The sequence below is a fragment of the Vibrio sp. 1727 genome, from assembly GCF_033344415.1.
Classification (GTDB): Bacteria; Pseudomonadota; Gammaproteobacteria; order Enterobacterales; family Vibrionaceae; genus Vibrio; species Vibrio alginolyticus.
Genome location: NZ_JAWPOT010000001.1, coordinates 403701 through 461371 on the forward strand (window position 1 = coordinate 403701; position 57671 = coordinate 461371).

Annotated in this window: 49 protein-coding genes and 1 other RNA gene (2 of these 50 cut by a window edge); 37 read left to right on the plus strand and 13 right to left on the minus strand. The window is 45.9% G+C overall.

Annotation, left to right across the window (positions count from 1 at the left end):
* Positions 1 to 1218, minus strand: the 5' portion of a protein-coding gene (locus R8O10_RS01930) for a multifunctional CCA addition/repair protein (protein WP_005379907.1). 3 nt of this gene lie to the left of the window's left edge; 1218 of the gene's 1221 nt are visible here — the first part of the coding sequence; it begins with the start codon at positions 1216 to 1218; its stop codon lies off the left edge, out of view.
* 137 nt (positions 1219 to 1355) lie between these two features.
* Here R8O10_RS01930 and R8O10_RS01935 point away from each other — a divergent pair, with 137 nt between their 5' ends.
* The 3 genes from R8O10_RS01935 (at position 1356) to ggt (ending at position 5662) form a co-directional block, all read left to right on the plus strand.
* On the plus strand, positions 1356 to 2972 hold the full coding sequence (locus R8O10_RS01935; protein ID WP_033906082.1) for an ExeA family protein: 1617 nt from the start codon (positions 1356 to 1358) through the stop codon (positions 2970 to 2972).
* Positions 2972 to 3658: a general secretion pathway protein GspB gene (locus tag R8O10_RS01940; RefSeq protein ID WP_005387437.1), complete on the plus strand. Its 687-nt coding sequence runs from the start codon at positions 2972 to 2974 to the stop codon at positions 3656 to 3658. The genes R8O10_RS01935 and R8O10_RS01940 overlap by 1 nt, the downstream gene beginning before the upstream one ends.
* Positions 3659 to 3931: 273 nt before the next feature.
* The gene (ggt, locus tag R8O10_RS01945) at positions 3932 to 5662 is read left to right on the plus strand and encodes a gamma-glutamyltransferase (protein WP_258512406.1); all 1731 of its coding nucleotides are present in this window, start codon (positions 3932 to 3934) and stop codon (positions 5660 to 5662) included.
* 89 nt (positions 5663 to 5751) lie between these two features.
* Here ggt and R8O10_RS01950 read toward each other — a convergent pair whose 3' ends face one another.
* The 3 genes from R8O10_RS01950 to R8O10_RS01960 form a co-directional block, all read right to left on the minus strand.
* Positions 5752 to 6363 carry a TIGR04211 family SH3 domain-containing protein gene (locus R8O10_RS01950; RefSeq protein WP_005379900.1) on the minus strand — a complete coding sequence of 204 codons (612 nt, stop codon included), beginning with the start codon at positions 6361 to 6363 and terminating at the stop codon, positions 5752 to 5754.
* A gap of 178 nt (positions 6364 to 6541) precedes the next feature.
* A complete protein-coding gene (locus tag R8O10_RS01955) occupies positions 6542 to 7801 on the minus strand; it encodes an inorganic phosphate transporter (protein ID WP_005379898.1) in 1260 nt (419 codons plus the stop codon).
* 131 nt (positions 7802 to 7932) lie between these two features.
* The gene (locus R8O10_RS01960; RefSeq protein ID WP_005379896.1) at positions 7933 to 8613 is read right to left on the minus strand and encodes a TIGR00153 family protein; all 681 of its coding nucleotides are present in this window, start codon (positions 8611 to 8613) and stop codon (positions 7933 to 7935) included.
* Between the two features lie 212 nt (positions 8614 to 8825).
* Between R8O10_RS01960 and R8O10_RS01965 the strand changes: the two genes are divergently transcribed.
* Positions 8826 to 10358, plus strand: coding sequence for an inorganic triphosphatase (locus R8O10_RS01965; protein ID WP_065274169.1), 1533 nt, complete (start codon positions 8826 to 8828; stop codon positions 10356 to 10358).
* Positions 10359 to 10399: 41 nt separating this feature from the next.
* On the opposite strand, the gene R8O10_RS01970 is transcribed toward R8O10_RS01965, so the two are convergent.
* The gene (locus R8O10_RS01970; protein WP_025768395.1) at positions 10400 to 11173 is read right to left on the minus strand and encodes a potassium channel family protein; all 774 of its coding nucleotides are present in this window, start codon (positions 11171 to 11173) and stop codon (positions 10400 to 10402) included.
* A gap of 105 nt (positions 11174 to 11278) precedes the next feature.
* On the opposite strand from R8O10_RS01970, the gene R8O10_RS01975 reads away from it, so the two are divergent.
* From R8O10_RS01975 to hldE, 3 genes are all read left to right on the plus strand, one after another.
* Positions 11279 to 12535 carry a methyl-accepting chemotaxis protein gene (locus R8O10_RS01975; protein WP_206949603.1) on the plus strand — a complete coding sequence of 419 codons (1257 nt, stop codon included), beginning with the start codon at positions 11279 to 11281 and terminating at the stop codon, positions 12533 to 12535.
* 113 nt (positions 12536 to 12648) lie between these two features.
* Positions 12649 to 15492 (plus strand): bifunctional [glutamate--ammonia ligase]-adenylyl-L-tyrosine phosphorylase/[glutamate--ammonia-ligase] adenylyltransferase, encoded by a 2844-nt coding sequence (gene glnE, locus R8O10_RS01980; RefSeq protein WP_064353615.1) that lies wholly within the window; start codon positions 12649 to 12651, stop codon positions 15490 to 15492.
* A gap of 67 nt (positions 15493 to 15559) precedes the next feature.
* On the plus strand, positions 15560 to 16990 hold the full coding sequence (hldE, locus tag R8O10_RS01985; RefSeq protein WP_017633601.1) for a bifunctional D-glycero-beta-D-manno-heptose-7-phosphate kinase/D-glycero-beta-D-manno-heptose 1-phosphate adenylyltransferase HldE: 1431 nt from the start codon (positions 15560 to 15562) through the stop codon (positions 16988 to 16990).
* 178 nt (positions 16991 to 17168) lie between these two features.
* Here hldE and tolC read toward each other — a convergent pair whose 3' ends face one another.
* Positions 17169 to 18497, minus strand: coding sequence for an outer membrane channel protein TolC (gene tolC, locus R8O10_RS01990; RefSeq protein WP_005379884.1), 1329 nt, complete (start codon positions 18495 to 18497; stop codon positions 17169 to 17171).
* A gap of 229 nt (positions 18498 to 18726) precedes the next feature.
* Between tolC and nudF the strand changes: the two genes are divergently transcribed.
* The 6 genes from nudF (at position 18727) to parC (ending at position 25739) form a co-directional block, all read left to right on the plus strand.
* The gene (gene nudF, locus R8O10_RS01995; RefSeq protein ID WP_025768397.1) at positions 18727 to 19377 is read left to right on the plus strand and encodes an ADP-ribose diphosphatase; all 651 of its coding nucleotides are present in this window, start codon (positions 18727 to 18729) and stop codon (positions 19375 to 19377) included.
* Entirely contained in the window at positions 19377 to 19820 is a 444-nt protein-coding gene (locus tag R8O10_RS02000; protein WP_017633603.1) for a DUF1249 family protein, read from the plus strand. The genes nudF and R8O10_RS02000 overlap by 1 nt, the downstream gene beginning before the upstream one ends.
* A 61-nt stretch (positions 19821 to 19881) precedes the next feature.
* Positions 19882 to 20688, plus strand: coding sequence for a 3',5'-cyclic-AMP phosphodiesterase (cpdA, locus tag R8O10_RS02005; RefSeq protein WP_005387419.1), 807 nt, complete (start codon positions 19882 to 19884; stop codon positions 20686 to 20688).
* A gap of 47 nt (positions 20689 to 20735) precedes the next feature.
* Positions 20736 to 21320, plus strand: coding sequence for an esterase YqiA (gene yqiA / locus R8O10_RS02010; RefSeq protein ID WP_005379875.1), 585 nt, complete (start codon positions 20736 to 20738; stop codon positions 21318 to 21320).
* Positions 21321 to 21569: 249 nt separating this feature from the next.
* The gene (gene parE, locus R8O10_RS02015) at positions 21570 to 23450 is read left to right on the plus strand and encodes a DNA topoisomerase IV subunit B (protein ID WP_005387417.1); all 1881 of its coding nucleotides are present in this window, start codon (positions 21570 to 21572) and stop codon (positions 23448 to 23450) included.
* Between the two features lie 3 nt (positions 23451 to 23453).
* A complete protein-coding gene (gene parC, locus R8O10_RS02020) occupies positions 23454 to 25739 on the plus strand; it encodes a DNA topoisomerase IV subunit A (RefSeq protein WP_017633605.1) in 2286 nt (761 codons plus the stop codon).
* A gap of 37 nt (positions 25740 to 25776) precedes the next feature.
* Here parC and degS read toward each other — a convergent pair whose 3' ends face one another.
* The 3 genes from degS to zapG form a co-directional block, all read right to left on the minus strand.
* Positions 25777 to 26841, minus strand: coding sequence for an outer membrane-stress sensor serine endopeptidase DegS (gene degS / locus R8O10_RS02025; protein WP_017633606.1), 1065 nt, complete (start codon positions 26839 to 26841; stop codon positions 25777 to 25779).
* Between the two features lie 190 nt (positions 26842 to 27031).
* Positions 27032 to 28399, minus strand: a complete 1368-nt coding sequence (locus tag R8O10_RS02030; protein ID WP_025768400.1) for a Do family serine endopeptidase — start codon at positions 28397 to 28399, stop codon at positions 27032 to 27034.
* Between the two features lie 200 nt (positions 28400 to 28599).
* On the minus strand, positions 28600 to 29043 hold the full coding sequence (gene zapG, locus R8O10_RS02035) for a Z-ring associated protein ZapG (protein WP_005379861.1): 444 nt from the start codon (positions 29041 to 29043) through the stop codon (positions 28600 to 28602).
* Between the two features lie 195 nt (positions 29044 to 29238).
* Between zapG and zapE the strand changes: the two genes are divergently transcribed.
* From zapE to sspB, 8 genes are all read left to right on the plus strand, one after another.
* Complete coding sequence (gene zapE, locus R8O10_RS02040; RefSeq protein ID WP_005387411.1) at positions 29239 to 30342, plus strand: cell division protein ZapE; 1104 nt, start codon at positions 29239 to 29241, stop codon at positions 30340 to 30342.
* Between the two features lie 251 nt (positions 30343 to 30593).
* Positions 30594 to 31022, plus strand: coding sequence for a 50S ribosomal protein L13 (gene rplM / locus R8O10_RS02045; RefSeq protein WP_005372872.1), 429 nt, complete (start codon positions 30594 to 30596; stop codon positions 31020 to 31022).
* 15 nt (positions 31023 to 31037) lie between these two features.
* Positions 31038 to 31430 carry a 30S ribosomal protein S9 gene (gene rpsI / locus R8O10_RS02050; RefSeq protein WP_005372876.1) on the plus strand — a complete coding sequence of 131 codons (393 nt, stop codon included), beginning with the start codon at positions 31038 to 31040 and terminating at the stop codon, positions 31428 to 31430.
* A gap of 673 nt (positions 31431 to 32103) precedes the next feature.
* Positions 32104 to 32694 (plus strand): ubiquinol-cytochrome c reductase iron-sulfur subunit, encoded by a 591-nt coding sequence (gene petA, locus R8O10_RS02055; protein WP_005372877.1) that lies wholly within the window; start codon positions 32104 to 32106, stop codon positions 32692 to 32694.
* Positions 32694 to 33959, plus strand: coding sequence for a cytochrome b (locus R8O10_RS02060; RefSeq protein WP_005372880.1), 1266 nt, complete (start codon positions 32694 to 32696; stop codon positions 33957 to 33959). Before petA ends, R8O10_RS02060 begins: the two co-directional genes overlap by 1 nt.
* Positions 33956 to 34693, plus strand: a complete 738-nt coding sequence (locus R8O10_RS02065) for a cytochrome c1 (RefSeq protein WP_005372881.1) — start codon at positions 33956 to 33958, stop codon at positions 34691 to 34693. The genes R8O10_RS02060 and R8O10_RS02065 overlap by 4 nt, the downstream gene beginning before the upstream one ends.
* A 96-nt stretch (positions 34694 to 34789) precedes the next feature.
* The gene (gene sspA / locus R8O10_RS02070) at positions 34790 to 35425 is read left to right on the plus strand and encodes a stringent starvation protein SspA (protein WP_005372897.1); all 636 of its coding nucleotides are present in this window, start codon (positions 34790 to 34792) and stop codon (positions 35423 to 35425) included.
* 17 nt (positions 35426 to 35442) lie between these two features.
* Positions 35443 to 35928, plus strand: coding sequence for a ClpXP protease specificity-enhancing factor (gene sspB / locus R8O10_RS02075; RefSeq protein WP_005387408.1), 486 nt, complete (start codon positions 35443 to 35445; stop codon positions 35926 to 35928).
* Positions 35929 to 35999: 71 nt separating this feature from the next.
* Here the strand turns inward: sspB and R8O10_RS02080 are convergent, their stop codons facing one another.
* Genes R8O10_RS02080 through R8O10_RS02095 form a run of 4 tightly spaced genes read right to left on the minus strand, consistent with a single transcriptional unit; the run spans position 36000 to position 39450 of the window.
* The gene (locus R8O10_RS02080; RefSeq protein WP_053304335.1) at positions 36000 to 36668 is read right to left on the minus strand and encodes a BON domain-containing protein; all 669 of its coding nucleotides are present in this window, start codon (positions 36666 to 36668) and stop codon (positions 36000 to 36002) included.
* Positions 36669 to 36689: 21 nt separating this feature from the next.
* A complete protein-coding gene (locus R8O10_RS02085; protein ID WP_005372901.1) occupies positions 36690 to 37280 on the minus strand; it encodes a phosphoheptose isomerase in 591 nt (196 codons plus the stop codon).
* Between the two features lie 3 nt (positions 37281 to 37283).
* Entirely contained in the window at positions 37284 to 37652 is a 369-nt protein-coding gene (locus tag R8O10_RS02090; RefSeq protein ID WP_206949599.1) for a YraN family protein, read from the minus strand.
* Positions 37639 to 39450: a penicillin-binding protein activator gene (locus R8O10_RS02095; RefSeq protein WP_005372905.1), complete on the minus strand. Its 1812-nt coding sequence runs from the start codon at positions 39448 to 39450 to the stop codon at positions 37639 to 37641. Before R8O10_RS02095 ends, R8O10_RS02090 begins: the two co-directional genes overlap by 14 nt.
* Positions 39451 to 39518: 68 nt before the next feature.
* Between R8O10_RS02095 and rsmI the strand changes: the two genes are divergently transcribed.
* The 16 genes from rsmI to lpxC form a co-directional block, all read left to right on the plus strand.
* The gene (gene rsmI, locus R8O10_RS02100) at positions 39519 to 40382 is read left to right on the plus strand and encodes a 16S rRNA (cytidine(1402)-2'-O)-methyltransferase (protein ID WP_005372907.1); all 864 of its coding nucleotides are present in this window, start codon (positions 39519 to 39521) and stop codon (positions 40380 to 40382) included.
* Between the two features lie 167 nt (positions 40383 to 40549).
* Positions 40550 to 40980: RNase P RNA component class A (gene rnpB, locus R8O10_RS02105), an RNA gene on the plus strand.
* A gap of 175 nt (positions 40981 to 41155) precedes the next feature.
* On the plus strand, positions 41156 to 42106 hold the full coding sequence (rsmH, locus tag R8O10_RS02110) for a 16S rRNA (cytosine(1402)-N(4))-methyltransferase RsmH (protein WP_005372918.1): 951 nt from the start codon (positions 41156 to 41158) through the stop codon (positions 42104 to 42106).
* 5 nt (positions 42107 to 42111) lie between these two features.
* Entirely contained in the window at positions 42112 to 42429 is a 318-nt protein-coding gene (ftsL, locus tag R8O10_RS02115) for a cell division protein FtsL (protein ID WP_005387405.1), read from the plus strand.
* A complete protein-coding gene (locus R8O10_RS02120; protein ID WP_086046525.1) occupies positions 42426 to 44219 on the plus strand; it encodes a penicillin-binding transpeptidase domain-containing protein in 1794 nt (597 codons plus the stop codon). Before ftsL ends, R8O10_RS02120 begins: the two co-directional genes overlap by 4 nt.
* A 62-nt stretch (positions 44220 to 44281) precedes the next feature.
* Positions 44282 to 45763 carry a UDP-N-acetylmuramoyl-L-alanyl-D-glutamate--2,6-diaminopimelate ligase gene (gene murE / locus R8O10_RS02125; RefSeq protein ID WP_064368980.1) on the plus strand — a complete coding sequence of 494 codons (1482 nt, stop codon included), beginning with the start codon at positions 44282 to 44284 and terminating at the stop codon, positions 45761 to 45763.
* Positions 45760 to 47124, plus strand: a complete 1365-nt coding sequence (locus R8O10_RS02130; protein ID WP_064368981.1) for a UDP-N-acetylmuramoyl-tripeptide--D-alanyl-D-alanine ligase — start codon at positions 45760 to 45762, stop codon at positions 47122 to 47124. The genes murE and R8O10_RS02130 overlap by 4 nt, the downstream gene beginning before the upstream one ends.
* The gene (mraY, locus tag R8O10_RS02135; protein ID WP_005372931.1) at positions 47124 to 48206 is read left to right on the plus strand and encodes a phospho-N-acetylmuramoyl-pentapeptide-transferase; all 1083 of its coding nucleotides are present in this window, start codon (positions 47124 to 47126) and stop codon (positions 48204 to 48206) included. The genes R8O10_RS02130 and mraY overlap by 1 nt, the downstream gene beginning before the upstream one ends.
* Positions 48207 to 48245: 39 nt before the next feature.
* Entirely contained in the window at positions 48246 to 49559 is a 1314-nt protein-coding gene (murD, locus tag R8O10_RS02140; RefSeq protein WP_053306876.1) for a UDP-N-acetylmuramoyl-L-alanine--D-glutamate ligase, read from the plus strand.
* A gap of 18 nt (positions 49560 to 49577) precedes the next feature.
* Positions 49578 to 50774: a cell division protein FtsW gene (gene ftsW, locus R8O10_RS02145; RefSeq protein WP_005372933.1), complete on the plus strand. Its 1197-nt coding sequence runs from the start codon at positions 49578 to 49580 to the stop codon at positions 50772 to 50774.
* The gene (gene murG, locus R8O10_RS02150) at positions 50761 to 51828 is read left to right on the plus strand and encodes an undecaprenyldiphospho-muramoylpentapeptide beta-N-acetylglucosaminyltransferase (protein WP_031781122.1); all 1068 of its coding nucleotides are present in this window, start codon (positions 50761 to 50763) and stop codon (positions 51826 to 51828) included. The genes ftsW and murG overlap by 14 nt, the downstream gene beginning before the upstream one ends.
* A 23-nt stretch (positions 51829 to 51851) precedes the next feature.
* Positions 51852 to 53309 (plus strand): UDP-N-acetylmuramate--L-alanine ligase, encoded by a 1458-nt coding sequence (gene murC, locus R8O10_RS02155; RefSeq protein ID WP_005387395.1) that lies wholly within the window; start codon positions 51852 to 51854, stop codon positions 53307 to 53309.
* 192 nt (positions 53310 to 53501) lie between these two features.
* Positions 53502 to 54284, plus strand: a complete 783-nt coding sequence (locus R8O10_RS02160; RefSeq protein ID WP_005387393.1) for a cell division protein FtsQ/DivIB — start codon at positions 53502 to 53504, stop codon at positions 54282 to 54284.
* On the plus strand, positions 54277 to 55539 hold the full coding sequence (gene ftsA, locus R8O10_RS02165; protein ID WP_318191055.1) for a cell division protein FtsA: 1263 nt from the start codon (positions 54277 to 54279) through the stop codon (positions 55537 to 55539). The genes R8O10_RS02160 and ftsA overlap by 8 nt, the downstream gene beginning before the upstream one ends.
* 30 nt (positions 55540 to 55569) lie before the next feature.
* Entirely contained in the window at positions 55570 to 56808 is a 1239-nt protein-coding gene (gene ftsZ, locus R8O10_RS02170) for a cell division protein FtsZ (RefSeq protein ID WP_017633617.1), read from the plus strand.
* A 101-nt stretch (positions 56809 to 56909) separates the two neighbouring features.
* Positions 56910 to 57671: the 5' portion of a UDP-3-O-acyl-N-acetylglucosamine deacetylase gene (gene lpxC / locus R8O10_RS02175; protein WP_318191056.1), read on the plus strand. The gene runs 156 nt beyond the window's last position; only the first 762 of its 918 coding nucleotides appear in the window; its start codon is at positions 56910 to 56912; the stop codon falls past the right edge of the window.

Consider the following 57671-nt stretch of genomic DNA (forward strand, 5'->3'; position numbering starts at 1 on the left):
CTTCTTAAGTGCTGCTTTCACTGCTTCAATACGTCGTTTTTCTTGCTCGTCACGAATCGCAGGGCCTTTAAAGCCCTCTTTGATAATGGCTTGAACGTCAACTGCCGCTGCTGCTTGGTAGGCTTGCCTAAAAATATCCGCCTGTGGATATGGTTGCGTTTCCAGTCCTTTACGACCAGCGTGATCCGCTTGGCAGCAAAGCAAGATATCTTGCAGACGTTCGGACTTACGCCACACATCAAGTTTATTGAGTATTTTAATTATGGTTTGTGGTTTAAGTTCAGCCGCGCGATGAATATTGGAGTGCTGTTCGCACACCATCAAGGCTAAATCACGAAACTCATTTGGTACCCGGACACGTTCGCACAGCTTTTTGATCAGTTTTAATCCTGTATGGCAATGCATTTTGTGGCTTGGCCATTCGCTCTCTGGCGTCACGCCCTTACCCAAGTCATGCACTTGGGCGGCAAACCTGACGGGGAGTGAGTTACTCAATTTTGCGGCTTGCTCTGCCACCATCAAAGTATGGATGCCAGTATCGATTTCTGGATGCCACTTCTCAGGTTGAGGTACGCCAAATAGTGCATCAATTTCAGGTAACACCACGGTTAATGCACCACAGTCTCGTAGAACCGATAAGAAAATATCAGGGCGAGGAGTAGAGAGAGATTTATGCCATTCTTGCCAAACACGCTCGGGAGTCAGTGTGCTCAGCTCTCCGGACTCTGCCATGTGACGCATTAACCGCATGGTTTCGTCGGCAACCGTAAAGTTTAGATCAGCAAGCTTCGCTGCGAAGCGAGCGACACGTAAAACGCGTAGAGGGTCTTCAATAAAGGCGTCTGATACATGGCGTAGCAGTTTATCGTTGAGATCTTGCTGGCCACCATATGGGTCATGGATCGTGCCATCACTCTCCATTGCCATCGCGTTAATGGTTAAATCACGACGTATCAAATCTTCTTCTAAGGTGACGTTTTGATCGAAGAAACATTCAAAACCAGTGTAACCAGAACCTGACTTTCTCTCTGTTCGTGCAAGGGCATATTCTTCTTTACTTTTGGGATGCAGAAATACAGGAAAGTCTTTACCAACGGCGGTGTATCCTTGGGACAGCATCATCTCGGGCGTCGCGCCTACGACCACCCAGTCGTTGTCATAACTATCAATTCCGAGCAATTTATCTCGAACTGCGCCACCTACTAAATAAACTTGCACGAATTACCTCTTAATTTATGGATATGCCGTTGGACATTGTAGCAAGCAATGGTACTTTTCTTTACTCCTAAGAATAGAAGAAGAGCGTTTATACCATGTCTGACTATTCCCAGGTGGTTTTTTAGCTGGAGAGCCTAATGTATAAGGACTTTTTTGGGTTTGTCGAACAACCATTTTCGATTGTTCCAAACTCACGTTATTTGTATTTAAGCCAACGTCACAAAGAGGCAATCACACATCTCCAAGCTGGGCTAGGCGATGGCGGTGGCTTTGCTATGCTTACTGGCGAAGTAGGTACAGGCAAAACGACCGTCGCAAAAGCGATGCTGGCGAATTTGGGTGATAACACCAAAGCGGGTCTTATTCTCAATCCCACGTTTTCGAGTAGAGACTTGCTCGAAGCCATTTGCGATGAGTTCAAAATCACCTATCCGCCAGATGCAAACCTCAAACAGCTAAACCAGGTTATCCATCAATATTTGCTGCGTAATTATCGTTCAGGCTGGCAGACATTGCTGGTCATTGATGAGGCTCAACACCTTGCTGCCGACGTTCTAGAGCAGTTGCGCTTGTTGACCAACTTGGAAACCGATACCAGAAAATTGCTCAAAGTGTTGTTGGTCGGGCAGCCTGAATTGCAGCGGTTATTACAAACAACACAACTACGCCAACTTGCCCAGCGTATTACCGGGCGTTATCACCTGTTGCCGTTGGATGAAAAAGAGACAGAAGATTACATCGCATTTCGACTACATACAGCAGGTGGCGACCAGCAACTGTTTAATCGTGCTTCTTGTAAACTTATAGCCAAATACAGTCACGGTATACCGCGGCTCATCAACCTTATCTGTGACAAATCCCTCAACATTAGTTATCACCAGGGTAATGTGGTGGTGGATAAGCAAACCGTTCAGCAGGCCTGTGAAGAAGTGATGCAGTTTCAGGCAGATATTTATCAGCAAGATAAAAAAGAGCGCCGGACTTTCCGTTGGCCTGCTTGGGGCTCTGTCACGGTAGGCCTTATTGCTGCATTAAGTACGGGGTGGGCGGTCGTGAATTATATGCCAGCTCAAGCGACGTCAGTGTTGACACAAGTGACGGAGCCAAGAGTAGAGCCAACACCAACCGTCGTCAGCCAACAGTTAACTGATGAGCAGCGTGATTTATTGTTAACACAAAAACAGTCGAACCTCGCTGTAAATGATTTGTATCGTTTGTGGGGATATCAAGCATCGGTTCGCGATAATCTTTGTTTGTCAGAACCGCAGTCGACTATGCGTTGTGAGCGTAAAATGGCGACTTGGCCGCTGTTGATGCAACAAAATCGCCCTGTGATCTTGGAGTTGAATTATCAAGGTGATGTTGGGTATGTCATTCTATATGCCGTCGGTAATGACCAAGCTGAAGTGCTCAATGGTAAGCAGCGTCTTCGTCTGCCAGTTTCGTGGCTAAAGCCGTTGTGGCAGGGCAATATTATCGAACTGTGGCATGCTCCGCTGAATGAAACATTACGTTTAGACATGGAAGGCCCTGCGATTGAAGTATTAGACCGATTATTAGCAGAAGCGGTGAGTGAGCCACTGCTTGAAACGTCTATTTTTGATGGTGCGATGAAAGAGCGAGTCGAATTATTTCAACGTTGGCAAGGAATTGGTGTCGATGGTATTGCAGGTAAGCGAACGCTAGACCGACTTCAGCAAAATGTTCAGCCAGATGCGCCTCAACTGGCGAGAATCGAGAAGGAGGACGCATAATGTCAGCTGTGAAACATATAGGTCTGTTCTTGCTGCCAATCACTGCTTCTGCTATCGGAGTCGCTTGGTACTTAGATCTCTTTGCACCGAGTGTTGAAGTAGATACAACGTCCCCGATAGAAAAGGTCGAAGTGGTATCACCTTTCAAAGTATTGGACTATCCAGAGAACACCCAGTTGGCCCAATTGCCAAGAGAGTGGCCAAGTGCAGAGCTATCGCGTGATTTTGGTACATTTACCACCCCCGATGAATACACGAGCCATACACCAAGCAGAGATGAAACACGCAACTCAGCATCAACCCAAACGACTTCTGCTGCTGAAGAGGACCTCGGGTTGTCTTTGGATGATCTGGATTTATCCTCATTATCTCCTGATTTAGCTAGGAAGGTCGAAAATGCCTTATCCCGAGATGATGACAATTCGTCATCACAAACGGCACGCGTGAACGATTTAGAGCGCAACGCTCACCAGTGGCAAGGGCGTCTACCTGCGCTTAATTTGCAAACCCATATGTATGCCAGTGATGAAAATCGCCGTTGGGTGAAAATTAACAATGTTGAGTATCATCAAGGGGATGTCGTTGATGATCAGGTCACTCTAAGAGAAATACAACCGCAAGCTGTGATTGTTGAGTTCCAAGGTGAGCAAATTCGTATACCAGCGTTGTATGAGTGGAAAGGGTAACTCTTGTAGAAACACATCAAGCCAGCGAAATCATATCGCTGGCTTTTTATTTTTCAGAGCATCTTTTGCATCTATTCTGATGATGATTTTTAGATACTCAAACAAGCAAAATATAGCTTTTCTCAGTCGTTTAAATAGCACCAATATCATTCATCTATTGATAGCGCGATTCCAGTCAGCGTTGTGTAAAAAGACACCATCTTCACGAACTTCGGAGTAATGACTTGGTCCACGTTAGACCCCATCACATAATAGGAGTCTAAACAGAGACACATGCGTATTCTGATTTTTTCTTTAAGCATTGTTGCATCGACAAGCTATGCAGCAAAGCCAGACCCATTCCCAGTTACACCAGATAGTCGCGGGCAAGATTTCATGGTCAGTGCGACGAATCCTTACGTGAGCAGTACCGGTTACTCAATATTGAAAGAAGGCGGTAACGCTGTTGATGCTATGGTCGCGATGCAGATGGTGATGTCTGTCGTTGAGCCAGATATGACCGGAATTGGCGGCGGGACTTTCGCGCTGTTTTATCAACATGACGAGAAAAAATTTCTGGCCCTTGATGGTCGAGATGAAGCGCCCTCTAGCGCGAACCCTGAAATGTTTGTTGAGAATGGGGAAGTACTCAGTCGCAACGAAATATTAGGCCCTCGTTCTGTTGCGGTTCCGGGCACGTTGCGGTTGCTTTACACCACTCATGAACAATACGGCAAGTTGCCATGGGCAGAGCTGATTAAGCCGGCGATTACATTGGCGAGCAATGGGTACGCGATGAACAGCTACACCTACGACATCGTAGTAAGAGAGCAAAGCCGACTCGAGCAAGATCCGGAAGTGAAAGCCTTGTATTGGCAAGGGGACGATATTAAGCCGACGGGAACCTTGATGAAGAACCCTAAGATGGCTGAGACGCTGAGGAAGATCGCGCAACAAGGCGATAGTTACCTTTATGGTGGTGAGCTTGGTCAGCACATCGTAGAGACGGTTAATAGTCGTATTGACGACCAACACGAAAAGTTGTCTTTAGAAGATTTTAAACATTACCAAGTGAAGCAGCGTGACATCATTGAGAGCGACTACCGTGGGAATAAAATCGTCTCTTTTGGTTACCCAGCTTCGGGCGGTGTGATGGTCGCTCAGAGTCTTGAACTGCTTGCACCCTATGACATTGCCCATATGGCGAAAACGGATGTGGAACCTTGGCGTCTCATGACTGAAGCGATGCGAATTGCAAAAGCCGATCGTATTGCGTATGCCGGAGATCCGGATTATATGGAAGCGCCAGTTGAACAGTTGTTGTCTAAAGCCTATCTAGATCAGAGACGTGATTTAATCCCTGATAATGGCACTTTAAAAGAGGATCCAAAAGCAGGACAGATAACGCAAACTCAGTATGCGCAATATCAAGGCTTCGAGAGCAAAGATACAGGGCATATTTCTATCGTCGATAGAGATGGAAATGCAATTGCGATGACCAGCACGGTAGGAACGGGTATGGGCTCGGGTGTGATGGTCGATGGCGTTATCTTGAATGCGCAGATGGCTAACTTCTCACCTCAGCCAACGGTTAACGGCAAACCTACACAAAACTCAATTGAAGCGGGCAAGCGTCCACGTTCGGCTATTACGCCATTAATGGTGATGGACAGTGATGATAATTTGCGTTTGGTGGTTGGGTCACCAGGTAGTTCACAAATCCCGGGGTATGTACTCAAAACCGTGGTTGGGGTGCTGGATTGGAATTTATCAGCGCAAGAGGCTATTGACTTACCAAACATCCAGTATGGCACTAAGATAGACCGCACCAAGTCTTATGACCCGACTGGTTTGCTGGTGGAAAAGAAAACGTTCGCAGAAATGTTGGTGCCTGAGTTTATGGAGCTTGGCTACCCAGTGCACGTTATTCCAGTGGTAAGCGGTTTGAATGCAATTGAGCTAAAAGATGGCAAGCTTTATGGCGCAACGGATCGTCGTCGAGCCTCTAGTTCAATGGGGGAGTAGTACTCACTTCTATCAAACGAAGCAAACTAAAAAGCCAGTCAATATCGACTGGCTTTTGCGTTCTTTTTATAGATAAAAGGGCGAAGGATTTATGCCCAACCCGCAGGTGAACGTTTTCTACGAGGCATGACATGCGGAAGAATCAAACCAAATAGCAAACCTAAACCTGCAACACCGCCGCCATAAGTGAAGTACTTAAGCAGCATGTCATCTTTTTGTGTATCCAGTTTTGCGCGTAGCTCGCGGTTTTCTGTTTCAACAGAAGTAAGCTGATCACTGATCTCAGAGTATTTATTTTCTAGATCTGAAATTTGTTGGTTACGTGTTTCGAGAGAGGTAACAAGACCGGCTTTCTCTGCATCAGAAGTTTGACGAGCATTAGCAAGCTGCTCTTTTACTTCGGCTAGCTCTTTCTCAATGCGAGGAAGGCGAATTGCCATGCTCTCTTGGTTTGTCACAAACTTGCTTTGTACCCAACCAGTGCGACCACGGTCATCACGAACTTGCGTGTAGCCAGTATCTCGGTTGGTTTTAATCAGTTGTACTTTAGAACCGGCGTTAACACTACCAATAATACGGTAGGTGTTATTTGGACCTGAGTGCATAAAAGTGAAGAGGTCATCAGAAATATAACGGTCTGCTGCTAGGGCCGCTGGCGCTGCTAGCAAAGTAAACAAAACCGTGATGATTAGTTTTTTCACAGTAAATCCCTTAACGATTTTTCTTGGAGACAGCGTTGGCACCGAATGATTGGAGCCGGAAATAGACGAATAGTATGCAGTTTCAAACTTCGGTGCAACAAAGAAGGGAGGCAAAGCCTCCCTTTCTGTGCGTTTGAGTCAATAATGACAAAGCGCTTACATTCTATTGACGAGTGTCTTAAGCGAACATCGCTTGAAGTCCGTAGAAGAATACTACGGCCAATAACGCACCTGCTGGTAGTGTAACGATCCATGATGCCACGATGTTACGAACTACGCCTAGGTTCAGTGCTGCGATACCACGAGCAAAACCTACACCTAGAACCGCACCCACTAGAGTTTGAGTAGTAGAGATAGGCAGACCAGTACCTGACGCTAGAACTACCGTACATGCTGTTGCTAGCTGTGCTGCAAAACCGCGGCTAGGCGTTAGCTCAGTGATGCCTGTACCAACGGTTGCCATTACTTTGTGACCCAGTGTTGCAAGACCGACAACGATACCAATACCACCAAGAGGTAGAATCCACCAAGCGATGGTGCTTTTCGTGCTGATTTCGCCCATGTGTTCAACAGTCGATACGACAGCAGACAGTGGACCAATGGCGTTTGCAACGTCGTTTGAACCGTGTGCAAATGCCATCGCACAAGCGGTGATAACCATCAGAACGCTGAAGATACCTTCCACGCCAGAAAAGCTGCGGTCTTCTTCGCGATTAGCGAATTTTTTCTGGATGTATACGTAGCCGCCAATCATCACAAGTGCTGAAACTGCTGCTGCCCACATCCAGGCTTCACCATTGGTCAGGTGAAGACCAACGTGTTTTAGACCTTTTTTGATGGTTACAAGTGCAATCACCATTGTTGTGATGAACATGTAAACAGGTACAAAACGTTTTGCGTTAAACAGAGGGTTCTCAGTATCAAAAATCAGGCGCTGTGCGCTGACAAAGATAACGTAAGCAAAGAAACCTGAAATCACTGGCGTAATAATCCAGCTACCAACAATGCCTTGAACGCTGCCCCAGTCAACCGCTTCAGTACCTACTGATACGCATGCAAAACCAATGATTGCACCGATGATTGAGTGAGTCGTTGATACTGGCCAGCCCATGTAAGAAGCAAGAAGCAGCCATGTACCTGCTGCTAAAAGCGCAGACATCATGCCGTAGACAAGAACATCTGGTTGACTAGCAAATAAAGAAGTTTCGATTACACCTTTACGGATAGTGTCGGTTACTTCACCGCCTGCAAGGTAAGCACCTGCAAATTCGAAGATCATCGCAATGATGATAGCTTGTTTTACAGTTAGCGCTTTTGAACCTACAGATGTACCCATCGCATTAGCAACGTCGTTCGCGCCAATACCAATCGCCATCATGAAACCAAAAATCGCTGCAACAATAATCAGGACAGTGCCGTAGTTCGCAAGGATATCCATCGTAATACCTAGTTGTTTTATAACAAGCGGAACAAAATTTTACGCGCGCCAAACCATAAGACGATGAAAATAGTCATCGTCCCTATGACACGTGTTAATTATGCTCTTCGTTATGTCGTTAACTTTATGTTTTAAGATCGAGATAGCATGACTTCCAAACGAGCACCTACGCGCTGCGCTTGGTCGGCAATACCACCTACCCATTCAAGAATCTTGTATAGGAACATGACATCGATAGGGTTCATGTCAGCTTCAATCACCATCAACTGTTGGCGAAGTTCAATCTGCATGGCATCGGTATCATCTTCGATAACGTCTAATTGATGAATCATTTCAGCGACGAGCGTCACTTCACGGCCTTTGAAGCCGGTTTCTAGCAATTCATCAAGTTCATTGATTACCTTTTGCGCCTGATCGGCAGCATCAAGACAACGTTGAACGTAAGCGAGGAAGTTTGGTTGGAGAGCCTCAGGGATGACAAGTTGACGACCATATACACGGCCAGCAATGTCTTTTGCCAGGTTTGCAAGTTTGTCCTGTTGAGTCAAAAGCTCAAGCATGTCAGTACGGTCGACTGGCATGAACAAACCGCGAGGCAGTTTTAGACGGATTTCACGTTTCAGCACATCCGCTTCTTTCTCTAGGTGAGAAATTTGTGCACGGATTTCTGCTGCTTTTTCCCAATCACCCTTTGAAGATACTTCAAAGAATTTCACCAAGTGTGAACAACATTCGTTGACACACACAACGTGGCGTTGCAAAGGCTTAATTGGGGACTTTGCAAATAACCCCATAATTGTATTTACTGGCATGGTCATTCAACCTAATAACTATAACCTTAAAAAAACATACACCATTTCTGAGTGCTTGGCGAAATGTTGAACGATGGCTATAAAGGCGCGCATGGTAACGCATTAAATCGCTCATTAAAACTGTTTTAGATCATCAATCCGGCGATATTTCTCTCTTGCCGTGTGAGAAATTACGCAATATCCTGTTTCTATCTGCTTTGAAAGGTATAGCTATGGAAACCGAAATAGAACTGAAGTTTTTTGTTTCTCCTGAATTTTCAGAAACTTTAAAAGAAAAAATTTCTGAGACAAAAGTACTTCAGCATAGTTGTCGTGACTTGGGTAACACCTATTTTGATACTGCCGATAAATGGCTCAGAAAGCACGACATTGGTTTAAGAATTCGCCGTTTTGATGATGTATTCGTCCAAACCGTAAAGACAGCAGGACGCGTCGTCGCAGGCTTACATCAAAGACCAGAATACAATGCTGAGCACACTAGCGACGAGCCTAATCTGTCGCTTCATCCTCTAGATATTTGGCCTCCAGGTAAAGATGCAGAAACGCTGCAATCCGAGCTTATGCCATTATTCTCGACCAACTTCACACGTGAACAATGGCTGATTGGCATGCCCGATGGCAGTCAGATTGAAGTTGCCTTTGACCAAGGCTTAGTTGTAGCCAAAGGTGAAGACGAAGAAGAGAAGCAAGAGCCGATTTGCGAAGTTGAACTGGAACTTAAGTCTGGCCAAACCGAAGCTTTATTCACGCTGGCACGCAGCTTTTGCGAGCAAGGCGGTATGCGTTTGGGTAACTTGAGCAAAGCGGCGAAAGGTTATCGACTTGCAAGCGGTTATGCGGGTGATGAAGTAAAATCATTGGCACTTGTGGACAGTAGTCCGACGGATACCGTTGAATTTTGCTTGATCAACTCTTTAGAGCACGCTTTGTCTCATTGGCATTATCACGAGCAAATTTATGCTGAGCGTGACAGCGTGGAAGCACTGCGTGAAATCAGTAATGCCATTCGTTTCATTCGTCAAACATTGACTATTTTGGGCGGGATTGTCCCTCGTCGCGCGAGTGCGATTCTGCGCCAAGAGCTTAAATGGTTGGAAGAAGAACTGAGTTGGTTAGATGAGCATGCACACCTTGAAGAGCTCTTAGATGACAAAGGCAATGTGCTGCGTAAGTTGGATGCGCGTAAGTTCTTAGTATCTGAGCTGACTCAGCAGTTACAAGAGTTGCCAAGCCGTGAAGAAGTGCTAGGGTTGCTCAATTCCGCGCGTTACACAGGGTTACTGCTGGATCTAAGCCGCTGGATCTTAGCACGCGGTTGGCAGCCATTTCTTGATGAAAAAGCACGTGAAAAAATGGCAAGTAACATCATGCCGTTTTCAGTTACTCAGCTCGATCGCACTTGGGCTGAGCTAATGGAAGCTTTCCCAGCAGAGCGCGATCTGACGGCGCAAGAGTACGTTGATCAGCGTTATCGCTTATTGCGTAACCTCTATACTGGTATTGGTTTCGCGAGTTTGTATAACTCGGATGAGCGTAACAGCTTCCGTTTACCATGGGCGGATCTGGTGCATGGTATCGATGATCTGCTAATGCTGAACCACTTACTCCCGTTGGTTGATATGCTGGAAGACGCAGAAAAAGAGCAGTTAGAACGCTGGTTGCACCGTCAAGAGCGCTCAATTTTGCATGCAATGGATCAAACCCGAGCGATCAGTGTGGAAGTACAGCCTTATTGGCGTGAATGATCGTTCTGGTGGTAACGACAAAAAAATAGGACCGCATGGTCCTATTTTTTTGTCTCTGTTTTACGTTGTTGTAGCTCTTTTTCCATGAAATCGAGTCGTTCTAGTATTTGAGCTTGTTGGGTTAGGAGCTGCTCGAGCATACGTTCTTTATTGATTGAACTGTGCGTCTGTTGTTTCGTTGGGGCAGTAAGGATAGAGGTGATAAGACCCGAGATCATACCAAAGATACCCACCCCGCAAACAATGATGATGACAGCCAAAAACTTTCCTATGGAGGTCACTGGATAATGATCGCCGTAACCAACCGTTGAGATTGTTACAAATACCCACCACAAAGCATCGGCGCCAGTACGAATATTCGCTTCTGGGTTTTTCGCTTCGATAAACAGCATTGCACTAGAACCGAGTGTTATGAGGATAACCATCAATAGCAGTATAGAGGCGACCGTGGTTTCGCGGCGGTTTTCTTTGAGCTGATGCAAAATGAACTTTGACGAACGCAGTACTAATACCACTCGCATAATATGAAAAATACGAGCAAAGCGCAGGGGCTCTATCAATGGGATGCTCGCCACGAAATCTATCCAATGACGTTTAAGGAATAACCAGCGATCTGTGGACCGGATCAAATCAATGGTGAGCTGTAGTAGAAAAATACTACAGATTATGAAATCCAGACCGATAAGAACTTGACGGGTTTCGTGATCGATCGGGAAAAACAACAAGCCAGAGATCACAAATAGTGCCATAAAAGACAATATTAGTGACAACAGGCCCATCGGTCGTGTGCTGTCTTTGATATCATTGTTTTTCATACGAAGCTCAAAATAAATCGCGTAACCACGCAAAGCGCGAACATAACTATAAGTAATATAAAGATTATAGATAAAGACTATATAAGACTCGGTGGAGAACTGACAATGGAAAAGCTGGCATTTAAGCCATGGGAAAGGGTCATATCCGACATTCGACTGGTGCCTAAAATGGTCATGTTGATGGTCTTCAGTACTGTCCTGATCGTGGCAAAACAACTGTGGGACGCAAACACTTTTTACGACTCACTTTTAGCGGCGACACAAAACGCGCAAGTTGCCCAACAGCATTATGAAGCATATTTAACGCAAGTTGCTTGGCAAACCGCCTTATTGATTGTGGTTTTTGTCGTGCTCTTATTAGCGGCGGCTAGAGTGATGTTGCGTCAAACACAGTATCTGAGCGACGCGATCAAACTGATGGCGAGCAAGAACCTCTCTGTTCCATTTGGTATGGATTGTAAAGATGAATACGGAGACGTGGCACGTGAATTAGAAAAGACACGTCGACAATTGCACGATGTTATTCAAATGCAAATTAATGCGTCTGATGAATTATCAACGCTCACCGAAGTCATGACGCTGAGCATGTCGGAAACGAAGGAATCGGCGCAAGAAGAGTTTAACGAAATTGATCAACTTGCTACGGCGATGAGTGAAATGTCGTCGACGGTCCAAACGGTTGCGGAACATGCCCAGACGGCATCTTCTCTAACAGAGCAAGCTTCCGCACAAGCAATTTCTGGTCAGCAGTTCTTGCAAAGTACAATGGCGAAAATGAGTGAACTTTCGTCGGATATCGCTTCATCGGCACAAGCGGTTAACCAAGTTGAAGAACGTGTTGAAGCCATTGGTAGCGTTGTAGGGACGATTCAAGGCATTTCTGAACAAACCAACCTGCTTGCACTGAATGCGGCGATTGAAGCGGCGCGAGCTGGCGAGGCTGGGCGGGGTTTTGCTGTGGTTGCAGATGAAGTTCGTAACCTTGCCCAACGTACACAACAAGCGACGGTAGAAATTCAAAAGATGATCGCACAGCTGCAAACCAGTGCTGAATCTGCGGTAGAACTCATGGAAAAAAGCGTTGTAGAAGCGGCAGATGGAAACGAGCTGGTTTCTAATGCTGGATCTGAGCTCGATGGTATTGTTGGGCAAGTGACGCAAATCAATGACATGAACTTCCAGATCGCGACGGCGTCTGGTCAGCAAAGCAGTGTTGCAGAAGAGATGAGCCAAAACCTCACCAATGTACGTGAGTTGGTTGAAGCCTCAGTTGTTGTTGTTACCGAGCTGCTAGAAACCTCTGAAATGATGCAAAATAATGCAGGTGAGCTAGACAAGAAGATCAAATCTTTCCAAGTTTAATATTCGATCCCGAACTTTTGATAAAACGCCCACAAACCTTTTGTGGGCGTTTTTATTTGCTTTCAGTCTGGTATAAAGAATGAGTTACCGTGCTTTTCAAACAAGGAAGAAAAATGCAGCTGCCTTCGCCACTGATTTCTATCGCTGAATCTGCCGTACAAAACGCCCAAGACGCAGGTTATTTTCCCCTTTGGCCCGATGAGGTTGCGCAGCAATTTCGTTATGTGGCGGGCTTAAGCCAGTTTATAACTGAAGCCATTCATCGCGATGAAGTCCTAGCCCGTGAGTTGCCAAGTATGTTAGCGCAGCCAAGTCGTCAGGAGTCTTACCGCTCACGCCTTGCTGAACTGTTGGAACAATGTCCTGATGAGATGTCTGGTCATCGCGTATTGCGTCAGTTTCGCAATCGAGAAATGGTGTACATTGCGTGGAAGGATTTCACGCATGCATGGTCTCTAGAGACGTCTTTAAGCCACTTATCTGAGTTGGCAGAAGCGATGATTTTTGAAACCTATCAATGGCAATATCAAGTGTGTTGTCAGGAGTGGGGCACGCCAACAAGTGAGGACGGTGAAGTGCAGCCGATGTTAATTATCGGCATGGGGAAACTGGGTGGTGGCGAGCTAAACTTTTCTTCCGATATTGATCTAATTTTCACGTATCCAGAGAATGGCGAAACCCAAGGCGCACGCCGCAGCATTGCCAATGCCCAGTTCTTTACTCGTCTTGGTCAACGCATCATCAAAGCGCTCGACCAACAAACCTTCGATGGTTTTTGCTACCGCGTCGACATGCGACTTCGCCCATTTGGAGAAAGTGGCCCCTTGGTAATGAGCTATGCCGCACTTGAAGATTATTACCAAGAGCAGGGGCGAGATTGGGAACGTTACGCGATGATCAAAGCTCGGGTGATGGGATGTGAGATGTACCCGCAGTATCAAGAGCTACGCCAAATGCTGCGCCCTTTTGTTTTTCGTCGTTATATTGATTTCAGTGCGATTCAATCTTTGCGTCGAATGAAGTCGATGATCAGTAGCGAGGTTCGCCGCCGAGGGTTGAATAACAACATTAAGCTAGGTGCGGGTGGCATTCGAGAAATTGAATTTATCGCTCAAGTTTTTCAATTGATTCGAGGTGGTCGAGAACCTTCTTTACGTAATCGAGGGCTGTTGGAAACACTGCAAGGCATTGAAGAACTGGCATTGCTTACTCCACAAGAAGTCAGCGATCTAGAAGCCGCATACAAGTACTTGCGTCAATTAGAAAACTTGTTGCAAGCAATGGCGGATAAGCAAACCCAGACGCTGCCTGATTGCGAAACCGAACGCTTAAAGCTCGCCACCGCGATGAAAATGAGCTGTTGGGATCAATTGATTGAGCAAACCCAGCAGCATATGGCAAATGTTCACCAAGTTTTTGAATCACTAATTGGTGATGATGAAGAAGACGAGGGGACTACCGTTGCTCGTCATTTTCATGAGCTATGGGATATGGCCGACAAACAAGATGTTCTTGAGCATATCTTGCAGCAGGATATTCAGATTGAAGACTTTGCTTCATGCGCGAAAACCATCATCAACTTTAAAACCGATCTGGCCAAAAAAACGTTAGGCCCACGTGGACGCGAAGTGCTCAATCGTTTGATGCCGAAAGTGTTTGATGCGGTCTTTGCCCATCCTGATGCACAGTTTGGTTTATCTCGTGTACTTCACTTGCTACACAACATCTGCACTCGCACGACTTACTTGGAATTATTGGATGAGCATCCAGCGGCTCTGGTGCAGCTCGTACGTTTGTGTACCGCAAGCCCAATGATTTCAGAGCAGCTGTCTCGTTATCCTATCTTGCTTGATGAGTTGATCGACCCTGCGCAGCTGTACAATCCCATTCCATTAGACAGTTACCGTACAGAGCTACGTGATTATTTGGCGCGTATTCCTGAAGATGATATGGAACAGCAAATGGAAGCGTTGCGTCAGTTTAAGCAAATTTGTATTTTGCGTATTGCAGCGGCAGATATTGCTGGCGCATTGCCAGTGATGAAAGTGAGTGACCATTTAACTTATTTAGCGGAAGCTATCGTTGATGCGGTGATCAGTCAGGCTTGGTTGCAAGTGTCTGAAAAGTACGGCGAGCCAACGCATGTGAAAGATCGTGAAGGTAAAGGCTTTGCTGTAATTGGCTATGGTAAAGTCGGAGGGTGGGAGCTCGGCTATAACTCCGACTTGGATATTGTCTTCATGCATGACTGCCCAGTCAATGTCTACACTGACGGCAAAAAAGAGATTGATGGTCGTCAGTTCTACCTTCGTTTAGCACAGCGTATCATTCATATTTTCTCCACTCGCACCGCTTCCGGTATTTTATACGAGGTCGATACCCGATTGCGTCCGTCCGGTGCATCGGGTTTGTTGGTTAGTCCAACGGACGCGTTCGACGACTATCAACATCAAGACGCGTGGACATGGGAGCATCAAGCACTTGTCCGCGCGCGCATGATTTATGGTGATGAACCACTGGCAATTGCATTTCACAATACGCGGCATGATGTGCTGTGCAAAGCACGCGATCAAGCTGAACTGAAAAAAGACGTTGTCGAAATGAGAGAAAAAATGCGCGGTCATCTTGGGGGGAAAAAGCCAGGCCGCTTTATGCTCAAGCAAGATGTAGGTGGGATTACCGATATCGAATTTCTCGCTCAGTACCTAGTGCTCAACTATAGTCACGATAAGCCGAAATTGACGCGTTGGTGTGATAATGTGCGCATCTTTGAAACGCTCATTGCGCAAGATGTTATGGACGAAGACCAAGCAATGCAGTTGATACGTGCTTACACGACAATGCGCAACGAAATACACCGCCGAAATCTACTCAATTTAGACGCTGATGTGGTGGAAGATAAGTTTGTTGCCGAAAGGGAGTGGGTAAAACAGGCTTGGAATCAGTGGTTCAGTTAAGACCATATATTTAGCCTCGATAAGGGCTGTGATAAACTCACTTCGATTTAATTTTTGGAGACCAACAATGAAACCAATTCTACCTGATTACAACAGCGCTGGTGTGCTCATCATCGGTGATGTCATGCTAGATCGTTACTGGTATGGCCCAACCGGGCGCATTTCTCCTGAAGCGCCGGTTCCTGTTGTAAAAGTAGAAAACAATGAAGAGCGTCCTGGTGGTGCTGCGAACGTTGCGATGAACATCGCATCATTAGGTGGCCATGCTCACATTGTTGGTCTAACTGGGGAAGATGAGCCTGCAAAAGTGCTGACGGAGACGCTGAGCTCGCTCAATGTGAAGTGCGATTTCGTTGCGCTGCCTGATTACCCAACGATTACGAAGCTTCGTGTAATGAGCCGTGGACAACAACTGATCCGCCTCGACTTCGAAGACAAATTTGAAAACACAGATTCTGCACCTGTGCTATCGCGTATGGATGCCGCACTGCCAAACGTTAAAGCCGTGATTATGTCTGACTACGCAAAAGGTTCGTTAGAGCATGTTCAGGCATACATTCAAAAAGCGCGCGCAGCAAATATTCCGGTTTTCATTGACCCGAAAGGTGCGGATTTTGAACGCTACCGTGGCGCAACACTTCTTACGCCAAACATGAAAGAGTTCGAAGACGTTGTAGGTAAAGTGAAATCTGACCAAGAGCTAGTAGAGAAAGCGCTGGCTTTGGTTGAAGAGTTTGAATTTGAAGCGCTTTTAGTGACACGCAGCGAAAACGGAATGACCTTGATTCGTCGTGGTCAGGAACCGTTCCACCTTCCAACTCAAGCGAAAGAAGTGTACGACGTGACAGGTGCGGGCGACACGGTTATCTCTGTATTGGCAGCGTCTGTTGCCGCAGGCAAATCATTTGAAGAAGCGTGTGCACTAGCAAACGCAGCGGCAGGTGTTGTAGTTGGTAAACTAGGCACGTCAACGCTTTCTGAGATTGAATTAGCAGAAGCGGTACATGGCAGCCAAGACACGGATTACGGTGTGATTTCAGAAAAAGCACTGATCGAAGCGGTGAAAAAAGCACGAGCTCGTGGCGAGAAAGTCGTTATGACAAATGGCTGCTTTGATATTCTACACGCTGGCCATGTGTCTTACTTAAACCATGCTGCTGAACTGGGCGATCGCCTAATCGTTGCGGTAAATACCGATGAGTCAGTAAAACGCCTTAAAGGCCCTGGTCGTCCGGTAAACCCAACCGATCGCCGCATGGCGGTGTTGGCAGGTTTGGGCGCTGTGGATTGGGTTGTACCATTTAGTGAAGATACGCCGCAGCGTTTGATCTCAGAAGTTCTACCAAGCTTGCTAGTAAAAGGCGGTGACTACAAACCAGAAGAGATTGCTGGTGGTAAAGAAGTCATTGCGGCGGGTGGTGAAGTTCGTGTATTGAACTTTGAAGATGGCTGCTCGACCAGTGAAATCATTAATGCAATCAAAGGCGGTAAGGGCTAAGGCTGCTGTTTGTTAGCATTGAAATGCTATTTGCTCATAAAGGTCGCTAAGTGCGGCCTTTTTGATACTTGTAGTTCAGAGGCACTTTTAAGCTCTGAACTACAAGTAATAAAAAACGCCAGCTGATAACTCAACTGGCGTTTTTTATTTATTAAGACCTGAAGTATTCAGTTCGCGGTTATTTTGCCGCTTTCAAACCTGCATCAACGTCCAAGATGTCTTGTTCGCTTAGCGTACCAACTGCTTGGCGTAGCTGAAGAACACTTAAAATGTAGTCGTAACGAGCGTTCGATAGGTTTTTGTTCGCATCGTATAGACGACGAGTCGCGTCCAGTACATCAACGATAGTACGAGTACCTACATCAAAGCCAGCTTCTGTTGCTTCTAGTGCAGAGCGTGCAGAAATAACCGCTTGCTCATACGCACGTAATGCGCCGATAGAGGCGTTAATGTTGTTGTTTTGTGCGCGAACATCTTTGACTACGCTACGGTACTGTGCTTCAAGATCTTCGCTTGCTGCCACGTACGCGTATTCAGCTTGTTTGGTTTGAGAGGTTACGTTACCACCTGTGTATAGCGGTACAGCAAGGTTCACACCAATATTGAAGTTGTCTGTCGTGTTGTCACGAGAGCTATGAGAAGTATCACCGTAGTTGTAACCACCGTCTAGAGAGAGCGTTGGTAGGTGGCCAGAGCTTGCTAGTGAAATATTGTCACGCGCAATGTCTTGAAGAATACGTGAAGATAGCAAGGTCAGGTTTTTGGTTTTTGCTTCATCAATGAGCGATTCAGCAGGTACGGTCGATGGGCTAGCAGTGAAGCGGCCAGTGTCCAAAATGTTGAGATCTTTGTGCTCTTGGCCTGTAATTTCACGCAGTGACTCGTAGCTATTAGTGAGCGCGTTTTCTGCCAACACTTCGTCCGCTAGCACTTGGTCGTACTGAGCTTGTGCGTCATGCACGTCAGTGATTGCAGACAAACCTACTTCAAAACGCTGTTTAGTTTGCTCAAGTTGACGGCCAACCGCGGCTTTTTCTGCACGTACGAAAACAAGATTATCTTGTGCGCGTAGAACTTCAAAATACGCTTGTGACACGCGAAGAATCAGTGCCTGTTGCGTCGCTGCGTAAGTTGCGTCTGCTTGGCGAGCACTTTTCTCAGCAGTATCTAGAGAGATCCAAGATGCGCGGTTGTAAAGTGCTTGTGAAAAGCTAACGCCAGCGGTTAGTGCGTTGCCATCGTTTGATACGTCGCTAATTAGATTTGAATCGTATTCAGTATCACCACGAGTTAAATTGTAACCCGCAGTAAGGTTAATTTGTGGTAATAGAGCACTACGGCTTGAGGTGATTGCTTCGAAAGCTTGGTCACGTTGTGCTGCTACACTGAGCAATTGTGGATCATTTTGTTTTGCCAAGTCGTAGATTTCAGCCAAAGAGTCTGCGAACGCAGACGTACTCATGCTACCTAGCGCTGCACTGATAAATAGTGGAAGCAATTTTTTCATTTTCTATTCCCGCGGTCCATAGATTGGTTAATTCTCAGTAGTTTAACTCAATTTGCACGATATTTACTCTAAAGTTTGCACTTTTTTACACGTAATTATCCACTTGTGCAATAAATTTTTAGCAAAGACTTAAATTAATTTGTAACTATTATACAAAAAGTTGAGCCAAGTCCTTTGAGCAAGCGAATAACAATGAGTAAACTACAGGATTCACTCAGAGAGGTGTTGAATGCAACAGCGTGACAAACAACAACAAGATTTTACTTCGCGAGATGTAAAAGTCATCTCGAAAGAAACCTTATTTGAAGGTTTTTTCAAAATGGTGAAATACCGCTTTCAGCATAGGCTATTTGCTGGTGGTTGGAGTGGAGTTGTCGAACGAGAAATGTTCGAGCGTGGTCACGCAGCAGCGATGCTTCCTTATGATCCAAAGACGGACCAGGTCGTAATCATTGAACAGATTCGTATTGGCGCGTTGGAACATGAACACCCTTGGCAGCTAGAAATTGTCGCCGGTATGATTGACCGCGATGAATCAGCTGAAGCCGTAATTCGTCGAGAGGCTGTCGAAGAAGCGGGGATTCAGGTGGGGCGCGTTATACCTGTCACTTCTTATTATCCTTCGGCTGGTGGTTGCTCGGAAAAGCTAGACGTCTTTGTTGGTGAAGTGGATGCGTCTAAAGCGCACGGCATTCATGGTTTAGACTATGAGAATGAAGATATCCGAGTTCATGTCATGAGTCGTGAAACGGCGTATCAATGGGTGAAGGACGGGAAATTTGAAAATGGTGCGTCGATTATTGCGTTGCAATGGCTGCAATTACACCATCAAGAGTTAAAGTCAGAATGGGGACAATCCCAAACGGTGGAGAGTGAGTAATGGCACAATTGGCTGAAAAACAACAATATCATGTTGATTTAGCTGGTCTTATGAGAACGTATGAGACCAACTACGCTAAGTTGAACGCCTTATTGCCTGCTTCTGCCGAAGTTGGGGATGTACGTTGCTACCAAGCGGCGAACATGGTTTACCAATTGACCGTGAATGAAATCACAAAATACACCACAGTTGTTGAGATATGTCAGAGTGATGAAACGCCAGTGTTTCCTTTACCGACGATGTCTGTCAGGCTTTATCATGATGCGAGAGTAGCCGAAGTATGCTCAAGCGGAGAGTTCTCTCGCATAAAAGCTAAGTATGATTATCCCAATGACCAACTGATGCAGAAAGATGAAAAGCATCAATTAAACACATTCCTCGGTGAATGGCTGACGTTTTGTTTACGAAGTGGTATCAGTAGAACACCACTTGCCTTCAATTGATCGTCACGTCACTAAAGGAAAATAACAAATAACGATATAGTGGACGAATCAGGTTTTCATTTTGCAATCATCTAGTGACAGCATCAAACTTTTACAAATTACGGATACTCATCTGTTTGCTGCCGATGAGGGAAGTTTGCTAAGCGTAAAAACAGTCGATAGCTTTAATGCTGTTGTTGCTGATGTTTTACGCCGCAACGTGGCGTTTGATTACATCTTGGCGACGGGCGATATTTCCCAAGACCATAGTGCAGAATCTTATCAGCGCTTTGCCAACGGCATTGAACCGCTAGAGAAAGACTGCTTTTGGCTACCTGGTAATCATGATTACAAGCCTAATATGGGCAGTGTTTTGCCTTCGCCACAAATCAAAGCCGCAGAGCATGTGTTGCTTGGCGAGCATTGGCAGTTAATTCTTTTAGACTCGCAAGTTGTTGGCGTTCCTCATGGGCGCTTGAGTGATCAGCAATTAACGCTACTCGAAGAAAAGCTAGCCGAACACCCAGAAAGACACACACTTGTTTTGTTGCATCATCACCCGTTACTGGTGGGAAGCGCGTGGCTTGATCAACATACTTTAAAAGATGCCGAAGCGTTTTGGCAGGTTGTCGAGCGTTTTGATAACGTGAAAGGCATTCTCTGTGGTCATGTTCATCAAGATATGAATGTGCTTCACAAGGGCATTCGAGTGATGGCAACACCCTCAACTTGTGTTCAGTTTAAGCCTAACTCGGATGATTTTGCCCTTGATACCACTTCGCCTGGTTGGCGGGAGCTGCAACTACACGCTTGTGGCGATATTACGACCCAAGTAGGTCGGCTTCCTGATGGCCAGTTCCAACCAGACTTCTCTTCTAACGGCTACTAACGCGCCCGAGCTCTCTGTTCGGGCTCGCTTTTTTGTGCGAGATATCTATGAGTAAACCTTCACTTCTTCTCTATATCCATGGCTTTAATAGCTCTCCACTCTCCATGAAAGCGAATGTGATGAGAGCCTACTGCGAGCAACATAGGTCTGATATCAAGGTGATTGTTCCCCAGTTACCTTGTTATCCTCAGCAAGCGGCGAAAATGTTGTTGGATATTATCGAGCAATATAAAGACGACTATAAAATTGGTCTAGTGGGCAGTTCATTAGGCGGTTTTATGTCAACGTGGCTAAATGACAAGTTTGGGTTTAAAGCGGTAGTGGTCAACCCCGCAGTCAAGCCTTATGAGTTGCTAGTAGATTATTTGGGTAAGCAAACTAACCCATATACGCATGAAACCTATACACTTGAAGCTTGTCATATTGACGAGTTAAAAGCTCTTGATGTACAAAGCATCGCGTCGCCACATTCTTTTTGGTTATTGCAACAAACAGAAGATGAGGTTTTAGACTATCGACAAGCGGTAGATAAGTTTGCAGACGCTAAGCAAACAGTAGAACAAGGCGGTGATCACAGTTTTGTAGGCTTTGAGCGTTATCCTGCACAGATTATCGAATTTCTAGAACTGTAATTCGAAAGCGATTGGAAAAGGCTCATAGTTTTTATTGATATATCCAACCGTTTCTTGACATGGGCGGTATGCTTTCCGACTATGTTTTGCCAAAAGATCTTAAGGGTCGAGGACCCTGGCTACTTTGTTATGCATCATGTTTACAAACTCTTAGTGATGTGAACAGGGTGGCTTTTTCGTTTCCTGAGTATGGGTACGCCCATTGGTGATACTCAGGCAACAAGTAAACTTTGAGAATAATTCCGTATTATGACTGAACAATATAATGCTGGTGCCATTGAAGTACTGAATGGCTTAGAGCCAGTACGTCGCCGACCAGGGATGTATACGGATACAGCGCGCCCAAACCATTTGGGCCAAGAAGTTATCGACAACAGTGTCGATGAAGCGCTAGCCGGACATGCCTCAAAAGTACAAGTCATCCTACATGCTGACCAATCACTCGAAGTGATCGATGATGGTCGAGGCATGCCTGTTGATATCCACCCAGAAGAGAAAGTATCAGGCGTAGAGCTAATTCTATGTAAGCTACATGCGGGTGGTAAGTTCTCTAACAAAAACTACCAATTCTCTGGTGGTTTGCACGGGGTAGGTATATCTGTAGTAAACGCGTTGTCAAAACGCGTTGAAGTAACAGTTCGTCGTGATGGTCAAGTGTATGAAATTGCATTTGAACACGGCGAGAAAGTGTCTGATCTGACCGTAACTGGCACATGTGGTCGTCGCAATCGCGGTACCAGCGTACATTTCTGGCCTGATGCGAAGTACTTCGATTCGGCTAACTTCTCTGTGACGCGCTTAGTCAACAACCTGCGCGCAAAAGCGGTTTTGTGTCCGGGCTTAGAAATCACATTAACCGACAAAGTTAATGGCAAAGACTATAAGTGGTACTACGAAGACGGTCTTAAAGACTATCTTGCGGAAGGTGTAAAAGGCTATCCAGTTATTCCTGAAGAACCATTTACTGGTGAGTTCTTGGCGGATACTGAAGCGGCAAACTGGGCGGTAATTTGGCAGCCAGAAGGCGGTGAAATGATCACCGAAAGCTACGTTAACCTAATCCCAACCGCTCAAGGTGGTACGCACGTTAATGGTTTACGCCAAGGCTTGTTGGAAGCGATGCGCGAATTCTGTGAGTTCCGTAATCTATTACCTCGTGGTGTGAAGCTAACGGGTGATGACGTTTTCGACCGCTGTTCTTACGTGCTGTCGGTTAAAATTCAAGATCCACAATTTGCAGGCCAGACCAAGGAACGTCTCTCTTCTCGTCAAACCGCGGCATTTGTCTCTGGCGTTGTAAAAGATGCGTTCAGTCTTTGGTTGAACGAAAAGCCTCAGCTCGCAGAGCAATTGGCAGAAGTCTGTATCGCTAACGCGCATCGTCGTATGCGAGCGGCGAAAAAAGTCGTACGTAAGAAAGTGGCTTCTGGCCCGGCACTGCCAGGTAAGTTGACCGACTGTTCTGCACAGGACTTAAGTCGCACGGAAATCTTCTTTGTGGAGGGTGACTCTGCGGGTGGCTCGGCAAAACAGGCACGTGACCGTGAATTCCAAGCTGTGATGCCACTGCGTGGTAAGATCTTGAACACGTGGGAAGTCTCTGCCGATCAAGTTCTTGCGTCTCAAGAAGTACACGATATCTCAGTTGCTTTGGGTATTGACCCAGATAGCGACAACCTCGAGAGTCTTCGTTACGGTAAGATCTGTATCCTTGCCGATGCGGACTCGGATGGTCTTCACATCGCAACGCTGCTTTGTGCTCTATTTACTCGTCACTTCCGCGCACTAGTGGAAGCGGGTCATATCTATGTGGCGATGCCGCCTCTGTATCGAATCGACTGCGGGAAAGAAGTGTTCTACGCCCTCGATGATGATGAAAAAGATGGCATTTTAGAGCGCTTGTCGAAGAAGAAAGCCAAAATCAACGTGCAACGATTCAAAGGTCTGGGTGAGATGAACCCACTTCAGTTGCGTGAAACCACCATGGATCCGAACACGCGTCGCTTAGTGCAGTTAACCATTGACGACTCTACGGCGACCATGGAAATGATGGACATGCTGCTAGGTAAAAAGCGTGCAGATGACCGTCGTTCTTGGCTACAAAACAACGGCGACTTGGCAGAGGTGTAACGGATGTCTACAGAAATTACCTACGATGGCGTCGAACAATTGCCAATGCGCAAGTTCACTGAAGACGCTTATCTGAACTACTCGATGTACGTAATCATGGACCGCGCCTTGCCATACATTGGTGATGGCTTAAAGCCGGTTCAACGACGCATCATTTATGCGATGTCAGAGCTTGGTCTCTCTGCATCAGCAAAATACAAAAAATCTGCACGTACCGTTGGTGACGTGCTAGGTAAATACCATCCGCACGGTGATTCAGCGTGTTACGAAGCGATGGTATTGATGGCTCAGCCATTCTCTTACCGCTATCCATTAGTGGATGGTCAAGGTAACTGGGGTGCGCCAGATGATCCGAAATCATTTGCGGCAATGCGTTATACCGAAGCAAAACTGTCTAAGTTTGCTGAAGTATTGCTTGGCGAACTTGGTCAGGGCACGGTTGAATGGCAACCTAACTTTGATGGCACAATGAAAGAGCCACAAATGTTGCCAGCACGTCTGCCTCATATCCTGCTTAACGGTGTAACCGGCATTGCCGTTGGTATGGCAACAGACATCCCACCGCACAACGTTCGTGAAATCGCAGATGCGACTATTCATTTGATCGACAACCCGAAAGCAGAACTGCCGGACGTGATGCAGTATGTCAAAGGTCCAGATTACCCAACAGAAGCAGAAATTATCTCGCCGCAAGCGGATATCGAGAAGATTTACCGCAACGGTCGTGGCAGCATCAAAATGCGCGCGGTTTGGCATAAAGAAGGTTCTGATATTGTTATCACTTCTTTGCCTCACCAAGTATCGGGTGCCAAACTGCTTGAGCAAATCGCTAACCAGATGCGTGCGAAGAAGCTGCCAATGGTTGACGATCTTCGTGACGAATCGGATCACGAGAACCCAACGCGTATCGTTGTGGTGCCTAAGTCAAACCGTGTCGATTGTGACTTGTTGATGAACCACTTGTTCGCATCAACGGATCTTGAGCGCAGTTACCGCGTTAACTTGAACATGATTGGTTTGGATAACCGTCCTCAAGTTAAAGGTCTGGTGCAAATTCTATCTGAGTGGATCGAGTTCCGTCGTACGACTGTGCGTCGTCGTCTACAACACCGCCTAGACAAAGTAATGGCTCGTCTACACATCTTGGAAGGTTTGTTGGTTGCTTACCTCAACCTAGATGAAGTGATTGAGATCATCCGTACTGAAGACGATCCAAAAGCTGTGCTGATGGAACGCTTTGGTATTACCGATATCCAAGCGGATGCAATTTTAGATACCAAACTTCGTCATCTAGCAAAACTAGAAGAGATGAAGATCCGTGGTGAGCAAGACGAGCTAGAGAAAGAGCGTGAGAAGCTAGAACAGCTACTCGGTTCTGAGCGTCGTCTGAACACACTACTGAAAAAAGAAATCAAAGCAGACGCAGAGAAATACGGTGATGACCGTCGCTCTCCAATGGTTGAGCGTGCAGAAGCAAAAGCGCTGACTGAACGTGACCTCGTACCAAGTGAGCCAATCACGGTTGTGCTTTCTGAGAAAGGTTGGATTCGTCACGCGAAAGGCCATGACGTGGATGCCGAAGGCTTAAACTATAAGTCGGGTGATAAGTATTTAGCGCATGCTCGAGGTAAGAGTAATCAGCCTGCGGTATTCCTAGGTAGTGACGGTCGAAGTTACTCTCTGGAATCGCACTCACTGCCTTCTGCTCGTAGTCAAGGTGAGCCGATTACCGGTCGCTTGAATATTACGGCTGGTAGCAGTATTCGCCAAGTCATCATGAGTGAAGAAGATCAGCTGTGGCTGGTGGGTTCAGATGCAGGTTACGGCTTTGTATGTAAAGGCGCGGACTTGCTGTCTAAAAACCGCAGTGGTAAAGCGCTCGTCACTTTACCTGCCAACTCTGAGATCATGACGCCAAAAGAGATTGAAGATTTAGACTCTGATGAAATCTTAGCAATCACTAACCAAGGTCGCATGCTGCTGTTCCCAATCAAAGACTTGCCACAACTGGCGAAAGGTAAAGGGAATAAGATCATCAACATTCCTGCTGCTAAAGCAAAAGAGCGAGAAGAAGTACTATCTCACTTAATGTCTTTACCAAAAGGTGCATCGTTAACGCTGTACGCGGGTAAGCGAAAGTTGGGTCTTAAACCGTCTGACCTTGATAACTTCCGTGGCGAACGTGGTCGCCGAGGTGGGTTATTACCGAGAGGTTTGCAGCGAGTCACTCGCATTGAAGTTGAGCTGGATGATTCCGATACGACGGAAACACCGAGCGATAGCGAGTAACGCACAAATAAAAATCCCAGCCAATGGCTGGGATTTTTTATGCTTCTTGCTTGTCTTCAGCAATGGTGACTTTCAAGGTCATCTCTTTTCCTTTGCGAATGATACCGACGTCCACGGTGGTGCCAGGACGTAAATCGGTGACGATATCCATAACGCTCTGACGCCCCTGAACCTTATTGCCATCAATACTGATAATGATATCTTGTTTTTGAAAGCCAGCCGCATTGGCTGGGCCATTTGGATCAATACCAAGTACGACAATACCACCTATGTGTTCATTTCCAAGTAGGCGAGCAGTGACCGCATTAATGTCTTGGCCGTCGATTCCAATATAACCACGAATCACGCGGCCATCAGCGATGATTTTCTGCATGATCTTACTGGCTAGCGGCGCAGGGATCGCAAAAGAAATACCGTAAGTTTCTAAGTCTGTCGCTTGCTGAAAAGAGGCGGTGTTAATGCCGACGAGCTCGCCTTGTGTGTTCACTAGGGCTCCACCAGAGTTACCTTCATTGATGGCGGCATCGGTTTGAATGAATGCTTGACGACCATCGCTAATAGATGAACGACCTGTGGCAGAAATAATGCCGAACGTTGTGGTTTGTCCAAGGTTGTATGGGTTACCGATGGCTAGTACTACATCGCCCACTTGTGGTTTGTAATTAGAGTTCAGAGGGATTACGGGCAAATTCGAACCTTCGACACGCAGCACGGCTATATCAGTACGTTTATCTGTCCCTACGAGCTGAGCCGCTGCGGCTCTGCCGTCTTGTAATGCCACAACAATTTGATCAGCTTGAGCAACCACATGATAGTTAGTAATGATGTAGCCTTTCTCACTAACAATGACACCTGACCCCAGACCTTGAGTCGAGAGTTTACTGCGATCATTCTCAACATACTTACGGCTGTAGATGTTTACCACTGCAGGCGCTGCTCTTCGGACCGCTTGATTAAACGTCAACTCGACTGATGCGATATTAACAGGTTGAGGATCAAGCGCGGCAGGAATTACGTTGTTGCGCAAAGATGGAACCGCCAGTAATACCACTGCGGCAGTAGCCAAGCCTAAAAAGACAGAACGTAATAAAAAGCTGAGCATATCCTCTCCATGCGTGAGCGCCAAAATGGCATCGAAGATGAAGAATAGCATTACATTGAAAAATAACAAAAGGGCAGCACGTCATCGCGCTGCCCTTTTCATTAGTTATTGAGCGATAAGGAAAAGTGATCGAGCCTTATCACTCAGTACTATGCATCGAAAACCTTATTTCCTATCACTTTGAAAGTGGTTAACGAATGACAAGATAAATAGTACGTTCACCACGTTGAATATTAAGAGCCAGTACACCTTTGTGTTTCTCTACGATTGTACGAAGCTCGGCAAGGTTTTTCACTCGTTGACGGTTCACACCGATAATAATGTCACCTTGTTGTAATTGATATTGAGCCGCTGGAGAGTTATCTGCAACGCTCGATACTTTAACACCTTGGATTACATCACTTGGTGTTGTATTGCTTAACTCCGCACCTTTGAGTCCCTCATGTAATGTCTCCGCTTTAGCTTTCATATTCGTAGATTCGCCAAGCGTTACATCAAAGGTTTTATTCTTACCATCTCGAACCACACCTAATGTGATTTCTTTACCTGCTCCCAGTGTTGCCACTTTTGCGCGGAGCTCTGAGAAAGTATTAATCGCTTTGCCGTTCACCGATACAATTACGTCACCGGCTTTTAACCCTGCTTTATCGGCTGCGCTGTCCGGTACGACTTGACCAATAAAGGCCCCTTTACTTGACTCGTAACCCAATGCATCAGCTAGCTCAGAGGTTACTTCGCCACCTTGCACACCCAACATGCCGCGTTTGACTTCACCAAACTCTAGAATTTGATCAGTGAGGTTTTTCATCATGTTTGATGGAATCGCAAAGCCAATACCCACATTACCGCCGTTAGGGCCTAAAATCGCAGTATTAATACCGATCAGCTCACCATTAAGGTTGACCAATGCACCACCAGAGTTACCGCTGTTAATTGCGGCATCGGTTTGGATGAAGTTTTCGAAGTTTTCAACGTTTAAGCCGCTACGACCAAGGGCTGAAACAATACCCGAAGTCACAGTTTGACCGAGTCCAAATGGGTTACCAATCGCAACCGTAAAGTCACCGACACGCAGTTTGTCGGAATCCGCGACCTTAATCTGCGTTAAGTTTTTCGCTTTCTCTAATTTAAGTAACGCAACATCGGCCATTTCATCACCGCCAACGAGCGTAGCGTCATACTCGCGCCCGTCAAAGAGGCGAACTCGAATCTCATCTGCCCCCTTAATCACATGGTAGTTAGTGACAATATGGCCTTTCTTCGCATCAATAATGACACCAGAACCTAAACCTCTGAACGGGCGCTCTCGCCTTTGTTCCATAGGAAAGTCTGGGCCAAAGAAAAATTGAAATTGCTCGGGAATGCGGCTGGTTTGTACTTGTTTACCTTCTACAGCAATACTCACAACAGCTGGGGTCACCTTCTCAAGCATTGGTGCCAAGCTAGGTAACTGTTGGCCATCCACATTCAAAGGTAATGCGGCAGTGGCTTGAACTGGGGCAATAATCGAACCCAAACTCAGAGATAGAACGGTGAGCGCAAGCAGTGGTTTTTTCATCCAATAACTCCTCTTGAAACATGTCTGCCAAAAAGAAATATCCGAACGGTTAGTTCACTTTGTTAATAACTAATATAGGGTCTAGTTCGGACAATCAAAAGGGGAGGCAGTGCACACCCAAGTTAGAGCGAAGGTGAGGGGAAAAAGTTCAAAAATGGGCCGATACAAATGTATCGGCCCTAGATAGAAGTAAGAGAGGATTATGATGCTTTTGCGGTTACCGCTTCGGGAGCATTAATGATTTCTTTCTCTTGATCCTTCAAAAGACCGGTGGCGCCATTAGCGTAGTCTTTTGGTTGTTCGTTAAACTCTGGTTGATCTTCTGCAATGGTTTCAGACGACATTGCCGTTTTCTTATCAAACGGGTTGTCTTGTTCTGGTAAGTTTGGCAAAAGCTCAGAAGAGGTCTTGGCCATATGTTGGTATAGCTTGGTGTAATCTTTACCTAGGGTGTCCAACATTTCTGCGGTTTGTGCAAAGTGATCGACGAGCTCTTGACGTTGTTGCTCTAATTCAAACTTGGCCGCTTCAAGTTCTTTCTGCACAGACTTTTGTTTCTTGTATTCAGGGGTGGTTAGTCTACTAATGACTACGCCTACGATCGTACCGACCAGCAAACCCACAATGGCATAAATCCAAGGCATAACTGCTCCTTATAGTTGTTTTAACAAGTCTTTTACTACTTAGTTACACGCGGTGCTCGTCCATGTTACTATGGCTTGAACAGCCGATAAAGAAAAATAGCAGTATGTCTTCGGGGACTGATAACTACTTCTCTCTATTCTCAAAGTTGACCCCGAGGTAACCCTTTTCTCTATACCTCTATACGACTTAATACGATGACACCACTACAACAATATCAAAAAGACATAGCAGAACACGGGTTTCAGCGTGATGAAGCTCAGTATCAAGCGGTCGTTGCATTAGACAAGCTTTACCATGCTATCGTTGAATTTCAGTCAGCGCCTGTGCCTCAGCTTTCCAAATGGCAAAAGCTAATGGGGAAAAAAATCGACAAGCCTGAACCACCAAAAGGTCTTTACTTTTGGGGTGGGGTAGGTCGCGGTAAAACCTACCTTATGGATGCATTTTTTGATGCTTTACCGACCCAAAGAAAAATGCGCGTCCACTTCCATCGATTTATGTATCGAGTACATGATGAGTTGAAGCTGTTAGGTGATGTCGAAAATCCGCTATCAAAAGTGGCGGATAAATTTAAAGAAGAAGCCGATGTGGTTTGCTTTGATGAATTTTTTGTTTCCGACATTACTGATGCGATGATCCTTGCAACGCTACTTCAAGAAATGTTCAAGCGGCAGATGATCCTAGTCGCGACTTCAAACATTGAGCCGCAGAACTTATATCGTAACGGTTTGCAAAGAGCGCGCTTTTTGCCCGCGATCGATATGATTTTGGCACGTTGTGAAGTGTTGAATGTCGATAGTGGCGTTGATTATCGCTTAAGAACGTTAGAACAGGCTGAAATATACCATTACCCGCTTGATGAGCAGGCTAGCATAAACCTTAACAAATATTATCAGCAGCTGACTGGAGAGCGTCAGTTTGTTGCTCATCAAATCGAAGTTAACCACCGTCAACTAGCGGTGATTGAAGCAAGCGACGGGGTGCTGCATGCGTCGTTTGCTCAGTTGTGTCAAACTGCTCGCAGTCAAAATGACTACATTGAATTGTCTCGTATTTACCACACGGTATTACTGGCAGATGTTCAACAAATGAACCGAAAAATAGATGATGCGGCGAGACGCTTTATCGCGCTGGTCGATGAGTTTTACGAGCGCAATGTTAAGTTGATTATTTCTGCTGAAGTGCCAATGGCCGACTTATATACTGACGGGCAGTTAGAGTTCGAATTTAAGCGCTGTTTGTCTCGGCTTACTGAGATGCAAAGTCATGAGTATCTCGCGCGTGAACATTTGGCCTAGATCCAATGGGTTCTTAAAAAAGTGAAGAAAAAATTAGTGATTTGGCGCAAAAAAAGGTGATTTTTTCTTCGCTCTTCTCTATAATCCTGCGACCCACCGTTACTGCAGACCTGATTATCGAAGTTATTTCGAAATTGAAGGTCGAGAGTACCAACGACTCGAAGGGGTGATGACTGGGCTCTTAGACAGTGTGGGAGCACTATTGGGTGTTCCTTTAAAGTTTAAAATTTAATTAACGGGTTATTGTTAGCATGAAAACTTTCGTTGCTAAACCAGAAACTGTAAAACGCGACTGGTACGTTGTAGACGCTGAAGGTAAAACTCTTGGCCGTCTAGCAAGTGAAATTGCATCTCGCCTACGTGGCAAACATAAAGCTGAATACACTCCTCACGTTGACACTGGTGATTACATCATCGTTATCAACGCTGAGAAAGTTGCTGTAACTGGTAACAAAGCTAAGAACAAAGTGTACTACCGTCACTCTGAATTCCCAGGTGGTCTAAAATCTATCACTTTTGAAAAGTTGATCGATCGTAAACCTGAGATGGCTCTTGAGCTTGCAGTTAAAGGCATGCTTCCACGTGGTCCTCTAGGCCGTGCTATGTACCGTAAGCTAAAAGTTTACGCGGGCGCTGAGCACAACCATGTTGCTCAACAACCACAAGTACTAGACATCTAATTGGGGATTTCGAAAATGGCAGAGAATCAATACTACGGCACTGGCCGTCGCAAAAGCTCAGCTGCACGTGTTTTCATTAAACCAGGCAGCGGTAACATTGTAGTAAACAAGCGTAACCTTGACGAATACTTCGGTCGTCCAACAGCACGTATGGTTGTACAACAACCTCTAGAGCTAGTTGAACTAACTGAAAAGCTAGACCTTTACGTAACAGTTAAAGGCGGCGGTATTTCTGGTCAAGCTGGTGCTATCCGTCACGGTATCACTCGCGCGCTTATGGAATACGATGAGTCTCTACGTCCTGCTCTACGCGCAGCTGGCTACGTTACTCGTGACGCTCGTTGCGTTGAACGTAAGAAAGTTGGTCTACGTAAAGCACGTCGTCGTCCACAGTTCTCTAAGCGTTAATTTCCTCTTATCGGGAATTATGCTTTCAGAGTTACTCTGGAAACTGTGTACCAAAAGCTCGGCTCTATGCCGGGCTTTTTTGTATTTAAAGCAACGAACAGCCTTCACTTATCATCACACTCCGAGCAGGCCTTCTTATTCGTCCTCTTCGTCGAAAGGTTGCCAGTGCCGTTTTATATCTGTGCCTTATTTAATCACGACTCACCACGCTTTCTCTTGCGATGCAGCATAGATGTATTCATCAGCAAGAATGTCTTTGTATCTTATTCTTCCTGTAACATTTTTTAAAATGACTTACGCTCCTTTTTGAGCATTCTGCGTGCTACAAAATTGAAAATATAAACACAGTAAGCTGAACGCGTAATACGAAATATTTCTCTGTGTAATTAACTGAAAACTACCAAGATAAAAGGTTTTATCTGCTTTCAGCGGGGCTTCTATGTGGTGCTTTCTTGTTACAAATCACATCAATTTTTTATAATTCTGCCGCTTTTGTGACGACGCGAGCGATTTGCCTCACAAATGTTACAAAAAGGTAGCTTTATCTTGTCAAAAAGTAGGGTTTTCTTTATCATTTCCCTCCAATAAATAGAACTAAATTCATTATTTGTTAGCCATGCTCTTATAAGCGGAATAATAACGATCCAAAGGGAGCAAATGGGAGAATGTTTGGATGAGCAACGCGCCTTTAAATAACGGTCGCAGGCGTTTTCTAACCGCTACAACGGCAGTTGTTGGTGGGTTAGGGGCAGTCGCCGTCGCCGTGCCTTTTATCAAATCATGGAATCCGAGTGCTAAAGCCAAAGCGGCGGGCGCACCGGTGGAAGTGGATATAAGTAAAATTGAACCAGGTCAGCTGGTTCGTGTTGAGTGGCAGGGAAAACCTGTATGGATTGTTCGCCGCACTCAAAGCGTTCTGGATAACTTAAAATCGATCGGTGATAAGCTTCGCGATCCACAATCTGAAATGGAGCAGCAGCCTGAGTACGCTCAGAATGAGTTTCGTTCGATTAAGGAAGAGTTTTTCGTCGCAGTTGGTTTCTGTACCCACTTAGGTTGTTCACCAACCTATCTACCTGACTCTTTCTCAGAGCAGGTGCAGGGCGTAAGATCTGGCTTCTTCTGTCCTTGTCATGGTTCTAAGTTCGACATGGCTGGTCGAGTGTTCCAAGGAGTACCTGCTCCGTTGAACCTTGTCGTTCCTAAGCACATGTATTTGAGCGATACCAAGCTCATTGTGGGTGTTGATGAGGGAGATGCATAATGCAAGCAATGTTAGATTGGGTTGAAAAGCGTATTCCTGCAATGAATGCTTATAAAAAGCATTTGTCTGAATACCCAATGCCTAAGAACTTCAACTTTTGGTACCTTTTCGGTTCTCTGGCGATGCTGGTTCTTGTTAACCAAATCCTAACGGGTATTTGGCTAACGATGAACTATGTTCCTTCAGGTGACGGTGCATTTGCGTCTATCGAATACATTATGCGTGATGTAGAGTACGGTTGGCTTCTGCGTTACATGCATTCCACTGGCGCGTCAGCGTTTTTCGTTGTTGTGTATCTTCACATGTTCCGTGGTTTGATCTACGGTTCATACCAAAAACCTCGTGAACTATTGTGGATCTTCGGTATGTTGATCTTTCTTGTTCTCATGGCTGAAGCGTTCATGGGTTACCTACTTCCATGGGGTCAGATGTCATACTGGGGTGCACAGGTAATCATTTCCCTGTTTGGTGCTATTCCTGTTATCGGTGATGACCTAACGCTTTGGATTCGTGGTGACTACATCATCTCTGGTGCAACGCTAAACCGTTTCTTCGCACTACACGTTATTGCCCTGCCTATTGTTTTGCTTCTTCTTGTTGTTCTGCACGTATTGGCGCTGCACGAAGTAGGCTCAAACAACCCGGATGGTATCGAAACTAAGCTGCCAAAAGGCTCAATGGGCGACGATTACAAAACGCAATTCAAGTTCCACGATTACTATACGAAGAAATATGACATCATTGATTCGATTCCTTTCCATCCGTACGGCACGGTTAAGGACTTGGTCGGTGTCGCTGGTTTCTTGTTCTTCTTCTGTTACGTGCTGTTCTTTAACCCAGAAATGGGTGGGTACTTCCTTGAGCCGCCTAACTTTGAAGCTGCAAACCCACTGAAGACACCAGAGCATATTGCTCCGGTATGGTACTTCACGCCGTTCTACGCAATCTTACGTGCGGTTCCAGACAAACTATTAGGTGTTATCCTAATGGGCGCGTCAATTGCAGTGCTGTTTGTTCTACCTTGGTTGGATCGTTGTAAAGTTCGTTCATACCGTTACCGTAGCAAACTTCATCTATTGAATATTGTACAGTTCACTATCGCCTTTATCGCTCTGGGTATTTTAGGTGCGTTACCTGCGACACCAACGTACACACTACTATCTCAGATCTTTAGCTTGTGTTACTTCATGTTCTTTGTGTTGCTGTTCTTCTACAGCAAAAATGAAGCAACCAAACCATTACCAGAGAGGGTGACATTCAAATGAAGAAGTGGATTGTAATTCTATTTGCTATGTTGCCATCACTAGCGATGGCAGCTGGGGCCAATGTTCCGCTGGATAAAGCGAATGTTGACCTTACGGATAAAGCTTCGCTACAAAACGGCGCGAAGTTGTTCATGAACTACTGTTTTGCTTGTCACTCTACGCAATACCAGCGTTACGAGCGTGTAGCAACAGACTTGGAAATTCCAACAGACTTAATGAAAGAAAACCTGATTTTCAATCCTGAAGCGAAAATCGGTGATCTAATGGTCAATGCTATGCCACCGAAGCAAGCGGCAAACTGGTTTGGTGCTCCACCACCAGATCTTACGTTGGTTGCACGAGTTCGTGGTGCTGATTGGTTATACACTTACTTACGCTCTTTCTATGTTGATCCATCTCGTCCATTCGGCGTGAACAACATCGTCTTCCCGAGTGTTGGTATGCCGCATGTACTTGAAGAGCTACAGGGCATCCCGACGCCGATTTACGATACGAAAATCGTAGATGGCGAAGAAGTACAAGTTGTTGTTGGTACTGAAACCGATGGCACGGGTGAGCTGAGTGAAGGCGAATATGACAAAGCGGTTGGCGATCTCGTTAACTTCTTAGTTTATTCAGGTGACCCAGTGCAGCTTGAGCGTCATGCTTTAGGCTGGTGGGTAATGGGCTTCTTAGTGCTTCTAACCATCGTTGTTGTGATGCTCAAGAAAGAGTATTGGCGCGATGTGCATTAATTGTGCTAAAATACCGTGCTAATTCCCAATTTTAATTGATGTACAATGGAGGCTTAGCCTCCATTGTTTTTATTTGTAAGTGTACTGGAGGGCTCCATGGCTGTAGCTGCCAATAAACGTTCTGTGATGACTCTTTTCTCAAGTGCATCAGATTTGTATAGCCATCAGGTTCGCATTGTACTAGCTGAAAAAGGCGTAAGTGTTGAAGTTGAGCTTGTTGACGAAGCAAACCTTCCTGCTGAGCTTGTTGAGCTAAACCCATATAAATCAGTGCCAACTCTTGTTGACCGTGAGCTAGCTCTTTACGATTCAAAAATCATCATGGAGTACTTGGACGAGCGTTTCCCTCATCCACCTCTAATGCCGGTTTACCCTGTTGCTCGTGGCAACAGCCGCTTGATGATGTACCGTATCGAACGCAACTGGTATTCACTCGCTGAAAAAGTGATGAAAGGTAATGCGGAAGAATCAGAAAAAGCACGCACAAAGCTGCGTAATGATCTTCTGACGTTAGCGCCAATTTTTGCTGAATATGAGTACTTCATGAGCGAAGAATTCAGCTTGATCGATTGTTACCTAGCTCCACTATTGTGGCGTTTGCCTCAACTTGGTATCGATCTTGTTGGCCCTGGTTCAAAAGAAATCAAGGTATACATGAACCGCGTATTTGAACGTGATTCGTTCCTTGCTTCTTTGACTGAAGCTGAACGTGAAATGCGCCTAGTTCGCTAAGCGATTTAAAACACGTTATGGATATTGCAAAAATGACTGCTCGCCGCCCGTATATGCTTCGCGCATTTTACGACTGGTTAGTAGACAATGACTTGACTCCTCACTTGGTTGTGGATGCAACAATGCCAGGGGTGCGTGTCCCGGTTGAATTTATTCAAGATGGTCAAATTATTTTGAATATTGCGCCACGTGCAGTGGGTAATCTTGAGTTAGGTAATGATGCGATTACCTTCCATGCTCGCTTTAGCGGTCGTCCGCACTCAGTGATCGTGCCTGTGTATGCTGTTCAAGCTATTTATGCACGTGAGAATGGTGCTGGTACTATGTTTGAACCAGAAGAAGCGTACACTCACATCGAAGAAGAAGCGATGACCGAGGAAGAATCATCCCCATCGTTTACAACGGTTAGTGATGAGCCTTCTGAGTTAGTTTCTGATTCAGATGCCGAAGAGGACGATGCTCCTCGACCAAAAGGCAAACCAAGCTTAAGAGTGATTAAATAATAAAAAAGCAGCGTAACGCTGCTTTTTTCTTTTTAACTTGTTGAAGATGATTTCAAGCCAGACTTTGGAAATTACTCACTAATCGTAAAGACTTCGACGTTCTCTTCACTTTCTGTGCTTGCCTCACTTTCTATTGTTTGTACACCGTCACTCGGTAAGTCTACTTCAACAGGCTCCATTTCGCCGTATTGGAACCCTTTAATGACTTGTTTTACGCCTGAGATATTACGCGCGATTTCTGTCGCTCGATCGCTTTGCTCTGGCGTGACATAACCAAACAGAAAAACGTCGCCATCTTCGGTGATCACTTTAACCTTAACACCATTAAGCTCAGAATCAGTAAGCAAAGCTGACTTTACTTTGGTTGTGATCCAGCTGTCATTGCTAATCTGGGTAACAGTGAGTGGCTCTTTTTGTTTGATTTGATTGTGTATGACTTTTACACCACTAACTTCTCTAGCTCTTCGCTCTAAAGCAAGGATAAGGTCTTGTGTCGGAGCCTGTCCCATAAGGACTACAGTCCCATTATATGAACTGGCAACGACACGAACTTCACCTTTAAACGGTGCTTTATTGCCGATCGCCGCAACTTCGAACTCGATGTTATTGTCCTGCCAGATTTGTTTTGTCGTGCGTGTGTCCGTGACAATATTCGCTGTGGTTGCTGCACCTGCGATAAACAAACCTGCGCAACCACTTAAACTCAATGCTGTTAATAAGATAACAAGGCTACGTATCATAATTCTGACTCTCAGTCTTGGTTACTCTTCGTGAGCAGGGAAAAGCACCTGGTCAATAAGATCACAAAGACAATGGAGTGTTACCATATGTACTTCGTGAATACGTGCAGTGCGGTGTGATGGAATACGAATTTCGACGTCGTTCTCACCGAGCAGCCCTGCCATCTCTCCGCCATCTTTTCCTGTTAGCGCGATAATCGTCATGTCTCGAGTTACGGCTGCTTCCATCGCTTTGATAATATTTTTACTGTTACCGCTAGTCGACATGGCAAGCAAAATGTCGCCTGGTTGACCAAACGCTCGTACCTGTTTTGAGAAGATTTCCTGGTAGTGGTAATCGTTGGCCACTGCGGTTAGGGTGGTATTATCGGCGGTTAAGGCCATTGCTGGTAGGCTAGGGCGCTCAGTTTCAAAACGGTTTAAAAGACAAGAAACAAATTGTTGAGCGTTTGAAGCACTGCCGCCATTACCACAACATAAAATTTTATTGCCATTAAGCAGGCTCGACACCATCGCTTGAGCTGCATGAGTAATGGCATCAGGCAGCGCCTCTGCTGCTGCGATTTGAATTTGAATACTTTCTGTAAAGCTGTCTTTAATGCTGTCTAGCATCGCTTATCCTTCAGAGATTGCGTTTTCTATCCAGTTGATATCTCGCCCATTATCATGAATGGCGATGACATCAAATCGATAATCGATATTGTGTTTTAAGCGCTTTTGTTGGCTAAGCCAAACTTGTGCGGTTTTGACTAGCTTGCGCATTTTAGCGTGCGTCACCATTTCTGCTGCCGAGCCAAAGTGATTGTTCTTACGGTATTTGACTTCAACAAACACAATAGTTTCACCTTGTTGGAAGATTAAATCAATCTCACCGACCTTAGTCAGAAAATTTTGTTCAATTAAGTTTAAGCCCTGGCGTTGTAAATACTGCTTCGCCAGAGCTTCATATTGATTTCCGATTTGGCGCTTACTAAAGAGCCCCACGCTCAGCCCAGCTTAGCTCACGCTGTACAACACAATTATTGTCGATACTTAAAATACCGGTTTGGCCGCCAACTGAGTAGCCCGGAACGACCTTCATTTGTGGCAGCTCCCCAATCAATTTATACGCATCCATACCCAGTGCTTTCAAACGTTTTTCCATGTTAGATTGCTCTGACCACAGCTCGTTCATTTCAGCGGTCACGCTAGGGTCTGGGTCAATCAGTAATGGGATATCGCTGTAGATGATGCCTGTTAGATCTTCGTAAGTCGCGCCGCCACTGTTGCTACGCGAGCTAGAGAAAATTTGTGGTGCTTTGGCGTCTGGGTTAATCGCTACCTCAATAAACGGCTTGATCAAAGTCAGTTCCGTGCTTCTAGCAACAATATAAACCGCATCGACATCACGACGGCTACGTGGCTGTGTTTCAAGCTTGATACGCATTAGTGATTGCATCTGAGCAATACGTTGTTTGCTTTCTTGCAGACCAAATACTTCATTGATGTCTTTTTGAAGTTGGCGCTTGTCGCCAAAATAACTTGCTGCGACTTTATTAGAGCTGTACTTGCGCCATTCTTTGTTGAACGCTTCAGTTACACGCTCACCAAAGCTGCCCTTTGGTGCCAGAATCAGAGGGAAGTTATAGCCTTCGCTGAACAAGTGTTTCGCTGCCTGTGCGGCTTCTTGTTCTGGTGATAATGCCAAGTAGCAAATATTGCTATCTGGTTGCACATCTTCGGGAATATTTAGCGCAAGGGCTGGAATCGTAGGACCATTTTCTGAGCCATCCATGGTTGTGTGCAATAGCTCAACGTTTTCTTTTTCTAGGGGACCAACAACAAAGTCGATGTTTTCATTGATCAAACGTTGTTTAATTTGGTCGGCGTTATACGCATTAGTGTCTATTACCGTGAGGGTAGCGCTTGGATCACGGTTACGATCATTCATCATCGCAAACACAAAACCATCACGAATTAATTGCGCTTGTGGCGAGAATTTACCAGTAAGCGGCAGTAACAAAGCGGTGTTGTTTGGTTTAACTATGTCTAGAGAGAGAATGTTTTGAATCTCTTCTGGTGTGTAGATAGCGGCTGGGTGAGATGGGTTCTCGTTTAACCAGCGTTCTAGGGTATTTTTTAGTTGGGATAAGTTGCCCGACAGCGTTTTCGCATAAATAGCGAGTTGTAGCCAACCATCTAAAACATCTTCATTTGGCTCTGTTTCTAATGAGGTCAGTTCGTACTCGGAGTAGCTGCCAAAGTTCATCCAAATACGGCTAGAAATCTCTCTCTGCTCTGCGGACGATGCATATTGGCCAAATGCAACCAGTTGGCGGTTTGCCTCAAACGCTTGGTTAAGACCTTGATAAGCGTCGGCACGCATCAAGTAATAGTCTTTCCATTGCTCATTTGGCAACTTCCACCAAGGTTTAAAATTCAACAATTGCAGCAACTGAGAGTAATTACCCTGTTTTTGCTGTATGGTCGCACGCGCTAGTTGCCACTCTGCTTGCTGAACTTCGGTTAACTGTTGACGAGCCAGGCGCTTGATCAACATTTCTGCTTGATCAAACTGGTTTGCTTGAATCGCGGCTTTGGTTGCCATGATCAACCAGTCATTTTGTAAACTGCCTTCCGTGCTATCAGCTTGGATCATATAGTTCTGAACAGACTGAGTAGGCTCAAGTGTTACATCAACGCCATCAGGCTGTCTTGGACCTGAAGAACAGGCGGCGAGCGTAATTGCTAGTGCAACAGGAGTAAGTATGCGTGGTACACTGAGTCTCTTATGGTTAATCATTGCCGTGAGTTCTCTATAATTTTGTACAAAATTGTCTCTATATTAATCGTTGAAGTGATGGTAAACAAATGACAGATAAAAATAAGTTGCCGAATGAGGGGCCAACTCTCTATATCGTACCGACTCCAATCGGAAATTTAGCGGATATCACCCAACGTGCTATCGAAATTCTGTCGACTGTGGACATCATTGCCGCTGAGGATACTCGACATACGGGCAAATTACTGTCTCACTTCAATATTCAAACCAAAACTTTTGCTCTACATGACCACAATGAGCAGCAAAAAGCACAAGTTTTGGTAGAAAAGCTGCTTTCCGGTCAGTCTATCGCATTAGTTTCTGACGCTGGTACGCCACTTATCAGCGACCCAGGATACCATTTGGTGACAAAATGTCGTCAAGCGGGCGTTAGAGTTGTGCCTCTTCCAGGTGCCTGTGCGGTCATTACGGCGTTAAGTGCCTCTGGCTTGCCATCTGATCGCTTTAGCTTCGAAGGTTTTTTACCACCGAAAAGCAAAGGTCGTAAGGATAAATTCCTAGAGATTGCTTCGGTAGAGCGTACGTGTATTTTTTACGAGTCACCGCACCGTATTTTAGACTCTCTACAAGACATGTTAGACGTTCTTGGCCCAGATAGAGAAGTTGTGTTGGCAAGAGAGCTAACAAAAACCTTTGAAACCATTCAAGGCATGCCGTTAGGTGAGCTGATTGAATGGGTGAAAAGTGACGATAACCAACAGCGTGGTGAAATGGTATTGTTGGTACATGGCCATCGTGAAACAACAGACGACTCACTACCTGAAGATGCTTTACGCACGTTAGGGATTTTGACCAAAGAGCTGCCTTTGAAAAAAGCAGCTGCTTTGGTGGCAGAAATACATAACTTGAAGAAGAATGCGCTATATAAATGGGGCTTAGAAAACTTAGACTAAGTGCCGCTAGCGAGATAAATGGTCAATGAGGGCTGATGTTTAGGAATCGGCCTTTTTATTATCTATTTTTGGCGCACTGACTAAAAAGTCATCACTTAGTGCATTCATTTCATCATATCTGTGATCTAACTAGACTCTGAAGTGAGAACTCTATACAATCCGCCCTCGGAGCTGACTGGGTAGTCGCTGCTTTGTTGATGTCCTTCGGGAGACTGACGTCGAAGTCCCTTTGGGAGACTGACGTTGACGTCCTTCGGGAGACTGACAAAGGGGAGGAAAGTCCGGGCTTCATAGAGCAAGGTGCCAGGTAACGCCTGGGAGGCGCAAGCCTACGACAAGTGCAGCAGAGAGAAGACCGCCGATGGCCCGTAAGGGTACAGGTAAGGGTGAAAGGGTGCGGTAAGAGCGCACCGGACGACTAGCAATAGTTCGTAGCAGGGTAAACTCCACCTGAAGCAAGACCAAATAGGCCTCCACATTGCGTTGCTCGCGTAAGGAGGCGGGTAGGTTGCTCGAGCCAGTGAGTGATTGCTGGCCTAGACGAATGGCTACCGCCGCGCAAGCGGAACAGAACCCGGCTTATGTGTCGGCTCCACCTATTCGAGACCCATCTCTACTTCGGTAGTGATGGGTTTTTTGCATTTAATTGACGCAAACTATGTCATTACCAATAAACTTGGCGTAAATCACGTCTAACTTTAGACTTGTGGTGGCGATGATGTAGGAAATCAGTACACTAAAGAATCGCTTCAAGATCATTCAACGAGAAAGCTATGACCGAAACCTTCCAACATATTTCCGTGTTATTAAATGAATCCATTGATGGCTTAGCTATCAAACCAGACGGCGTCTATATTGATGGAACATTTGGCCGTGGCGGTCACAGCCGGACAATTCTATCTAAACTCGGTGAAAATGGCCGACTGTACAGTATCGACCGTGACCCTCAAGCGATCGCTGAGGCAGGCAAAATCAATGACCCTCGCTTCACCATTATTCATGGTCCATTTTCTGGTATTGCTGAGTATGCTGAAGAGTATGGGCTAGTTGGAAAAGTGGATGGTGTTCTGCTGGATTTAGGCGTTTCTTCTCCTCAGTTAGACGACGCAGAGCGTGGCTTTAGCTTTATGAAAGACGGTCCGCTAGATATGCGTATGGACCCGACATCAGGTGTTCCAGTATCTCAATGGTTGATGGAAGCAGACCTCGATGATATCACTTGGGTCATTCGCGAGTTTGGGGAAGATAAACATGCGCGCCGTATTGCAAAAGCGATTGTTGCCTACCGTGAAGACGAAGAAAATGAGCCAATGGTTCGCACTGGTCAGCTGGCAAAATTGATTTCAGATGCCGCACCGAAAAGTTTTAAAGAGAAAAAACACCCTGCGACTCGTGCTTTCCAGGCTTTTCGTATTTACATCAACAGTGAGTTAGAAGAAATTGATACGGCACTTAAAGGCGCGGCGAGCATTCTGGCTCCTGAAGGCCGTTTATCTGTGATTAGCTTCCACTCTCTGGAAGACCGTATGGTCAAACGTTTTATCCGTAAAGAGAGCAAAGGGCCTGAAGTGCCACACGGTATTCCAATGACGGAAGAGCAAATTCGTGCTCTTGGTAGTGCGAATATGAAAGCGGTGAGCAAAGCGATTAAGCCAAGCAAACAAGAAATTGAAATGAACCCTCGCTCGCGCAGCTCTGTGTTAAGAATTGCGGAAAAGCTTTAATTATTATGACGAAACCCACTCCTAATCTTGCTAAGTTGATTGCAACAGATCTCCTCACTGTTGGTCGCTGGCCATTACTGTTGTTGCTATTGATCGTGGCATCGGCAATGGGAGTGGTATTTGCTACCCACCATGCGCGTCAAGCGATCACCGAGAAAGACCATACGTTGGTTGAACGAGAACGGTTAGATAGCGAATGGCGTAACTTAATGTTGGAAGAAACTGCCCTCGCGGAACACAGTCGTGTTCAAGACCTTGCCAAAAAAGAACTTGAAATGAAACGACCTGATGGCGATAAAGAAGTGGTTGTCACGCTCAAATGATTAGAAAAAAATCCAACACGAAACAAGCCAATAAGCGTAAACCTGTAGCAAAAGAGAAAGCGGCTACGGGGGATAAGAAAACCGATAACAAAGCAGTGAAAGTGGCGGTCGAAGAATCTTTCTTGATTCGTTGGCGCTTCCATCTATTACTGTTTTTTGTTTTTTGTGCATTTGCCCTTTTGGTGGCACGCGTAGCCTACATCCAAATCATTGAGCCAGATAACCTGATTAAACAAGGTGACCTACGTTCGGTTCGTGTTAAATCCATTCCTTCTGCTCGCGGTATTATTTCGGATCGAAATGGTGAGCCGCTTGCTGTCAGTGTACCGGTTGAGGCGGTTTGGGCAGATCCTGCCACGATATTTAAAGAAAACGCGTTAAGCCAGACCAAAAGTTGGCATGCATTAGCGGATGTTCTTGGTATTGACCGACAAGGGTTAATAGACAAAATCAAGCGCAATGAAAAACGCCGCTTTATCTACTTGCAGCGCCAGGTCAGTCCGGCCATGGCGAACTATATTCGTGAGCTAAAGCTGCCAGGTGTTGGCCTTAAGTCGGAATCTCGTCGTTATTATCCTGCAGGTGAGGTTAGTGCTCACTTAGTCGGTGTAACAGGCATTGACGGGCATGGCCTAGAAGGTGTGGAGCGTAGCTACGATGAGTGGCTCACTGGCGCGGCGGGTAAGAAAACTATTCGTAAAGACCGTTATGGTCGTGTTGTGGAAAACATTGCTTGGCAAGACAAGCAAGAAGGTAAATCACTTCAGTTAACCATCGATCAACGCCTACAGGCGATTGCGTATCGTGCGATTAAGCAAGCCGTTGCTGACCACCGCGCCACTTCAGGTTCCGTTGTCATGTTGGATGTAAAAACGGGCGCCGTATTGGCCATGGTTAATGCTCCTTCTTACAACCCTAATAATCGTAGCGATTGGCAAAGCTATCAAATGCGTAACCGAGTGATCACGGACTCAATGGAGCCCGGTTCGACCATTAAGCCTTTCGTTATTTTAGCCGCCTTAGAAAATGGGATAGCCGATAAAGATACCATCGTAGATACCGGTAATGGTGTCCTACGTTTAGGTGGTAGTCGAGTCAGAGATGTCTCTCGCGTAGGCAAAGCGAGCTTGACCACGATCCTTAAAAAGTCGAGTAATATCGGTGTGACGAAGCTAGCAATGCAAATGCCGGTAGAGGCGCTTCTTGGGCTGTACAGTTCAGTGGGTTTTGGTGAGCTTTCTGGCCTAAACCTAGTTGGGGAAGTGACGGGTATTTTTCCTACACGAACTCGTTGGTCGCCAATTGAGCGTGCCACGATTGCGTTTGGTTACGGTCTATCAATTACACCAATTCAGCTAGCCCATGCTTATGCGACGCTTGGAAACCTTGGCAAATACGAGCCTATTCATATTATTGAAAGCAATGATCATGACATGTCACGTCAAGTGGTGAGTGCGAAGTATGCGCGTCAAGTATTAGACATGTTGGAAACCGTAACTCAAAAAGGGGGCTCGGCTCGCAGAGCGGCAGTTCCTGGTTATCGAGTGGGAGCGAAAACGGGTACATCACGTAAAGCTTCTGCTGGTGGGTACAGCGATGAGTACATCACCTACACGGCTGGGCTTGCTCCGGTTAGCGATCCGCGAATTGCTTTGGTGGTGATCGTAAATGAGCCTCAAGGCGATGACTACTATGGTGGTTCGGTAGCGTCTCCTGTCTTCTCTGAAATCATGAAAGGCGCGCTACAAATACTCAATGTTGCACCTGACGAAAACAAATTCCAACAGTAAGCCCTGTGGTTTACTGAGCAAACAAAATTAAGAAAACCTGAGCCAAAGCTCGGAGAACAAATATGACTAAAGCCATCAGTATGGACGTGCTGCTTTCCCCTTGGGTGGATTGCCCTAGCTTATCGTCCGTTCTTGTTTCTGAATTGGAGCTCGACAGCCGAAGAGTTCAACCTGGAACCACGTTTGTAGCAGTGATTGGCCATGTTGTGGATGGGCGTAAATTCATTGCCTCTGCAATTGAGCAAGGTGCAAATGCAGCCCTTGCGCAAGCCTGCGATGTCAAAACACATGGTACGGTGGAAATCATTGATGATGTTCCCGTCATTTACATTGATAGGTTGGACCAACGTTTATCCGCAATTGCTGGAAAGATCTATGCTTACCCTGATATGGATTTGATTGGTGTCACCGGCACCAACGGCAAAACCACCATTACCCAGTTAATAGCGCAATGGCTAGAACTGCTTGACCATAAAGCGGCGGTAATGGGAACAACAGGAAATGGCTTCCTCAATAACTTGCAACAAGCTGCGAATACAACGGGGAATGCCGTTGAAATTCAGAAAACGCTCTCCTCTCTCGCAAATCAACAAGCCACATACACCGCGCTAGAAGTATCTTCCCATGGCCTGACGCAAGGTCGTGTCAAAGCATTATCATTTGCGGCGGGCGTGTTTACTAACTTAAGTCGTGACCATCTTGATTACCATGGCACGATGGAAGAGTATGCCAATGCAAAGCTTGGGTTGTTCACGCAACACCAATGTGAACGTGCCATTATCAATGTTGATGATGAAGTAGGTCATCAATGGGCGTCGCAGTTAAGTAATGCGGTCGCTGTTTCGCTCAAACCGAACACTGAATTTGAAAGCGCAATTTGGGCGACGGAAGTCAGTTACGCGGAGTCAGGGATTACTATTAAGTTCGATGGTAAATTTGGCTCAGGTGAATTGCACGCGCCATTGATTGGTGAGTTTAATGCAACCAACTTAATGCTCGCTTTTGCGACCTTATTAAGCTTAGGTAAAGAGAAACAAGCGTTACTCGAAACCGCAGGTCAACTGAAACCTGTACTCGGCCGAATGGAGTTATTCCAAACTGAGGATCGTGCCAAAGTCGTGGTTGATTATGCCCATACTCCTGATGCTTTAGAAAAAGCGCTGCAAGCTTTACGAGTTCATTGTGAAGGCCAGCTGTGGGCTATTTTTGGCTGCGGTGGCGATCGCGATGCAGGTAAGCGCCCAATGATGGCGGAAATTGCAGAGCGTCTAGGCGATAGAGTGGTGTTGACTGACGATAACCCACGCAGCGAAGACCCGGTTCAGATTGTGAAAGACATGTTAGCTGGGCTGTCAAAACCTGCTGAAGCGATTGTTCAGCATGACCGCTTCAAAGCACTGTCTTATGCCATTGAAAATGCTTCGCCAAACGACATTATCTTGTTAGCTGGGAAGGGTCATGAAGATTATCAGATTCGTAATGGCGAAACGATTCATTACTCCGACCGCGAGTCCGCAATGCAACTTTTAGGATTGACCTCATGATCAAAGTAACGTTATCTCAAATTGCAGACATCACTCGTGGCGAGCGATTCGGCGACGATCTATTTATCGACGCGGTTTCTACTGATACACGAGCGATTGAGCGTGGGGCTCTATTTGTGGCGTTAGTAGGGGAGCGCTTTGATGCGCACAACTTTTGCCAACAAGCGGTAGATGCAGGTGCCGGTGCTTTACTCGTGGAAAAATGCTTAGATGTGAATGTGCCGCAAATTGTGGTGTCGGATACCAAACTTGCATTGGGTGAGTTTGCTTCTTGGGCGCATCAAGCATGCCAAACACCTACCGTTGCCATCACCGGAAGTTGCGGTAAAACGACCGTAAAAGAAATGGTTGCGAGTATCCTGCAATTGAAAGGCAAAGTGCTATTCACGGCGGGTAACTTCAATAATGATATTGGTGTTCCGTTGACATTATTACGCTCACAGCAGGATGATGATTATGCCGTGATTGAGCTTGGTGCTAACCATATAGGTGAAATTGCTTACACGACTCAGTTAGTAAAACCAGATATCGCGTTAGTGAACAATGTAGCCGCCGCTCACCTTGAAGGCTTTGGTTCTATCGATGGCGTGAAACAAGCCAAAGGTGAAATCTACCAAGGCCTTTCAGCTGGTGGTATTGCGATTGTTAACCTAGACAGCAATGGTGAAGCCAAGTGGGATGAAGTGTTAGCAGATAAGAAAGTCATTACTTTTTCACAAAGTAATACTGATGCAGACTTCTTCGCTTCTAACATCGTATTGAACGCCGCAGGTGAAGCAAGCTTTGACTTACATATCGCAGCAAGCTCACAAGAAATTGAACTGTCTCTGGGTATTATAGGTCAACACAACGTTGCGAATGCCATCGCTGCTTCTATTATTGCGTTACAAATGGGCGCCACATTAGAAGAGGTTCGCGCTGGCCTTAAACATTTGAACAAAGTGAAAGGTCGCGTCGAGGTTGAAGCGCTGAGCGAAAAGATAAAATTGATTGACGACAGCTACAACGCGAGCGTGCCAGCCATGAAAGCGGCAGTTGATTTATTGGCCGCTTTCCCAGGTCAACGCTGGCTGATTTTAGGTAATATGGCGGAATTGGGCGAGGAAAGTCTTGCACTTCATCGTCAAGTCGGGGAACATGCTGCCCCACAAAAATTTGAACATGTTCTCACATATGGTGCAGACGCCAAGGTGATCAGTGATCTTTGCCAAGGCATTCATTTTGAGACGCACCAAGAGATGATTGAATACATCAAGCAGCATCTAGACCAAGCCGTTCCTGAAAACCATACGATATTGGTGAAAGGAGCGAACGGTGCACGTATGTTTGAAGTCGCTGCTGCTTTGAAGGAGTATTATTAATGATTATTTGGCTTGCCGAGCTGCTACAGCCATACCTGTCTTTTTTCCGATTGTTTGAATACTTGTCTTTTCGAGCAATCCTAAGCGTATTAACCGCTCTAGGTCTGTCATTATGGATGGGACCAATCATGATCAAGCGTTTGCAAATGCTGCAAATTGGTCAGGTAGTGCGTAACGAAGGTCCTGAATCTCACTTTAGTAAGCGTGGTACCCCAACAATGGGCGGTATCATGATCTTAGCGGCCATCTCAATCACGATTTTGCTATGGACAGACTTATCCAACCCTTACGTATGGGCGGTACTGACAGTCTTACTTGGCTACGGTGCGGTCGGATTTGTTGATGATTATCGTAAAGTGGTACGCAAAAATACCGATGGCTTGATCGCGCGTTGGAAGTACTTCTGGCAGTCGTTGATCGCGTTTGTCGTCGCTTTCGCATTGTATGCTTACGGTAAAGACACAGCAGCAACTCAGCTAGTGGTGCCATTCTTTAAAGACATCATGCCGCAGCTTGGTTTGATGTATATCATTCTGACTTACTTTGTCATTGTAGGTACAAGTAACGCGGTCAACCTGACTGATGGTCTAGACGGTTTGGCAATCATGCCAACGGTTCTTGTTGCAGCAGGCTTCGCGGTTATTGCATGGGCGACCGGTAACGTTAACTTCTCTGAATACCTTCATATACCATACTTACCACATGCTTCTGAGTTAGTTGTCGTATGTACAGCAATCGTAGGTGCAGGCCTTGGTTTCTTGTGGTTTAACACGTACCCAGCACAAGTGTTCATGGGCGATGTGGGCTCACTAGCGCTTGGCGGTGCATTGGGCACCATTGCTGTTCTAGTTCGTCAAGAGTTGGTGTTGGTGATCATGGGTGGCGTATTTGTAATGGAAACGCTATCAGTCATCCTGCAGGTAGGTTCTTACAAATTACGTGGTCAGCGCATTTTCCGTATGGCACCAATTCACCACCACTACGAATTGAAAGGTTGGCCAGAACCTCGCGTAATCGTGCGCTTCTGGATTATTTCTATGGTTCTTGTTCTGATTGGTCTTGCGACATTGAAAGTGCGTTAATCGCGCTTTCCAAGAACAAGATTTACAGTGTGATCAAATATGGAACGTTGGCAAAACATACATAGTGTTGTCGTCGTAGGGCTCGGTATTACCGGGCTCTCTGTCGTTAAACACCTAAGAAAAAATCAGCCACAACTTGTGGTCAAAGTCATTGATACTCGTGTAAACCCTCCAGGTGCAGAGCGCTTGCCGGAAAGTGTTCAACTGCATAGTGGTGGTTGGAATACAGACTGGCTTTCTGACGCGGATCTTATCGTGACCAACCCTGGTATTGCGCTAGCGACACCAGAGATCCAAGCCGTATTAGCAAAAGGTACGGCCGTAGTAGGTGATATCGAGTTATTCGCTTGGGCGGTGCAGAAACCGGTGATTGCGATTACGGGCTCAAACGGTAAGAGCACAGTAACCGACCTCACAGGTGTGATGGCTGAGGCTGCAGGTTTGGATGTTGGCGTTGGTGGTAACATCGGTGTGCCTGCACTGGATTTGTTAGAACAAGACGCAGACCTATATGTACTCGAACTCTCGAGCTTCCAGTTAGAAACGACGTCAAGCTTAAAGCTCAAAGCCGCTGCGTTTCTGAATCTTTCTGAAGATCATATGGATCGTTATCAAGGCATGTCTGACTATCGACAAGCTAAGTTGCGTATTTTTAACCATGCTGCTCTTGCAGTCGTGAACCGTGATGATCAAGAAACCTTCCCAGACGCAGAGATGCCATTGGTGACATTTGGCAGCGACAATCAGGACTTTGGTCTCGAGGTGGATGGCAACCGTACTTGGCTGCTCGATCACGGTCAACGAGTTGTCGCAAGTGATGAGCTTAAGTTGGTTGGTAAGCACAACTTATCTAACGCTCTGGTTGCTTTAGCGCTATTAAAAGCTGCGGACGTAAACTATCACAAAGCATTGAATGCACTTAAAAATTACACAGGACTGACACACCGATGCCAGGTGGTTGCGGATAATCAAGGCGTCAAATGGGTGAATGACTCTAAAGCAACTAATATTGCCAGCACTATGGCTGCGCTATCTGGTTTGGAATCGACAGGCAAGCTCTACTTACTCGTTGGTGGTGTTGGCAAAGGTGCTGACTTCTCGCCATTAAAACCGATCTTCGCGACGCTTAACTTGCAACTGTGTTGCTTTGGCGCTGATGGCGATGAATTTATGCCACTGCATGAATCTGCAATACGTTTCGACACTATGGAAGATGTGATTCAACAAGTATCTTCGCAGTTAAAACCAGGTGATATGGTGATGCTGTCTCCTGCATGTGCTAGCTTTGATCAATTCGACAACTTTATGGCAAGAGGTGATGCTTTCGCTGCTCTTGCTCAGAAATATGCATAATTAAAGGTTACACACTTCGTGGGTTTAGGTAACGTTAAACGCAGTATTGGCAATTGGCTCAAGCATCCAGCCCCAGAGGCGATGTTTGATCGTCAGTTAGTGTGGATTGCACTGGGTTTGATGTTGACTGGTTTGGTCATGGTAACCTCTGCATCATTTCCAATCAGCTCTCGATTAACGGAACAGCCGTTCCACTTTATGTTTCGTCATGCGACGTTTCTCGTGCTGGCGTTAGGGACCTCCGCTGTTATTTTGCAAGTGCCTTTGCAAGAGTGGTTTAAGAAGAGCCATTACTTACTTTGGGCTTCTTTCGCACTGTTGATCATCGTGCTTTTGGCGGGTAAGTCGGTTAATGGTGCGTCTCGTTGGATTCCCCTCGGGCTGTTTAACCTTCAGCCAGCGGAGGTCGCGAAGCTATCGCTGTTTATCTTCATGTCTGGTTACTTAGTTCGAAAGCAAGACGAAGTACGACAAACGTTCTTTGGTGGCTTTATGAAGCCAATCATGGTGTTTGCCTTCTTCGCAGTATTACTACTTGGTCAGCCAGACTTGGGGACGGTGGTCGTGATGCTGGTCACGCTGTTTGGCATGCTTTTTATCGCAGGTGCAAAACTAACCCAGTTTCTCGCCTTGATGGTGGCAGGTATCGGTGCTGTCGTTGGTTTGATTCTCGTCGAGCCATACCGTATGCGACGTGTAACCTCCTTCCTTGACCCGTGGGAAGACCCGTTTGGTAGTGGCTATCAGTTGACTCAGTCTTTGATGGCGTTTGGTCGTGGTGAATGGTTCGGACAAGGTCTCGGTAATTCAATTCAAAAACTGGAATATCTACCGGAAGCGCATACCGACTTTGTGTTTGCCGTACTTGCTGAAGAGCTTGGTTTCGTGGGCGTAGTGCTGGTCTTAATGCTGATTTTTAGCTTGGTGCTAAAAGCGGTTTACATCGGCAAGCGTGCATTTGAAGAAGGCGAAATGTTCGGAGGTTATCTGGCTTTCGGAATTGGTATTTGGTTTGCGTTTCAAACCTTGGTTAATGTTGGAGCTGCCGCCGGTATTGTTCCAACTAAAGGTTTAACACTTCCACTCATCAGTTATGGTGGTTCTAGTCTAATAATTATGTCCGTCGCAGTGTCCATACTACTGCGTATCGATTACGAATGCCGCTTGAAACGCGAGCAACAACAATCAGAACAACAAGCTAATGAAACAAAATAAACGTTTGATGGTGATGGCTGGTGGTACTGGCGGTCACGTATTCCCAGGTTTGGCGGTAGCAAAACAGCTTCAAGAACAAGGTTGGGAGATCCGTTGGCTAGGTACGGCGGATCGAATGGAAGCGGATTTGGTGCCAAAACATGGCATTGAAATCGACTTTATCAAAGTGAAAGGGTTACGAGGTCAAGGCGTTAAACGTCTTCTTGCAGCACCATTTCAAATTATCAATGCCATTATGCAGGCTCGTGCTCACATGAAACGCTGGCAGCCAGACGCAGTGCTTGGTATGGGCGGTTATGTTAGCGGCCCGGGTGGTATTGCCGCTTGGATGAGTGGCATTCCTGTTGTTCTGCATGAACAAAATGCAGTAGCAGGTTTAACGAACCAATGGTTATCGAAAATCGCTAAGAAGGTTTTTCAGGCTTTCCCAGGCGCTTTTCCAAATGCCGAAGTGGTTGGGAACCCAGTTCGTGAAGACGTGACTCAATTAGCAGCGCCAACTGAGCGCATGCAAGAGCGCCAAGGTCCAATTCGCATTTTGGTGATGGGTGGCAGCCAAGGCGCACGTATTCTTAACCAAACTCTGCCAGAAGTGATGTCGAAATTGGGCGAAGATTACTGTATTCGTCATCAAGCGGGTAAAGGTGCCGCCGAAGAAGTGAATGCAGCATACCAAGCTAATGGTGTGGTAAATGCAGAAGTAATGGAATTCATTGATGACGTTGCAGAAGCTTACGCATGGGCTGACCTTTTAGTTTGTCGCTCTGGAGCGTTAACCGTATCTGAAGTCTCGGCGGCAGGTGTAGGCGCTATTTTTGTTCCATTCATGCACAAAGACCGCCAGCAAGCACTTAATGCAGACCACTTGGTGGATTGCGGCGCGGCGAAAATGATTGAACAACCAGATTTAACCGTTGAGTCTCTGACTCTGCAGATCCAACAATTGGATCGCCAAGCTTTACTTACAATGGCTGAGCAAGCGCGTGGCGCTGCAAAATTGAATGCTGACCGAGTTGTCGCACAAGCCATTGTCGCTTTGACCGAAAAGCGTTAACCGAATTATTGAGAATAGAATTGATGACAATCCAACATACACAAGACTTAGCTCAGATTCGCGCAATGGTGCCAGAGATGCGCCGCGTGAAATCCATCCACTTCATCGGTATTGGTGGTGCGGGCATGAGCGGCATTGCAGAAGTGCTGTTGAACGAAGGCTACCAAATCACAGGTTCTGATCTATCAGAGAACGCTGTGACAGAGCGTTTGGTATCAAAAGGTGCGACGGTATTTATTGGTCATCAAGCCAGTAATGTAGAAAAAGCAAGTGTGGTTGTTGTGTCAACGGCGATCAACGAAGAAAACCCAGAAGTGATGGCGGCACGTGAATTACGCATCCCTATTGTACGCCGCGCAGAGATGTTGGCTGAATTGATGCGATTCCGTCACGGTATTGCCGTTGCGGGTACACACGGTAAAACCACGACGACCGCTCTTGTTACTCAAATCTATTCTGAAGCCGGTCTTGATCCAACGTTTGTGAATGGCGGTTTGGTGAAAAGCGCAGGTACAAATGCGCGTCTAGGCTCGAGTCGTATTCTAATTGCAGAGGCAGATGAAAGTGACGCGTCATTCCTGCACTTGCAACCAATGGTGAGCATTGTTACCAATATCGAAGCCGATCATATGGATACCTATGGTGGTGACTTTGAAACCTTAAAGCAAACCTTCATCGATTTCCTTCATAATCTACCGTTTTACGGCCAAGCAATTGTTTGCATTGATGATCCTGTGGTTCGAGAGTTAATCCCACGTATTAGTCGTCAAGTGATAACTTACGGTTTTTCTGAAGATGCCGACGTACGTATTGAAGATTATCGTCAAGAGGGGCAGCAAGGCAAATTTACGGTAGTACGTAAAGGGCGAGCTAACTTAGATATCACGCTGAATATTCCAGGTCGTCACAATGCATTGAATGCGTCTGCTGCGATTGCGGTTGCTACTGAAGATGACATTGAAGACGATGCGATCCTAAAGGCAATGGCTGGTACGCAAGGTACGGGAAGACGTTTTGATCACCTTGGCGAGTTTGATACTGGCAACGGCCATGCAATGCTTGTTGATGATTACGGCCATCATCCAACAGAAGTGGATGTAACCATTAATGCAGCACGCAGTGGTTGGCAAGACAAGCGTTTGGTGATGATTTTCCAACCGCACCGTTATAGCCGTACTCGTGATTTATACGATGATTTCGCGAATGTGCTTGAACAGGTGGATGTATTGATCATGCTGGATGTTTACGCAGCGGGTGAAAAGCCGATTGCAGGTGCTGATGGGCGCGCTTTATGTCGCACAATTCGCAGCCGAGGCAAGGTAGACCCGATTTTTGTTCCAGAAATCGAGCAATTACCTTCAGTTTTAGCTAACGTTATACAAGACGGCGACCTAATCTTAACGCAAGGTGCGGGTGATATTGGTAAAGTGGCGAAACAGCTGGCAGGTCTTAAATTGAATATAAACAAGATGCTTGGCTGACACATATTGTTGACGCGAAGGACAGATAAAGACTCAGATCTCGATTTTGCGTCAATATCATTGTGATTTATTGCTATCAGTGTTTGATAGTTTACAAGAGCTCAGTATAATCCCAAGGTTAAAGTCAAGACTTTTACCTCTGCGTAATTATATGGGTAAAAAGTACACGACAAAAGTCAGGAAACGAAGACGTTGTTGAATATTGCACTGAATGACGAGCGACCAAACACGGGTAACAACCGTGGTCGCCAAGAAAAAATCTTGGGTGCGTTATTTTTCGTTGTGGTTGTGACTTTAATTAGTTCTGTTTTGTACGCGGCGATCAGTTGGATGTGGGATGACCAAAGGTTACCTCTCTCCAAAATAGTACTTCAGGGGAAACTGGAGTATGTCCAAGCTGACGATGTGCAGGCTGCATTTAGTCGAATTGATCACATCGGTACATTTATGTCTCAGGATATTGATGTATTACAGCAAAGTGTCGAAGCTCTGCCATGGGTAGCGCATGCCGCAATCCGAAAGCAGTGGCCGGATACAGTAAAAGTTTTTTTGACGGAGCATCAACCAGAAGCCATTTGGAATGGCAACGAACTGTTAGATAAAAACGGGTTCGTTTTTGATGGAGATGTTGCTCTGTTGCAAGAAGAAAAAGTGAAGCTGTACGGACCCAAAGATAGCGGACCGGAAGTCTTACAGACTTACCGTGATTTGAGTCCTAAGTTTCAGCAATTGGGTTTAGCGATATCGTCTCTGGTATTAAACGAGCGACGAGCTTGGCAAATCATCCTTGATAACGGTATTCGATTAGAGCTCGGTAAAGAGTCTCTTCTTGAGCGTATAGAGCGCTTTTTTAAGCTCTATAACAAGCTTGGCAGTGACACGCAAAGAATCAGTTATATCGATCTTAGGTACGATACAGGAGCCGCAGTTGGTTGGTTTCCTGAACAAGAGTTAGAAGAGAGTACAGATGACTAAGGCCGCTGATGACAACATTATTGTTGGTCTTGATATAGGCACTGCAACCGTATCGGCTCTAGTGGGTGAGGTTTTACCAGACGGTCAAATTAATATTATTGGCGCAGGTAGTAGCTCCTCACGCGGCATGGATAAAGGTGGCGTGAATGATTTGGAGTCGGTTGTAAAATCAGTACAACGTGCAATTGATCAAGCTGAATTAATGGCAGAGTGCCAGATCAGCCGAGTCTTCATTTCGTTGTCTGGTAAGCATATCGCAAGCCGAATTGAAAAAGGTATGGGCACGATTTCTGATGAAGAGGTGTCTCAAGAAGACATGGATCGCGCTATCCATACCGCAAAATCGATTAAAATCGGTGATGAACAGCGAATTCTTCATGTGATCCCGCAAGAGTTCACCATTGATTACCAAGAAGGAATCAAAAATCCGCTTGGTTTATCTGGGGTAAGAATGGAAGTGAGTGTCCACCTTATCTCATGCCATAATGACATGGCACGCAACATTATTAAGGCGGTAGAACGCTGCGGCCTTAAAGTAGAACAACTCGTATTTTCTGGGCTTGCTGCTAGTAATGCAGTAATCACCGAGGATGAAAGAGAGCTTGGAGTTTGTGTGGTTGATATTGGCGCCGGCACGATGGATGTGGCCATCTGGACTGGCGGTGCGTTACGTCACACAGAAGTATTTTCGTACGCAGGAAATGCTGTAACCAGTGATATTGCTTTTGCTTTTGGCACGCCAGTGAGCGATGCTGAAGAAATAAAAGTCAAATATGGCTGTGCTTTGAGTGAACTGGTCAGTAAGGATGACACGGTTAATGTACCAAGCGTAGGTGGACGACCATCACGTAGCCTGCAACGTCAAACGTTGTCAGAAGTGATTGAGCCACGCTACTCTGAGCTTATGGGACTGGTTAACCAAACTATCGACTCTGTACAAGCAAAATTGCGCGAAGAGGGTATCAAGCACCATCTGGCTGCGGGAGTTGTACTCACCGGCGGTGCTGCGCAAATGGACGGAGTGGTAGAATGTGCGGAACGCGTATTCCGCAATCAAGTAAGGGTCGGCAAACCGCTCGAAGTCAGCGGATTAACTGACTATGTAAAAGAGCCGTACCATTCTACGGCAGTTGGATTACTTCATTACGCAAGAGACATGCAGTCTAGCGACGATAGCGATTATAATGAACCTAAACGCTCATCTGTAACTGGCTTTTTCGATAAATTGCGTAACTGGATACAAAAAGAGTTTTAACCTGAGTTGCAGGATAAACGGAGACAACACATGTTTGAACCGATGATGGAAATGTCTGACGATGCAGTAATCAAGGTCGTTGGGGTTGGTGGCGGCGGTGGTAACGCCGTTGAACACATGGTGCGTGAATCCATCGAAGGTGTGGAATTCATCAGCGTCAACACTGATGCGCAAGCACTTCGTAAGACAAGCGTTGGCAATGTAATTCAGATCGGTGGTGATATCACTAAAGGTCTGGGTGCAGGTGCTAATCCACAGGTTGGCCGTGACGCAGCTCTCGAAGACAGAGATCGAATTAAAGATTCCCTGACTGGCGCCGATATGGTGTTTATCGCAGCTGGTATGGGTGGCGGTACCGGTACTGGTGCAGCGCCTGTTATTGCTGAAGTGGCTAAAGAGCTTGGCATTCTAACAGTAGCGGTAGTAACTAAACCGTTTAGTTTTGAAGGTAAAAAGCGTTTGGCATTTGCTGAGCAAGGTATCGATGAGCTGTCTAAGCATGTTGACTCTTTGATCACGATTCCAAACGAAAAGCTACTTAAAGTACTTGGTCGTGGTGTAACACTACTAGAAGCTTTTGCAAGCGCTAACGATGTTCTTAAGAATGCCGTTCAAGGTATTGCTGAGCTAATTACTCGCCCTGGCATGATCAACGTCGACTTTGCGGACGTAAGAACTGTAATGTCTGAAATGGGTCACGCAATGATGGGTAGCGGCATCGCCAAAGGTGAAGACCGTGCTGAAGAAGCGGCTGAAATGGCAATTTCTAGCCCACTTCTGGAAGACATCGATCTAGCGGGCGCTCGTGGTGTTCTTGTCAATATTACTGCTGGTCTGGATATGCGTCTTGACGAGTTTGAGACGGTTGGTAATACAGTGAAGGCATTCGCTTCTGACAATGCGACTGTTGTTATCGGTACTTCTCTAGACCCTGATATGACTGACGAAATCCGCGTAACAGTTGTAGCGACAGGTATTGGTAATGAGAAAAAGCCAGATATCACGCTAGTTGCGGGTGGTAAAGCTAAAGTGGCACCGACGCCGCAAGCTCAACCACAGCAACAAGCAGCGGCAACGCAAGCTGAAGAAAAACCGGCACAGACCTTGCAGAATAATCAAGTGCAAGAGAAGCCACAGGTAACTCCTCAGCCGACAAACACTGCTCCTTCTTCTCCAGCTTCGTCGAGCCAAAGTTCTGCGGCTCCAAAGCAAGAAAAGGAAAGTGGTTATTTAGATATACCGGCATTTTTGCGTCGTCAGGCTGATTAATCTTTAACCCATAAATTTGACATGGCTCAAAATTATGGTAGCATTCACGGTCGACGTTACAGACGGCCGTGTTTTGTAGCAAATTTTTGAGAGGCAAGCAGATGATCAGACAACGTACTCTGAAAGAAATAGTGAAAACAACTGGTGTGGGTCTCCACTCTGGTCGTAAAGTCACACTTACTCTGCGCCCGGCTGCTGCAAATACAGGTATCATTTACCGTCGTACAGATGTAAATCCACCTGTAGATTTTCCAGCTGATCCAGCTTCGGTTCGTGACACCATGCTTTGTACTGCATTGGTAAACGATGAAGGTGTGCGTATTTCAACTGTTGAGCACTTGACTGCGGCACTTGCTGGTATGGGCATCGATAACATTGTTGTCGAAGTAGACGCACCTGAAATTCCGATCATGGATGGTAGTGCAAGCCCATTTGTATACTTGCTACAACAAGCAGGTATCGAAACGCAAAATGCGCCAAAACGCTTCATCCGCATCAAAAAGCCAGTTCGTTTTGAAGATGGTGATAAATGGGCAGAATTTGTACCATTTAACGGCTTCCGTATGGACTTCGAAATTGAGTTTAATCACCCAGCGATTGAATCAGACGAGCAACGTTTGCTGTTTGATTTCTCGTCAAAAGGCTTTGTTCGTGAGATTTCTCGAGCACGTACGTTTGGCTTTATGCGTGATATCGAATATCTACAATCTCAAAACCTAGTTTTGGGTGGTAGTTTTGACAATGCTATCGTTTTGGATGATTACCGTATTCTTAATGAAGAAGGTCTACGCTTTGAAAATGAGTTTGTGACTCACAAAGTGTTGGATGCGATTGGTGACCTTTACATGTGTGGCCACCCAATC

Bases quoted from the DNA above. Each gene is read 5' to 3' on its own strand.
- R8O10_RS02095 (WP_005372905.1), bottom strand. From the start codon at position 39,450: ATGATTAACCATAAGAGACTCAGTGTACCACGCATACTTACTCCTGTT.
- mraY (WP_005372931.1), top strand. From the start codon at position 47,124: ATGATTATTTGGCTTGCCGAGCTGCTACAGCCATACCTGTCTTTTTTC.
- zapG (WP_005379861.1), bottom strand. From the start codon at position 29,043: ATGCCTTGGATTTATGCCATTGTGGGTTTGCTGGTCGGTACGATCGTA.
- sspB (WP_005387408.1), top strand. From the start codon at position 35,443: ATGGATATTGCAAAAATGACTGCTCGCCGCCCGTATATGCTTCGCGCA.
- rsmI (WP_005372907.1), top strand. From the start codon at position 39,519: ATGACAGATAAAAATAAGTTGCCGAATGAGGGGCCAACTCTCTATATC.
- R8O10_RS02030 (WP_025768400.1), bottom strand. From the start codon at position 28,399: ATGAAAAAACCACTGCTTGCGCTCACCGTTCTATCTCTGAGTTTGGGT.
- murD (WP_053306876.1), top strand. From the start codon at position 48,246: ATGGAACGTTGGCAAAACATACATAGTGTTGTCGTCGTAGGGCTCGGT.
- R8O10_RS02080 (WP_053304335.1), bottom strand. From the start codon at position 36,668: ATGATACGTAGCCTTGTTATCTTATTAACAGCATTGAGTTTAAGTGGT.
- zapE (WP_005387411.1), top strand. From the start codon at position 29,239: ATGACACCACTACAACAATATCAAAAAGACATAGCAGAACACGGGTTT.
- ftsL (WP_005387405.1), top strand. From the start codon at position 42,112: ATGACGAAACCCACTCCTAATCTTGCTAAGTTGATTGCAACAGATCTC.
- ggt (WP_258512406.1), top strand. From the start codon at position 3,932: ATGCGTATTCTGATTTTTTCTTTAAGCATTGTTGCATCGACAAGCTAT.
- R8O10_RS02000 (WP_017633603.1), top strand. From the start codon at position 19,377: ATGGCACAATTGGCTGAAAAACAACAATATCATGTTGATTTAGCTGGT.
- nudF (WP_025768397.1), top strand. From the start codon at position 18,727: ATGCAACAGCGTGACAAACAACAACAAGATTTTACTTCGCGAGATGTA.
- glnE (WP_064353615.1), top strand. From the start codon at position 12,649: ATGCAGCTGCCTTCGCCACTGATTTCTATCGCTGAATCTGCCGTACAA.
- R8O10_RS02065 (WP_005372881.1), top strand. From the start codon at position 33,956: ATGAAGAAGTGGATTGTAATTCTATTTGCTATGTTGCCATCACTAGCG.
- degS (WP_017633606.1), bottom strand. From the start codon at position 26,841: ATGCTCAGCTTTTTATTACGTTCTGTCTTTTTAGGCTTGGCTACTGCC.
- R8O10_RS01970 (WP_025768395.1), bottom strand. From the start codon at position 11,173: ATGAAAAACAATGATATCAAAGACAGCACACGACCGATGGGCCTGTTG.
- tolC (WP_005379884.1), bottom strand. From the start codon at position 18,497: ATGAAAAAATTGCTTCCACTATTTATCAGTGCAGCGCTAGGTAGCATG.
- R8O10_RS02085 (WP_005372901.1), bottom strand. From the start codon at position 37,280: ATGCTAGACAGCATTAAAGACAGCTTTACAGAAAGTATTCAAATTCAA.
- R8O10_RS02130 (WP_064368981.1), top strand. From the start codon at position 45,760: ATGATCAAAGTAACGTTATCTCAAATTGCAGACATCACTCGTGGCGAG.
- R8O10_RS01965 (WP_065274169.1), top strand. From the start codon at position 8,826: ATGGAAACCGAAATAGAACTGAAGTTTTTTGTTTCTCCTGAATTTTCA.
- R8O10_RS01960 (WP_005379896.1), bottom strand. From the start codon at position 8,613: ATGCCAGTAAATACAATTATGGGGTTATTTGCAAAGTCCCCAATTAAG.
- parC (WP_017633605.1), top strand. From the start codon at position 23,454: ATGTCTACAGAAATTACCTACGATGGCGTCGAACAATTGCCAATGCGC.
- ftsA (WP_318191055.1), top strand. From the start codon at position 54,277: ATGACTAAGGCCGCTGATGACAACATTATTGTTGGTCTTGATATAGGC.
- hldE (WP_017633601.1), top strand. From the start codon at position 15,560: ATGAAACCAATTCTACCTGATTACAACAGCGCTGGTGTGCTCATCATC.
- R8O10_RS01940 (WP_005387437.1), top strand. From the start codon at position 2,972: ATGTCAGCTGTGAAACATATAGGTCTGTTCTTGCTGCCAATCACTGCT.
- rplM (WP_005372872.1), top strand. From the start codon at position 30,594: ATGAAAACTTTCGTTGCTAAACCAGAAACTGTAAAACGCGACTGGTAC.
- R8O10_RS01935 (WP_033906082.1), top strand. From the start codon at position 1,356: ATGTATAAGGACTTTTTTGGGTTTGTCGAACAACCATTTTCGATTGTT.
- yqiA (WP_005379875.1), top strand. From the start codon at position 20,736: ATGAGTAAACCTTCACTTCTTCTCTATATCCATGGCTTTAATAGCTCT.
- murC (WP_005387395.1), top strand. From the start codon at position 51,852: ATGACAATCCAACATACACAAGACTTAGCTCAGATTCGCGCAATGGTG.
- rsmH (WP_005372918.1), top strand. From the start codon at position 41,156: ATGACCGAAACCTTCCAACATATTTCCGTGTTATTAAATGAATCCATT.
- R8O10_RS02060 (WP_005372880.1), top strand. From the start codon at position 32,694: ATGCAAGCAATGTTAGATTGGGTTGAAAAGCGTATTCCTGCAATGAAT.
- sspA (WP_005372897.1), top strand. From the start codon at position 34,790: ATGGCTGTAGCTGCCAATAAACGTTCTGTGATGACTCTTTTCTCAAGT.
- ftsZ (WP_017633617.1), top strand. From the start codon at position 55,570: ATGTTTGAACCGATGATGGAAATGTCTGACGATGCAGTAATCAAGGTC.
- R8O10_RS01975 (WP_206949603.1), top strand. From the start codon at position 11,279: ATGGAAAAGCTGGCATTTAAGCCATGGGAAAGGGTCATATCCGACATT.
- murG (WP_031781122.1), top strand. From the start codon at position 50,761: ATGAAACAAAATAAACGTTTGATGGTGATGGCTGGTGGTACTGGCGGT.
- R8O10_RS01955 (WP_005379898.1), bottom strand. From the start codon at position 7,801: ATGGATATCCTTGCGAACTACGGCACTGTCCTGATTATTGTTGCAGCG.
- rpsI (WP_005372876.1), top strand. From the start codon at position 31,038: ATGGCAGAGAATCAATACTACGGCACTGGCCGTCGCAAAAGCTCAGCT.
- petA (WP_005372877.1), top strand. From the start codon at position 32,104: ATGAGCAACGCGCCTTTAAATAACGGTCGCAGGCGTTTTCTAACCGCT.
- murE (WP_064368980.1), top strand. From the start codon at position 44,282: ATGACTAAAGCCATCAGTATGGACGTGCTGCTTTCCCCTTGGGTGGAT.
- R8O10_RS02120 (WP_086046525.1), top strand. From the start codon at position 42,426: ATGATTAGAAAAAAATCCAACACGAAACAAGCCAATAAGCGTAAACCT.
- parE (WP_005387417.1), top strand. From the start codon at position 21,570: ATGACTGAACAATATAATGCTGGTGCCATTGAAGTACTGAATGGCTTA.